Here is a 56805-nt window from a genome sequence, read left to right on the forward strand (position 1 = left end):
CATTATTTTCGTCTAATGGTGGGCAGATTGATTCACTCATGGTGGTCTACGATTCCATCCCCAAGAAGCGCCAATCAGAGGCGTGCACCGTGACGGCAGATCTGTTTCCCTTGCCTGGGAAACCCCAAAGCCCGACGCATCTAGTTCCCTAACCGATCATACGTATGGTATCTATGCGGATACAGATCGTATCTGAATGGATACTGACGGGCCACAGGCTCCTCGCGTTGTTGATTACCAGATAACACCATTTGCGCAGATACAGCCGTACAGACAAGCTGCTCACAGCAGGCACTTTCATTGCGTACGTTTGGAACATATTGAGATGGGAGTCGTGCTCTCACGGTAGTTCTGTTACGGACGATGACGACGAATCATTTTGATGTCTTTCTGAGTTATCACTGGCGAGATCATGCGTACGTCGAGGCGCTGGCGCGTCAGTTACGCGAGCAGCAGCTCACCGTCTTTCTCGACCGCTGGTATCTCACCCCGGGACAATCCTGGCCGAAGGAATTAGAAGCAACCCTCGCACATTGTCGTGCGGTGGCCGTCTGTATCGGCCAAGGCGAGATGGGGCCGTGGCAGCAGCGGGAGCAGTATCTGGCGCTGGAGTGCCAGGTAGCCGCCGAACGTCAAGGCCAAACCTTTCCCGTTATTCCTGTGCTCCTTCCTGGCGCGGAACCGCCACTGGGATTTCTGAGTCAGCTTACATGGGTCGATTTTCGTACTCGCCTCGACGATCCAGTGTTGCTGCACGCACTGGTCAGCGCCGTTCATGGTCAGCCGCCAGGACCAGATGCCCTGGAAACGGTCCGGCAGACTTTGGCGACTATCTGTCCCTATCGCGGCTTGCTTTATTTCCGCGAGGAAGATGCGCCGTTTTTCTTTGGGCGTGAAGCGGCGATCGCGCAGCTCACCGGTGCGGTGCAGCAGCACCATCTGGTGGCGGTGGTGGGGGCGTCAGGCAGTGGCAAATCATCGGTCGTGCGAGCCGGCCTGGTACCGGAGCTGCGGAAGAGTCGCGAGCGGGTCTGGGAGGTCGCGACGCTCGTGCCGACCGATCGCCCGGTCCATGCGCTTGCGGCGGTACTCATGCCATTTCTTGAGCCGGACATGAGCGAAGTCACCCGATTGCGGGAAATGAACCAGTTAGCTGAGGACTTGCTTGGCCGGAAGACGGCTCTTCGCGATGTCGTCGACCGGGTGCTCGCCAAGCAGCCAGGCACGGATCGTCTGCTCCTCATCGCTGATCAGTGGGAGGAACTCTTCACACTCTGTAAAGATGACGCCGCCAGGCGCTGCTTCATCGACAATATCCTCGATGCCACGGCTACCACAAAGCTGAGTGTGGTGCTCACCCTACGGGGAGACTTTTTCGGTCGGGCCATCACCGATTACCGGCCTTTGTCCGACCGGGTGCAAGGTGCCCAGGTGAATCTCGGCCCGATGAAGCGGGATGAATTGCGCCTCGCCATTGAGGAGCCGGCGAAGAAAGTCAAGCTCACGTTTCAAGCAGGCCTCGTTGATCTCATGCTGGGGCAGGCGGGCGACGAACCGGGCAAGTTGCCGCTGCTGGAATTCGTGCTGCGGCGGCTGTGGGAGGACCGGCGTGGCGGTGAACTCCATCACGAGGCCTATACTGCGATGGGTCAGTTGGAGGGCGCGATTGCGCACAAGGCAGAGTCTGTCTTCGTCACGTTGAATGAGGCCGATCAGCACAAAGTCCAACAGATTTTTCTGCACCTCGTGCGCCCCGGCGAGGGCGAGGCGGACACCAGACGGCGGGCGACATTCGCGGACGTGGGAGAGGGGTTGCGCCGTATCGTGAACACCCTCGCGGACGAGCGACTCTTGGTGACCAATCGCATGGGGGACGAAGAAGAGACGGTCGAGGTTAGCCACGAAGCGCTCATCAGTCAATGGCAACGGGTGCAGACATGGCTGAATGAATACCGTGAGTTTCTACTGTGGCGGGAACGTCTCAGAGGGCATGTGAAGGACTGGCAGCATAACAAACAAGATGAAAACACGCTGCTCCGGGGCACACTGCTGGGCGAAGCGCAACGCCAGTTGACCCAGAGAGTGGGCATCCTGACCGATCAGGAACAGGGCTACATCAGGGACAGTGTGGCGGCTCACGAACGGACCGCCCAGGCAGCACGCCGGCGGGCCGAACACGAGCTTGCCCAGGCGAATCGTCTCGCGGAGGAAGCGGCCAAACGGGAAGAGGCCGAAAGGGCACGGGCCGAAGCAGCAGACCGTGCGAGACGACGACAACGGGCATTCAGCCTGGCACTGCTCATCCTCCTGCTCGTAGGCTTGTTCGAGGCCTGGCTCTGGCAGAAGGGCTATGATCTCGGTCAGGCTGCTCTCGCAACTCAATCGCTCGTGGGCAGTATCTATGTACCACCCGAGATGACACAGATTCCAGGTGGATCTTTTCAGCAAGGGGATGTCGAGAAGCTCGGCGACGTGTCGCGCAACCCGGTTCGCTCGGTCACGCTCAAGCCCTTTGCCATGGGGCAGTACGAAGTCACGTTTGACGAATACGACGGATTTGCGATCGCGACCGAACGGCGGTTGCCACAAGATCACGGCTGGGGGCGTGGCAAGCGGCCGGTCATCAATGTTTCGTGGGAGGACGCGAAGGCCTATGCTGAGTGGTTGTCCAAGCAAACCGGCAAGCACTATCGATTGCCTACCGAATCGGAATGGGAGTATGCCGCGCGCAGTGGAGCCAAGCAAGAACGATGGGCGGGAACATCTGAGGAATCTGAGCTGAGAGCCTATGCGGTCTTCGCGGAGAACTCTGGAAATCAGACGTTAGTTGTCGGCACTAAGAAGGCCAATGGTTTTAGCCTCTATGACATGAGCGGCAATATGTGGGAATGGGTCGAGGATTGTGGGTATGGAACGTATGAGGGCGCACCGAACGATGGCTCGGCTTGGTTAGAAACACATGAAGGCAATTGCCAATTGCGCGTGCTCCGTGGTGGCTCCTGGAGCGGCACGCCGGTGGACCTGCGTGCTTCCTACCGGAACTGCAGGGGCACCACCGTCTACCGGAACACCGACCTGGGCTTCCGTCTCGTTCAGGACATTCCCTAACCCTTTACGTTTTGCTCTTTTACCCTTTACATCCGATTAATCCGTTCGCCCTGAGCTAGTCGAAGGGCGTGTTTCGTGCAATACGTTCATGGTTCGACAAGCTCACCACGAACGTATTATTCGGGACGGGCCTGTTCCCCAAGCCGTGCAATTCTGTCACGAGCTGTTGTTGTGGCTGATTCTGCAGCTTAATAGGTTCTCACGATCGCGTCGCTTCACGGTAGGTGAGCGGGTCGAAGCCGGGTTGCTTGAGGTGCTGGAGCTATTGGTAGAAACGGCAGGAAAGTTCTTGGGAGGTTTCCTACGGTGTGAACATTTCCTGTAAGACTGCGAGAACGGCTGAGAGGGTGCTTGGAGCGATTCGCCCAACTCTTTTAACCAGGCGCTCGCTATCAACAGTCCGTATCTGGTCTATTGCGACAAACCCACTCCGATCACGGAATCGGCAACGAACACGCCAAAGATAGGCCTTACCTCCTGTGGTCATGGGCGCCACGATAACCGTCCGCAAATGCTGATTGAGCTCATCGGGGGAAATAACGAGGCAGGGTCGTGTTTTTCTGATCTCACTCCCTCGAGTAGGATCGAGTTCAATCAGATACACGTCGCCGCGGGTAGGGGTAGTTGGAGCTATCACCATTTCCACTCTTTCTTATCGAACTGAGTGGGTACCGGGGGATCAAGAAGCTGATCGTCATCGTGCTCCCGCATGCGCCGGGCTGCGTCAGCCCAACCGGCTCGTGGCTGTGATGACCTTGATATCAGAATTCGGCCTGGTTCAGCCTGAAGCTCTACTTCATCTTCAAGCTGGGCTTCTTGGAGCAATATTTTTGGAAGACGGATTCCCCTGGAATTACCGATTCTGACGATATGGGCTTTCATGGTAGGTCTCCAGATGGACATACATTGTAATCACATTTTCTGCCATAAGCAAATGAAGAGTATCTGTCGATGACAGGGGGAGGTGAGCCTCAATAACGAAATGGGAACAATGACACTTATCCGAACAGCTCCATCTGCGCCGGTTGGGAGGATTCAACATTCAAGACTGGTGCAGCTGGGGTGGAGGCTGTGCTGGTCGGTTCAGCTGGTTTGGTGTTCTTGTCTAAGAATTCCTTCAGCTTCTTGAAATCCTCTTTCAACGTGGGAAGCAGATTGCCTTGGTGCAGCGCTGCGGCCGGGTGTAGGAGCGGAAAGAGGACAAACTCTTTCAGGTAGAACGCTTGTGCTTTGACTTTAGTGATCCCGACTTTGCGTTCCAGTAGGGTCTGTGTGGCCCAGTTTCCTAACGTACAGACCAGTGTTGGTTTGATCAATTGGATTTGCTGCAACAGAAACGGTTTGCACGTTTCGACTTCATCCTGTTCAGGATCTCGGTTATTCGGTGGCCGGCACTTGATCACATTCGCAATGTAGATCTGGTCTCGCGAGAGTTCTGCCGATGCCAGCAGATCGTTCAGCAGCTTGCCCGCCGCCCCCACAAATGGCTCGCCCTTCTGATCTTCGTTGAAACCTGGCGCTTCTCCGACAAACATGATACTTGCGTGAGGATTGCCGACGCCGAAGACAACTTGGCTGCGCCCCAACTTCGCCAGTTTGCAGCGCTGGCAATCATGAAGCGAGTCGGCAAGTTCTTGGAGAGGTGCGAGCGTCATCTGCGATCACCGTGAACGAATGGTAGCGGTATCTTAGAAATTGGCGAGTCGGGATGTCAATCACGATCATGAGCGCAAAGAATAGGAGAAGCGGCCATGAAACGTATGAACCTAGCCAGTATGTTGCTGCTGATGTTCTCGACGATGGCGGCTGCGGCCTCCGTGGAACTGGTGGCGTTTGCGGACAAGGATTTCTGTGAGAAGGTGGCCAGACTGTCGGGAGCCCGGTTCCTGTTCGAAAGCCGCCTGTCGCAAACGGTGCAGTGGGAGGCTATTGATCTGAAAGGGGATGGTCCCGCGGTAAGGCGCTGTTCGAGCCTCGACAAGACAATCCTCGATCTGGACAATGATGGACGCAAGGATTTGGTGGTGAAGACCACGTTCTGTATGAAAGGGGATCCGAGTGACAGCCTCTATATCTTTCCAGCCGAGAGCGCTGTCCTAGAAGACACGAGTTGGTTAGATTTGAGTCCTCTCTTGGCGGCTCACGACAAGTTCGAACGGACTGGAGGCGTCTATCCACTGACGGCGCTGGAGTTTGACAAAGGCCAGTCGTCTCCCGCGTTGACGACCACGTTCTCTGTTCACCCGTTCATACTTGATGGCACCACCTATGTGGGACTGACAGATGGTAGGCGAGAGTGGCTCGTGGTGGCGAAGTATAGGGGGAAGGAACGACTTGAAGATGTGTGTTATCTGCGCTCGGCTAATTGAGACGGTAGCCTTTGGCTGAGAGACAGGTGTCCCGCATGGCGTTCATCATGGAAAGGCCATGTAGGGCGCGGGCATGGTCGGCTGGGTTTTGAGGGCCAGGACTAAAGGGGAATGGGGAACTCTGGCTATAGAAGTATTGCTCGTTGGCCAACCTCGCTTTGTACTCGCATTCCATATAGTCCCGCTCGACGTCATAGCGGGTGAGTCCACTTGGGTGACTGCCACGCTCGTACGGACTTGGTGCGCAACCGAACGCCGACAAGAGAAGAATAATCAGAAGGCCTCTGTACGGTATTATCATCAGGAATTGATACCATCTACAGGCAGAGAGATCAATCCGGGTTATCAACACGACCTATGATGGTCTCCACGCATCGACGGCTGCTGATCACTGCGCTTTCAAGATTGGTCGGCCATCCGGTGTCGGTCCAGGCTCCCGCGACGAGCATGTTCCGGATCGGACTCCGCTGCAGGGGGCGGAGCCGTGCCGTTCCCGGTACGAGTGAGAGACTCGCATGGGGTTCTCCAATGATGTTATGAGTGAGGATGTCTTCAGGGCCCATGTTTGAGAACACTCGTAGTAGCTCCCCGATGGCAGTGTGTTTCACCTGGTCATCATTCCCGTTCTCCAGCAAACTGGCCGTGGTGGAAAGCCGACAGACGATTTCCTCAGGTTTAGCCTGTGTGACGGTGAGCTGGTAGAAGGGGTGTCCTGTCAACAAAACGAGTCGCGGTGTTTGAGTCGATGACCGGCACGTTACCTGGACGACGAGCTCACCGAGATCGGTCAGATCCGGCATGTGGGCGAAGTAGGCCAACCGGGTCAATAACCGCTCCGGTAGCAGGGCACGCAACCGTTGATGCGGCAACGCGAGAATGTACCACTGCGCGTGTAATGTCGTGCCGTCGTGCAACCTCACATCTCGCATCCTGTTTTCATCGAAACGGAGCAGTGGAAGGTCTGTCAGCGTACGACACTCTATGCGATCGTGAGGCAGCGATTGTTTCATGGGCGCCAGGAATCTCTCCTCGATGGACCCGGATACAGAGGTGAGCCTGGCATCTGAGGCCTCGCTTAGAAATATGGTCGACAGCAAGTGCACAAAGGTGGCGGCTGAGAGGCGAGCAAGATCGTTTCCCGTCAGCCAATGAGCCAGGCGCCCCCAAACCCGTTCCCGCGCCTCGAGGCTCTGCCCGATTGCGGCGAGCCATTCGTCCGCGTTTCGATTCTCCAGATCAACCGGAAGGGTCTGTGCCTGTTCCCAGATCTGCTCGACGTGTGAGAACAGTCTCCACCGGTCTTGCCAAGCCAGGCCTTGGAAGCTGAAAAGACTCATCATCCATCGAAACGCTCCGGGAAGTCGAGCCGACTGGTAGGACACGTGACGTCCATCAGACAGCCGAAACTCGAGTGGAATAGATTGGTCTAGTCGTGGTGATTCTTGCCGATTCAGCGCGTGAAGAAGTCGGTGGCTTTCTCGGTAGCATCCCAACAGCACCGGTACCGGGTCGGACGGATTGAGCCAGAACCCATCGCGCCATTCGGGGTGATCGAGGAGCGTGACGTGGTAGTGTTCTCGGCGTAAATGATAGGCGACGGTCAGACCGGCTAGACCGGCGCCGAGGATGAGGACGGTTTGTGAGGCTGGAGCGGTCACGAGTAGCGGGAACGGAGCCAAATCCGTAAGGCGATGAGTAACCGTTGTGTGGTGGATAAACTGATCCGCGATCCGAAGACCTGATAGTTTGATCGTTCGATGTGATCCAAAATTCGGCTATAAATGCCACGCATGATTTCTGCGACCGTCAGTGCCCGGCGTTCTGCGGGGGGCAGGGCTTTGAGCGCGGCATCGGCTCGCTGGTAGTAATGGTGGGCGCGGGACGCCTCATATTCCATCAACGCACGGAATTCCGGTGAGTAGTTCTGATTGAGCATGGATTTTTCTGCATAGTTCCACTTCTTCAAGTCTTCGAGGGGAAGGTAAATACGACGTTCCTGGGCATCGGCACCAACGTCGCGAAGAATGTTCGTCAGCTGGAAGGCCATGCCGAGTGCCACCGCGTAGTCTTGTGCCCGGGCGGATGTGACGCCGAAGATGTGCAGACAAATGAGACCGACGACGGAAGCCACGCGGTAACAGTAGAGCGATAGTTCGTCGAAGGTGACGTAGCGATTGTTGAAAAGATCCATCTCGACGCCTTTGATCAACTCTTCAAAGTAGGCTTTAGGGATCCCCATTGATTTCACATGGTGGGCGAGACTCACCATGATCGGTGTTGTCGGGGTCCCTGAATAGGCGGCGTCAAGTTCGTTCCGCCAATGGGCTAGCTCATCTTTTGGGTTGGTCCCGGCAGCTGGTTCGTCCACGGCGCTGTCGATGGCCTTACAAAAGGCATAGACGGTATACATGGCTTCGCGTTTGGTTTTGGGAAGGAAGAGGAATGAATAGTAAAAGTTGCTCCCACTGTTCTTGGTGTAGGCCGTGCAATAGGCCTGTGCTTCAGCGGCCTTCATGACGCGCTGCCTCCAATCAGAATCGAAGCCTCAAGTTTGACGGCGTTGACGGGGTCGATCCCGTGAGCTGGACGTGGATGCAGAATCGAGTCCAGCAATTCGACACCATCGACCAGTCGTGGGCCTGGACGGCTGAAATAGGAAGCGGCATCCACCACGTAGAGATTCGGCCACCGCTCACAGGCCTGTCGCCATGTTTCTTGAGTCGGCCCGCTCTGTCTGAGTTCATTGATGGTGTGATCGACCGAAAAGCCGCAGGGCATGAGGATGACGATATCGGGGTGAGCGGCGTCCACTTCTTGCCATGTCGTTTCGCGCGAGGGGCTATCTGAAGACCCGAGTGCATTATCTCCACCGGCCAAGTCTATCATTTCCGGAACCCAATGCCCTGCCACGTATAATGGGTCAAGCCATTCGAGGCAGGCGACACGAGGACGAGACTGTCTATTCAGGTTCTTCAGCTTGATCCTGTCCAAACGATGCTGAAGCTCCTTAGCGAGGGTCTGTCCATTCTCGGGTCGGTCGACGGCTGCGGCGATCCGCTCAATGTCATGGATCATCTCTTCGAGGGTCGTCGGGCTCAACGTGAGGATTGCAGGGGGAAGGGGAAGAGATGCGACGGCACGCGTGAGTTGGCCTGGGGTGACGGCGCAGACGTGACAGAGCTCTTGAGTCACGATGATATCCGGACGGGCCTGGTGGAATGCCATCTCATTCAGGCGATATAACGAACTCCCCGATGCGACTCGTTCTTTAACCTGCTGATCGATCGCGGCGCTTGTGCTCCGGTGGGTCTCAACGAGAGGTTCAATCATCACCGGAACGTTTCGAATGGAGAGAGGGAAATCGCACTCATGGCTGATACCGACGAGCTGGTCGGCCAAACCGAGTGAAGCGATCACTTCTGTTGCACCGGGAACCAATGAGCAGATTCTCATCATGGTCGTACGCCTATGTCGGCCACAAGCGAGCGCGCACATCCATCAGACGTGTGTCGCGCAAGTTATGGCTGATGGCATCGGCTTCATGTAAGTCTTGTACGGTATGCGTATTGGCCACGGCTAACACTTTCATGCCTGCAGATTTCGCTGCTCGGATACCGGGACGGGAATCTTCAATGACCAAACAAGATGCCGGTGAGAGCAATGCGGTGCCCTGTTGCCGGTTCATTCCGGCCAGCGCATGCACAAACGGCTCAGGATTCGGCTTGCCGTGAGTCACATCTTCGGCGCTGGTAATGTGACAAAACGCCTTTCGGAGCCCGATGTGCTCCAATACCAGCTCAATCTCCACTCGTAATGCGCCTGAGGCGATGGCAACAGGATAGGTTGCGGCCGCTTCTTCAATAAACTCTTTGACGCCTGGGAAAATGACCACATGGTCCTTGATCGAGGCCAAATACGCGGAGGCCTTCTTAGCCATGAGGCTCTCAACGAGCGAGGGGGTCGCTGGGATCTGGTTGACGCGCAGCGCCTCCAGAAAACATCCTCGATCGTCGAATCCGAGATAGGTGGCGTAATAGTCGTCTTCCGTTAAATCGATGTGGATTTCCGCCAGCGTTCGACGCAACCCTTCAAAGTGCAGCGGTTCACTGTCGGCGATCACACCGTCAAAATCGAAGATTACGGCCTGCATGGGGTCCTGAGGCTTGTGATGTGCCATCTCTATGTCGGAAGTATGAACGGGCGGCATTATAGCACAGAGGATGGTGATGCGATGACCATCCTCTGTGTGCGAGCTGTATTCTGGAAACCGAGTGGCTCAGGGTTTCAGTTTCAGCTGGCGTTCGGGCAGCCAGCCTTTGGTGCCGTAGTCGCTGCGTAAGGAGTAGACCCAGCCAGTTTCTTGAAGATCCCCGTCAAGCACGGTCATGACCGTGCCCGGTGGAATGGCTGGCCCTGGCTGAACTCCCTCTGCATCCTTGGCGAGCACGACTTTCTCTCCTGAAGCGACAGGGTTCGGTAGCACGCTGACTCGTTGTCCCTCACCGAACAGCGGAGGCGGCGTATTGGTGATCGGTGCCTCGGAGGCTGGCGGCGGTGTGAGTGTGACGTCTCCCGTGGTCGATGGGCTGGGGACCGTTGGGGCAGAGGGCGGCATCGGAACAGGGGCTGCAGGCGCTATGGCGGCCTGCGGTACCTCGGTCGGTGCGACGGCTGGCGGTGCCGTTGGAGTCGCTTCCATAGGTTGAGGCGGCGGCGCTATTGGTGCAGGCTTGGGCAGCACCGGCTGTTGTGCAACTGGGGTCGGAGCCGGCGGTGTCGATGTCTCGCCGAGCAGCGGCTCGATGTACTCCATGACCATCTCTGGTTCCATCGCGACGTAAGCACCGCCGCCGATCAACACCAGCAACAGCACCCACAAGAGGGGACGTCCGCTCGATTGTTTGGGTGGTTTCTTCGGAGACGGCGAACGGACGGTGGTCGTCTGCTCGAGTTCTTCTTCCGTGAATTCCAGATCCGGTTCAGGTTGGCGAGCAAAGAAGAGGTTCCAAGTCAGAGGACTACCGCCCAACGATGGGCTTCCTGCGAATGCAAACATCGAGCACCTCCCTGCAGCGGACTGCACTGTACAGCCTGAAAAAGTACTTATCATCAAGGGCATAGGCTGTCAATTCTGTATGAATATTCAGCACGGGGCGTTTTCTGAGACGAGGTTAGGCTTAACAGCACTGGACCTGCAAACAGGACAACACGTGACCTTCTCGGCTGTCTGAGCGGTACACCGTCAGCCCTTGGCACCCGAGTTCGTGTGCCAAGGAGAAGGCGGCGGCGACGTCTTTCGTTGTTGCGGTGGGCGGCAAGTTGATCGCTTTTGACACACTGCGCAGCGTTGATTCGTCGAGGCCTCTTGCATGTCGATCGAACCGGAAGGCACAATGTGCCGATCGACGAACATGAAATCCTACCGCGAAGAACTCTGGTTTGAGACAAAGACCAGACGAGCCTATCTGAATATCACGCCACAGATCGAGGCCTTGGTAAAGAAGAGTGGGGTCCGGGAAGGCTTAGTGTTGGTCAATGCAATGCATATTACCGCAAGCGTGTATATTAACGATGATGAGCCTGGTCTGTTGCAGGACTACGATGAATTTCTTGAACGGCTTGCTCCTCATGAAGCACGGTACCGGCACAACAACACGGGTGAAGACAACGGCGACGCGCATCTGAAGCGGCAGGTCATGGGACGGGAAGTCGTCGTTGCCATCACGGAGGGCAAGCTTGACGTTGGTCCATGGGAACAGATTTTCTACGGCGAGTTTGACGGACGGCGTCGCAAGCGCGTGCTGGTGAAGATCATCGGTGACTAGAGCCGGTGTCGATGAGATGACGCTGGGCCTCAGTCACAGGGAGTAAGTAGTGTGGCGATGCTTGCATGGGTATGAAAAGTTTGGCAACATGCGATTCAGAGGTTCTCGCGATCGTCTCTGGCTTGTGCTCTTGTAGGGGGCAGCGATGTTAGTCTGGTCTCGCCCTGATCCGCTCACGCGTGATCTTATCCATCTGATCAACGCCCGTCGTCACGATCACGGTGATACGGATGATGCGATCGATACGCTACAGGCATTTCTGGAGCAGGGACGCGAACATGATCTTCTGACGGTGCTTGCCGCACTCGACGAAGAAATGGCGGAATGGCTGTTCGATCTTGTGGCGGAAGCGAGCTGCACCTTACTGCTGGATGGGCCGAGTGATGAAAAGCCGACCTATGCGACGATTGCGGCATTAGAGCTGCCGCTACAAGCAAATCTCACTGCGCCTCTTAAACTCAAGATCGATCCCATCGCGACGGCTGATCTCCTCCATCGTTATCTCCAGCTTCCTGCCGGGACGGTCGTACGTGTCGAGTCACGGCTCTTGACCGATGCCACATTGGAGATGTTGAATCTCCAAATGCTCCATGATCACCTGGTCACCGTCGCGGATTCACGGCGCGCGCGATCGGTGGCTGCGAGACTTCTTCCTCCGGTTGAGAGCACAGCATTTCTCTTATTCGAATTGATCGGTGCGTCGGACCCGGGGTTGCCTGACTCATGGGAAGATCATCAACGTCGGGAACTGCTCGATGGGTTGGTGAAGCAATGTCCGGAGTTAGCCTGCGCACCTGATACCATCGAGGCGCCGGTCTATGCGGCCTATGCCATGTTTGACGCACAGAATGCGGTGCGGTTGCATCATCTGGCCGATGAGACTGCTGCGGTGTGGAGAGAGCTGGATCCGCTGGTAAGGTCCCGCACCATTGTGCATCTCCATACGCAATGCGGAAATGGGGTGTATATGCCGGTCTGGACCGATCTCTTTGATCCTGAGCTCCCGGAAGAACATGGCCCGGTGTGGACCTCTCCGGATGTCTGGGTGTTTACTGCCGATCTGCCGATCGAGTGGCCGGGTGAGATGCTGACCAACCGGTTACTGGCGGAAGGCTGCACCAGGTTCGAGAATCATATCGTTGAAACTCCGGACAACTGAATTCCTGCCTTTCCCCTTCGATCTACTTGCATCCGCCATTCCCATAAGTGATAGGCTCTGCGCAAAACTCCCGTTTCAGTGATTTTCAAGAGGCTTTATTCTATCCTCAGTTTCATGAAGAAGTCGAAGCCTTCAGACCGATCCGTGAAACCTATTACTATCGTCGTCACAGTCGGCGGATTGAGCTTGGTCTGGGCCATCGTATGGGCGAATTTGCCATCGAAAGAAGAGCTGGTGTCGGCTCAATCAGAGGCATCCTCGGTTCAAGCTTCGCGTGCCCCGGCTCTCGACCTCTCGATTCCCGGTGTACCCAGTCGGCCGATGACAAACTCGGTTGGCACCGGACAGGCAGCACCAGTGAAGACTCTGGGGGGATTATCTGTTCCGCTCGATAGCCGTGCCAGGAAGATTGCGGAAGTGAAGTGTGATGCGGAGATCCAACAGTATTGTCCCGATTCCCTTGCTGGAGAAGACCGTCGAAGCTGCGTGATGCAGCGTCTCAAGCGGTTAGACGCCACCTGTCAACAGATCGTGCAGCAGCGCTTAGTGCGTTGGAAACAAGCCGAGGGGTATAAGGTGGCCTGTGTCGTCGATGTAAGGCGGTTTTGCCGTACGGTGCCGGCTGCAGATGGTCGTGTCTTACAATGCCTACAAGAACATGAACAGGATCTCTCAGAAGGCTGCTATCAAAGCCTGCCCAAAGGACGGCTTCAAACCAGGAACTAACGGCATCTCACGTGCTTCTTCTAGCGTCGACACCGTCAGGCAGCCAAGCCTGCGACGCAAGAACGGAGCTCCGTGGCGAACTCGCTGGCACGGCGATACCGATGGACTGGGTCTTTATGGAGTGCACGATCCAAGATAGCCTTGAGGAGGGGAGGCATGTCGGGTCTGATGGCTTTGAGGCTGGGATGGGGGTTATGAGCGATCGCAAACAGCAAAGCCGACACATTGTCCGCCATAAACGGTGGACGGCCGGTGAGGAGTTCAAACATGACGACGCCTAGGGAGAAGATATCGGACCGGCCATCTACCTTCTTCCCGGCGATCTGCTCTGGCGACATGTAGGTTGGTGTTCCCATCACGATATTGGTCTGTGTTTTTGAGAAGGTCGCCATCTTAGCGATGCCGAAGTCCATGATCTTTACAACGTTGTCGTTGGTGACCATGATGTTGGCTGGTTTGATGTCGCGATGCACGACACCTTGTTGGTGGGCATAGTCCATGGCCTCCGCAACGGTCGCCAGAATCGATAACATTTTTGGGAACGGCATCAGATTCGGCTTTCTCGACCACTCCTTCAGTGTCGTCCCTTGAAGGAGCTCCATTGCAATATATCCAAGGTCCTGCTCCTCTCCAGCATCAAAAATCGTCACGATGTTTGGATGGGACAACCGTCCGGTGGATTCGGCTTCTCGGAAGAATCTTGCCTTCACTTCCTGGAGTTTATCGGTATCGTCGATGGCATCGAGCTGCATCGTTTTGATGGCCACGAACCGTTGGATCGTTGGATCTTTGCCCAAGTACACCACGCCCATGGAACCGCGTCCCAGCTCCTTCAAGACCTTATAGCGGCCCAGCATGGCAGGAGGTTCGCTGGGCGCATTTGGCAGGCCAGTCGACTGTTCTTGTTCTCGGCTCTCTTCCGCTGCATGGACGTCGTGCGTTTCCTCGATTAGCGTCGTCGCGTCGGTGCGGCCGGTCGATGCAGATGGTTTCGAGAAGAATCTCTGGAGTGCATCAAGACTCATCAGCCAGGCGATCGTGATCCAGAGGCCGGTGAGTGTCAGGATGACGACCTGCGCGACCGTATAGCGTGTGGAGCCGACGTGGACGATCAAAGACTGTCCCAACGCCCGAAGGGTCTTGTCTGCCGCGATCACCATGAGCAGTGTCGTGACAGGGAGCACCAGCCGTCGTAAGAAAGAGAATCCACGGCCATTGTCGGGCATCTGTCGGAAGGCGCGCAGACACAACCATCCAAGCATGGCCAATCCGGTAGTTCCGATGAGAAGGCGAATGGTCTGGCCGCTGCTAAGCCCGAACAGTGTGAAAGGGATCGACTGTATGCCGGGCAGATTGCTTACAAGCGGACCGGCAAAGAGCGCGATAAACGCAGCGAGAAGATATTGGAGAGCCCAACTCGATGGGTAGGTCATGGATGAGACGATCCGGAAGACTTCCAAAGTCTAGCGGATACCGACGGAGAGTCAACGGATCGGAGAAAATATGCGGGGAGGGCGTCTCACCCGTGAGCGACCTTCTCCTTCATTTTTGGAAGCAGCGTAGTGGGGATATGGAGCGACCCCTTGCCGATGCCGACTTCAATGTCGGGTTTGGTGAGACCGTGAAAATCGCTTCCACCGGTGACCAGGAGACCAAGTTGTTGAGCAAGGCTGAGATACTCTCGAGTCTGCCGCGCCGCGTGGGTGCTGTAGTAGACTTCCACGCCATCGAGTCCGTCCGCTTTGAGCCGGCGAACCAATTCAGTAAGCGGCTGATCCGTTAGTTTCACCCACGTCGGATGGGCCAGGACGGCGAGTCCATGGGCTTCCTTGATCCAGCGAATGGCGTCGGCTGGGCTCGGGAGTTCGCGAGGAACGTACGCGGCTTTACGGTCGCCAAGAAACCGGTCGAACGCCTCTTTGGCCGAGGTGACGACTCCCTTGTTCATGAGGGCCCTGGCAATATGCGGTCTACCGACCGAGTCACTGCCTGCGAGTGCGCGGACTTCATCGTAGGTGATATCGATGCCCAGACTCCGTAACCGCTCGATGATCTGTGGATTGCGATGGTGGCGACTATCTCGCAAACTCTTGAATCGTTGGTTCAAGGCGTTGTCCTGCCAATCGAAAAAGTATCCAAGAATATGGAGCTCGGAGCTTCCCATGAGCGAGCTAATCTCCACTCCCGGAATGATCTCGATCCCATATTGTTCACCCGCTGCGATGGCTTCTGGAATGCCGCTCGTGGTGTCATGATCGGTAATCGCCAGGGTGGTGACTCCAGCCTGGTGTGCCAGTCCGATCACCTCCGCTGGGGTGCAGCTTCCATCAGAGTGGGTGGTGTGGAGATGGAGGTCTAAACGGCTCATGTCAACGGTCCAGTGGATAGCGGCTTCTGCGCGACAAGCTGTGCGGTGTAGACCGATTTTGCATCCTGATCAGCGTTGTGCGGTCCTTCATTGTAATAAAGAACGCGAAGATCAGATATGAGTCTGATGAGCTCATTGTGCAGAAGGCAGAATTCATGGCGTCTCGGATGCTGATATCGGAGGTGATTATCGATCAGGAAGGTTTCGTATAGCAAGAGACCACCGGGCTTCAGTGCATCGATGATGTGGGGGAAAAGTGGACGAGTCAGGTAAAAGAAGACGAGAATGACATCGTAGGCGCTTTGCCCGAGATTCGGTTTCTGCGGCGGAAGCGGTTCCAGATCGACCGTTCGTGTTGTGATCTCTGTGAGGTTTCGCGCATGAGCGGCTGAAGACAGTTGTGTGAGGGCGTGGCTGTCTCGGTCCACGGCCTCAACTTGGTAGCCCAATGAAGCCAAGCATAGTGTATGTCGCCCTGCACCGGCTGCGACATCGAGGACTTTGCCTGTCGTAGGAAGACGAGGAAGCTGTTGGATAAGAAAGCTGGCTGGGCGAGGCTCCGCTCCGATCAATCGCTGTGCAAGCCTGGTGCGCTCCACGGTAATACCCATCGATCTGGTGACTTGGGGAATAGGAGGGTGGAGTTTCCTCAACCAGAGCTTGATCCGATCCACACGAAATTCATCAAAGAGCGTGGCCACGAAACGCTCGGCTAGCGTTTCCAGTAGTCGAGACTCGTGGCTCGTTCCCAGCTCGACCACTCGTTCTGCGACCATGGCGTAGTCGACCGTATGTCGCAGGTCGTCCGATCGTCCAGCAGACTCGAACTGACAATCAAGTTCCAGATCGACCGCCAACGGCTGTGGCCGCGCTCGTTCATCAGGCGTCACGCCGCAGCGACCGCGAAACTCCAGTTGTTCGATGACGATCTGACTGACCACGGAGGCATTGTCGAAGATCGTCTTTGGGCCTGTCAAGCGAAGTGCCATCGAGGGAAGTGCGGAAGCTTGCCAGAACGTTCTTGAGCGGACGAGTTACACGAAATATCGGCTGGTGTCGAATTTGTGCTCGGTATTGTCGATCAACCGGACGATGCTGTGCCGGTAGTCACCGGTGTCGTCTTTCTCAGTCAGATCGAGCTCTCGTCCGTTGTCGACGGAATTGCCTTGCGCATCGGCGATGACCTTGACCACCGGGCGCTCGCTGTCGGTCTTGTCGGCAGCCGGTTGGAGCACAACGGCAAATTCTTCAGAATCGAGGACGACCAAGCTTCCGATAGGAATAATGCCCACACAATTGACGAAAAGCTTGAGCAGGGTCGAGTCAAAACTCTTTCCGGACTTGCCGGACATGATGCTCAAGACTTTCGAGGGGGACATCGGTTCACGGCGATAAACCCGCGAGGACGTCATTGCGTCGTAGCAGTCTGCAATCGTCAGAATGCGACCGGTCAGCGAGAGTTTCCACGGTGTCTTGAGCTTGGGATATCCTGAATAGTCCAGATTCATATGGTGTTCGAACGATGCGGCGGCCATCCGGGCAGGGAGATTGGTAATCCCCCGCAACTGAGTCAAGCTGAGAACCCCTTCTACGGGATGATTCCGCATGGCTGTCCATTCATCTTCCGTAAACTCTCCTGGCTTGTTGAGGACTTCGAGAGGAATATTCGATTTTCCCATATCGTGAAACAGAGCAGCCAGTCCGAGATTGGCCAACTCGACTTTGGGATATCCCGCTCTGTTTGCAAGCGCGATCGAGAGGAGTGCGACGTTGACGGAATGATTATGGGTGTATTGATCATGACAGCGGAGCGTGGTGAGTCCCAACAGGACGGGCTCGTCTTGCATCATCAAATCGACGATATCTTGGATCGCCCGTTTGGCATGTTTGAAACTGAGGCCCTTGCCCTCACGAACAGAGTGAGTCAGGTTGCCGACCGCGTCGGAGGCCTTCCCATAGGCCGCTTTCGACCGGGCTTTGTGCCGCAACTTGGAGTTTCCGTCGCCAGCCAGATCTTCCCTCAGATTCAGTTGCCGGGGATCGTTGATTTCGATGGTCGTGACACCGAGGGTTTTGAGTTCTGCCCTGAAGTCATCGATCGATTTGGTGGTTGAGTCAAGGCTGACGAAGACATGGGCAAACTCGCGAATATCCTTGGACGAGGTCGATGGGGAAAACGTCAGGCCACCGATTCTCCACTTTCGTAAAAAGTCGATGATGCTCGACACCACCAGCATTTGCTGCGAGGTCACCTTCAAATGCTGCTTGCCAAGGAATAGAAAATCATCCTGCAGCCACACCGTGATCGGCTGATCATGAGCGAGTGTCTCGATAAGGGTCAGCATCGCCTCGACAGGCTTGTCGAGGGCCGCATTGGCACGGCCATGAATCTTCGACGTTTTGATCAGGGTATTGAGCTGCGTAATGAGCTGAAAGCCCAACATCACCAGCTGTTGGCCAAGGATATCGTCGGCCTCCGAGCCCTGTCCGATCTTCTGAGAGAGAGACTTTTCGTGTGTGAGAATTGGTTGGAGGGTATCGGTTTTCGATGGGGGCTGGAGCGATGGTGCTTTCGGTGTGTTCACGAGTCGATGCTCCTACCGGGTGGCCCTGGTGAAGGATTACCGCGATGTTGCCGTTGGGCTTGCGACAAGGCTGTGGCACAGGCTTGCCGCACTGCGGCGTTTCCTTTTTTCGCTCCGACGGTGAGGGAGGCGATGGCTGTGGGCGTCGCTAGTTTTCCGAGTGTTTCTGCACCTAAGACCGCCAATTCCTCTTTCTTTTTCCGTTTCGTCCAGACCCATTCGGTCATGAGGCCTTCCCAATAGGGGACGGCTTCATCACCACACGTTTCTCTCATGGCGTGAAAAATAGCGCGGCGTTCGCTGATCGGCAGATCCAGGAAACCATCGTCGGCGATCATCGGTTTCCAGTTGTCGAAGGGCACGGTATATTGTCCAGACATGAGCAGCTTCACGGCTGCAATCCTGACACCCTCATCCGCATCGTTGAGACAGGTGACGAGTTTTGAACCATTCCCGCTCGGACGGAAGAGTCCAATGGCTCGCAGAACCTCCTTGCGGATTCGTGCGTCTTTGTGCCGCATCAGCTTTTCAATCGGTTCTATCAGCTTCGGGTCATCCCACTTGATGAGAATCGATAAGAGGTTGCGAACATATATCGGTCGGCGGTCGAGCAGGCCTTTCAGCAGCGGCTCAGGCTGTTCCTTGGCCAACACACCGAGCACCTCCGCGACGATGGCTTGGTGATTCGATGATTCGAGGCTTGCCAAGAGCGTGCAGAGGGCTGGAACTGCATCGGGTGTCATTAAAAGCAAGATCGTCGACAGCCCTTCGGTGTTCGCATTGGCGGTTCCGTTGAGATAGAGCTCGATGTTCTTAATCCGTTCCGATCGGCTGAGTCCGTTGAAGACCGACGTCAATTGTTGTTTGTGTTCATCGCTGAGGTCCGGGCGGACGGCGTCCGATTCATGGAGCAAGCCCAACACGTTCTCCAAAACGGTCCATTCTCCTTGACGCAAGAGCGAGTCGACGATGTTGCTCCAAAGCGAGAACAGCTTTGTGAGTAGGGCGGAGGAGCGTTCGGAAGCAAGAATAGCCGTCAGCATGTCGAAGATATACATCACGTTATCTTGCTTGCTCTCTGCTTCAATCTCCTTGGCCAGTGCCTCAAGCTCTTCGTCCGTGACCTCGTAGCCCGCAAGTCCGGATTGAAAGCGACTACTGGCGTTTCCGCTGCCTCCGCTCTTGGGATCGGCTGACTCGCCGGATCGCTTCTTGCGAGCCATCTCTCGATCCAACAACTCGCGGAGCGTCGAATCCGACGAGCTCATACTTCCATCGAGACGAAGAAAACCATCGTTATTCGCTGATGAATTGGATAGATCTTCAGCCGTCACGATCGTAATGGTCGAGAGATTGCGAGCCCAGATGCGTGTGACAATATCGTCGTCATCTTCGTCTGAGGTCGAGGTCCCCCACAGCGCACCCAAAAAGAAAAATAAGTCCTCGCGGGTAAGATCTTGGAAGAGAGCCAGTTCTCGAACACCATCGGCGTAGAGTTTGAAGGCGATGTTCTCGCTTCCTCCCTCCTTTTCGGCTTCGTAGACGACGCAGTCTTTACAGAGCAATTCGTTCCGTTGAACCAGGACGGACAATCTCGAGTAGGTGGACAGGTGGGTGCTGATCTCGTCGAAGAGCTGTTGGGAGAATTTTTGGGCGACGGGGTTGGTCGAGCCGTAGGTCCGATTGGATTTTGCCGTTTTGTCTAATAATTTGAGGACCCGTTTGATGGAGACGATTTCCGGGTCTTCCGCCGCCCGTGCAGACATCGCGGCCGCGATCATCTCCTGTGTAGACTTCAGCTGCGTCGACATACATAAGACGTACCGGCAGTTCAATGATCCGTCAAGAAAATCACCATTCTCCAGCAGGGTCGAAACGCACTGGCTGCGGTCATGGCAGCTTGTGTCGAGCGAGACCAACCAGTAAGATTCATCGGCATCAGCGGTATCTGAGAAGACGCTGGGCCTACAGGTGGTGGATATGAATCGATCAACGCTGGTGATTTGCTTCGGGGATAGTTTGACTGCCGGGTTTCAGTCCCCGACCAGGGACAATCCGACTGGAGCAGAGACTCCCTACGGGAGGTTTCTCCAGTCGTCTTTGGGTGATGCGGCAGAGGTTCGAACGAGTGGAATATGCGGAGAATCGACGAGTGAGATGGTCATGCGGTTTCAGCGCGACGTCCTCAGGCATGCACCGGCCTATGTGCCTCTGCTTGGAGGAACGAATGATTTGGGATGGAACACGTCTCCATCGGACATCATACGCAATTTGGTCAAGATGTATGAACAAACTCTTGCGATGGGCAGCCTACCGATTCCAATGACCATTCCGTCAATCCGCGTAGAGGATGGTTTGGAAAGTGGTGAAGGACGGGAGTGGATTGCTGGACTTCTTGCCAAGCGACACGAACTAAACCGACTCATCCGGGACTATGCTGACTCGAAGGGCATCGGGCACGTCGATCTGTTCACCGCCACTGCCGAGCCGGAGAGCGGCCAGTTGGCGGCGATCTATTCGAACGACGGGATTCATCTGACCACGGCCGGATATCAATTGTTCGCCAACATGGTCGCTCAGATTCTACAACCGCTAGTGGCTCGATCCACATCGACATGAGTACCATTCTTCAAGCTGTGACCGATCGAGAGTTTGATCGAGTGGTCGGGGGCATGATGGTCCCAGTCTTGGTTGAGTTCTGGAAGCCGGGGTGTGGCCATTGTCAGGTCTTGATGAGAGGACTGGAACAGTTACAGAAGGAATGCGGCGATCAGGTGCATGTGTTGACCATGGATGTCGATGAGAATTTTCAGATTCCTGCTGAGTTGGAAGTCGTGTCGCTCCCAGCCCTCGCGTTCTATCGAAACGGTGAATTTATAAAATTCATTGGGGGAATTGGGAAGAAGAACGAGATCCTGAAGCAGATAGCAGAATTGTGAGACCCCGCTGAGGAGATCCAACTCAAGAACCCCCGTCACGTCGGTTCCCGACGAATCCTGACCTACCATGGTGCCAGTTGTTCCGTTCGAATCGATTACAGGCTCTTGAGAAACTCGATCAGGTCAAGCCGTTCTTGACGGCTAAGTCCTCGTCCCAGGACGCCTGGGCCAGGCGGTCCATCTTTAAATTCGTGACCGGTGTTCAGGTTGCCGGGGATAGAGGTGTCAAGCCGGAAGGTTCCTCGCGTACATTCCGTGCGATACCCGATGTGTATTGGGTCATACTCGCGATCTCCCAGGCAGAAGGCCTTCGGCCGCTCTGCAACAGGCGAAAGTAGAGCATACATTGTGGGGACCGAGCCGTTGTGAAGAAACGGGGCGGTCGCCCAGATCCCGTTGAGCGGCCGTGCCTTGTAAATGTTCTTGGTCTGGAGGAGATTCGGACGGTAGCCGTTCATGCGGACTCGATCGGCGGCCGAGATGTGGTGTTCGTCGTACCAGGCTGTGGTTGCTTTATCGACAACCGCGGCGAGCATCTGCCCAAACGTTCCGTCGACGAGAGCCCTATTGTCGTTCCGTGTTCCAGGAATACCCAGATAGGAGGGAAGCGTGACTCGACGTTCTCCTAAGAGTTTGGCTTGACCCGGATCGGTCCCGATCTCTGCGACTGGAATTTCGACCAAATCGAGATATCGCTCGCCGGCAGCATTCGGCTGCTGCCAGCGTTGATGTGTCCAGAAGGCATCCTCATTCACAGGTGAGAGGTGGCAGCTCTGACACAACTCCTGATACAGAGCCCGACCGCGCTTCGTGCGCTCTTGGTCGATGCTTCCCAGAATGTCCTCCGGCCAAACGGGCGCGCGGAGGCCTTTGAAGCCAGGCGTTCCGGAATGCGGATTCTTGCCGGCCAGCAATTGTTCGATCTCATGGAGTTCGTGAATGTCGACTGTGGACTTGTACAGCGGCTGTGTAGGATTGATGAGATTGATCTTGGCGCCAACGCCTAGCGCTTCGCCTGCGTTGCGGAACATCGGCTGTAGAATCGACGCGTCATATTCGACCCATGTAAACCAATAGGTATCCCAAATGTGCGGGAAGTTGACCGGCGCATTGTTGCCGGCCAGATTGACTCTGGCATCAAACCCAGGCGCACCCAGTAGATCGGTGAAAAACACCTGTGTGCCGATTCGATTAATGGCGTCCAACCGAGCAAAGCCCTCTTCGACGTTCTGATGGGCTACGGTGTCGGTGATCGTCTTGAGCTGTTGGATGCGGGCAAGCAGAGCTTTCAGTTGGCCTTGGAGCTGTGCGGCTTGTTCAGCCGTGTGGTCCTCACTCAGGACTCGCCTTGCGAATCGCCTGAATCGACCAGGTACGGTGTCGGTCTGGGCTAAGGCCAGGCCGAGCGCATGACGAAACGTGCCAAGGTCGGTCATTGCAGGCGCCCCATCAATCCGGAGGCTGGTGCCGCGGTATTCGATCTGCCCCGTGTGACACGCCGCGCAGGTAAATCCAAGCTGGTCTGGTTGCATCGCGCCGGTGACTGGATCTTGAGCAGCGGGCAGCTTGCTGAACCCGACCGGTAACCCATCCGGGTTTCCTAAAAACGAGAGATAGTTGTCGTGATGCGTCGTACGGGTTCCCACCTGTTGGGGACTGGGGATAAAGCCGTATCGACTCAAATAGCCTCGATCCGAGAATAGGCCTGGGAGACTCAGGAGAGAAAGTTCAGGTTGTTCGAGTGCCAAGAACCACTTGTAGGGAACTGGAAGGGTTGCAGTGCCTTGAGAGATGTGATGAAACCAGAACCGTTCATCACGGGACCATCCCTGCTCGAGCCAGCGGACTTCCTGCACGGGGGGATTCATGGGAATATCCGGTACAAACACTGTAGGCATGGAACAACCGATGATCGACGTGAGTGCCAAGCCTGTGAATACAGAATACGTTCTCATCTGGTCTCCTCTCCGCACGGCCAAGACGCTCTTCCGCTCCTCAGCGGGGATGGAGCAAGGAGTAGGCCAGGATGGTTCTACGTGGAGTGGTTTTGATATCAAAGTGTTGTGAGGACTTGAGAGGAGAGGGAACCCAGGGGGTGAATCCTTTTCGATAATTCAGTGTATCGAGATGGATACGGTGGGACGAGGTGGTCGAGGATTTCCTGACATGGTCTAGCCGCGTGATGAAGGAGGCTAGAGCACCCGCCAGGTGCGGCCGTCATTTTGGATGAGGCGGTCGGCTTCGACCGGTCCCCAGGTGCCGGCTTGATATTCGGGAAGCCAGCGTTGGCCGGATTTTTCCCAGGCTTCGAGGATTTGGGTGATCCAGGCCCAGGAGGCCTCGACGGCGTCACGCCGCATGAAGCGGGAGGCGTCTCCTGCCATCACGTCGAGCAAGAGGCGCTCGTACGCCTCTGGTGATGGTCGACCGAACACCTCCCCGTACTGGAAATCCATTTCAACCGGATGCGTCTGAGCGCGGGTTCCTGGCACGCGAGAGACGATGCGGAACGAGAGCCCTTCTTCCGGCTGAATCTTCAACGCTAGGACGTTCGGGGCTTGAGGATTTTGTGCATTGGCATTGAAGAGGATCTGCGGGATCTCTTTAAATTGCACGGCGACCTCACTAGCTCGTAGCGGCAACGCTTTCCCCGTCCGCAAATAAAAGGGAACTCCGGACCAACGCCAGTTTTCTACGAAACATTTTACGGCCACGTAGGTCTCGGTCGTGGAATCGGGCTTGACGCCTTTCTCACGTCGATAGCCGGGGACCGGTGTGTCGTGGACCTTCCCTTCCGTGTACTGGGCGCGCACGGTGCACTTCTCCACATCTTTCACTGTAATGGGCCGCAAGCAGCGCAGCACTTCCATCTTGGCGTTTCGCACGACGTCCGGATCGAGGGAGTAGGGCGGTTCCATTGCAACGAGGCAGAGCAACTGCAGCAAATGATTTTGAATCATGTCGCGTAACGCACCGGCTTCTTCGTAATAGCTGGCTCTGGTGCCGACGCCTTCCGCTTCGCTCACCGTAATTTGGACATGGTCGACATATTTGTGGTTCCAGATCGGCTCGAAAATGCTGTTGGCAAAGCGTACGACCATGAGGTTTTGAACGGTTTCTTTCCCCAGGTAGTGATCGATCCGGAAAATCTGTGATTCGTCGAAGACGCGGCCTGTGACCTCGTTGATGGCTTTGGCACTAGTCAGGTCCCGACCGACTGGTTTCTCTACGATGATGCGGGTATAGGGGGAGCGAGCGCCTGGGGTGCCTGCCAAACCGGAGTGGGCGAGGCCTTCGCAGACGGCGGTAAACGAACTGGGGGGAATACTGAGATAGAAAATACGATTGCCCGGGAGCTTGAATTTCTGCTCGAGTTCTTCAGCTCGCGCGTTAAGGCGCGCATAGGTTTGAGGGTCGTCGTTTTCCCCAGACAGATAGAACAGGTGTTCGGAAAACCTGTTCCACGTGTCGTCGATCAAAGCCTGCCTGGAATGCTTGACGACTCCTTCGCGGACCGTGGCGCGAAACTCTTCGTCGCTCATAGAGGTTCGACCTAGCCCCAAGACCAGATAGTTTGAAGGGAGGAGACCGTCGAGGAGGAGGTTGTAGACGGCAGGAATGAGACGTCGTTTGGCGAGGTCTCCAGATCCTCCAAAAATGACAAGTGTGCAAGGCTCCACAGGAGGAAGGGTTTCCTTTGCAGGGCTAATATCGATCCGTTGACTTGTCGTCGGCCAAGCGCCATGTGATCGAACAAGTCCCCTGCAGATTATTCTGATTCGAGCGTCACCGCCGTACGGCGTGACCTCCGAAGGCATTCCGGAGAGCCGCCAGCATCTTTTCTGCAAACGATTCGTCTTGCCGTGAGCGAAACCGAGTAAACAGGGCCGTGGTTAAGGTCGGAACCGGCACATCCTTCTCGATGGCGTCGGCAATCATCCAGCGGCCCTCGCCGGAATCTTGGACATAGCCTTTCAGGTGCTCCAGTTTGGGGTCTTGTTTGAGTGCGCCTGCGGCGAGCTCCAGGAGCCAGGATCGGACAACGCTCCCATGCATCCAGAGGTCGGCGACTCGTGCTAAGTCCAGTTTGTACTCGCTCTTCGCCATCAACTCAAACCCTTCCGCATAGCCCTGCATCATGCTGTACTCAATGCCGTTGTGGACCATCTTGACATAGTGTCCGGCACCGACGCCTCCGACGTGGGCCCAGCCGTTTTCCGGAGCGAGAGTCTTGAAGACCGGGGCAAGCCGCTGGACGACCGATTCTTCGCCGCCGATCATCAGGCAGTATCCGATCGTCAGCCCCCAAATGCCGCCGCTGGTCCCGGCGTCCACATAGTGCAGACCCTTGTTCTTGAGCTCGGCGGCACGCCGCACATCGTCGTGAAACCGAGTATTTCCTCCGTCAATGATGGTGTCACCGGGGCTCAACAGCGCAGCAACGGACGACACGGTTTCTTCCGTGGGTGCGCCCGACGGAACCATGATCCAAACGGCACGTGGTGCGCTGAGCTTACTCACGAGGTCGGCAAGGGATGACGATCCGACACATCCGTGGCCTTCACCCTGTTGAATCAGCTCGGTGGATCGATCATAGACGACCAGGCGATGCTGATCGCGCCGCAGACGGATGACCATGTTCATGCCCATTTTGCCTAAGCCGACAAATCCCAGTTCCATAAGCGCTCCTTCGTATGAATGATGGTCGCTGAAGATCCGGTGCTCGTTGAGTACTGTACGGGCAGGCTCGGTTTCGCACAAGTTGAAAACGAAATACGCTCCGTATGCAGAGGCAACCGGTGGCGTGCATCCCCGTGATCAGTCGATCCGAGCAGGATTCGGGACATCCTTAAAGAGGAGATCGGCAAATTGCCTGGCAAAGTTGAGCTTGTCGGGGAGGGTCGTCGCTGTGAGGAATTGCCCAGCGAGGTCTGCAAGTGCCGGTTCACGTGAAAACATGAATCGATGGATATCCACCGGTGCGACCAACCAAAACCCTCTCAGACGAAAGAATGCCGAGATGCAATCTTCATAGAATAATGTCAAGAGGTAGTAGGCGGTTCCAGGTTTCTCTGCAAGATCCTGGGCTTTTCCGAGCTGGTGATAGCATTGGGCCTTGAGCCGAATCTGTTCATTGATGGAAGCCTGCTGCGGTCCTTGACGGAACCGCTGGTGCACTTTTTCGAGGAGTGTGGCGCAGATACCGTCGTGGTCGTAGAGAATCCGACCCTTTCGAAGCAGGGAGGGAAGCCGGAGGGAATAGGCGAGATCGTCTTCCACGGACTGGTACCCATGATAGCGAATATCCGCAAGTCGTTCGCCGACTCGGAGGATTTCGTGGTGGTCGGCCTCGCCCTTTACAAGGGCGATCACATCGATGTCGCTGTGTGGCGTGATCGCCTTCCGTGCGCCTGATCCGACGAGGAGGACCCCTACCAAATCACCGCCTCGTCGGCCTTTCACATGTCGCAACACGACCTCGAGGTTGTCCTCAAATCCAGGTGGTGGAGGAAGTTCGGGCTGTTCCGGCGGTTCAGGGACCTCCAGCAGCTCTGCATTCAGTTCTTCCCGAGAGGGGGAGCTTATCGCGGTATCTGAGTCCATGACAGTCTCGGCATGATCATTATCACAGGTTCTGAATATCCCCTGATGGCGAAGGACAGATTCCCAATCTGGCTCGTTGTTGAGATGACGCCAGATGAACAGGAGCAGAAATCAGTCGCTGACATCTTCTTCCGGCATTCTATGGATAGAGGAGGAAGCTGTCAATGTGGAAGGGTCACCGCGAGAGGACTTTGGTAAAGATGCCGGCGGCTTCGTCGATCTGTTTCGCGGCGATGTTCAGATGGGTCACCGCTCGGTACGTGTTTCCACCCAGCGCATTGATGAGGACGCCCTGCTCTTTGAGCGCAGTCACCAGCTCAGTGGACGTGCGGCGCTCGTCGATGATGTCAAAAATGATAATATTGGTCTCCACGTGCTGAGGGACAATTTGGATCGTGGGAATTTGTTGCAGCAGGCGTGCAAGTTTCTTCGCATGTTCATGGTCGGTCTTCAGACGGGGGACATGCCGCTCGAGCGCGTAGATCCCGGCGGCGGCGATGATGCCGGCCTGGCGCATGGCGCCGCCATACATCCGACGGAAGCGGCGCGCGCGATCGATGACCTGTTGGTCGTTTGAGAGCAAGAGGGATCCGACCGGAGCCCCGAGGCCTTTCGATAAACAGATCGACACGGTTTCAAAGTGTTGGGCATACACCGTCGGCGGCAGCGTCGTGGCGGCGACGGCGTTGAACAGCCGTGCTCCGTCGAGGTGCATGGGGATTCCATGCCGGACGGCGATGGCACGGATTCGCTCGATGGTGGAGAGCGGATAAATCGTGCCGCCTCCGGCGTTATGTGTGTTCTCAAGGCAAATGAGCGCTGTCGTGACGTTGTGGGGATCGTTCGGTCGAATAGCCGCTTCGACCTGCTCTGCAGACATGACGCCGCGCTCACCGTAGATCCAATGGAGTTGCACGCCCGCCAACGCGCCCGCAGCCCCTTGCTCGTAACGGACGATGTGACTCTTGCTGTCCACGATAATTTCCTGTCCCGGCTGGGTCTGTGATCGGATGGCGAGTTGATTCGCCATCGTGCCGGACGGGACGAAGAGTGCGAAACGCTTGCCGAGCATGTTCGCTGCCATATCCTGAAGACGATTGACGGTGGGGTCTTCTCCATAGACGTCATCACCGACCTCGGCACGCGCCATGGCTTTCCGCATCTCGTCCGTTGGTTTGGTGACGGTGTCGCTCCGAAGGTCGATCATGCGTGCTCCCTCCAGGGAATTCCCCATGGTTTCGGCATTCTAGCAGATAGAGTACGTACAGGCGAAACGATAACTGATACAGTGCTGAGGCATGGCCGAATCTGATACACCACGTCTGACTCGCTGCGCCGAGTGGCTCGGAGCTGAACGGGAAGAGCTTGTTCCCTTGGCCTGGGCGTTCGCCTATTTTTTCTGTCTCCTCTGCGGGTATTCCATTCTCCGTCCCGTTCGTGACGAAATGGCTATTGAAGGGGGGTTGCACAATCTTCCCTGGATGATGTCCGGAACCTTCCTGACCATGCTCTGCGTCACGCCGCTGTTCGGATGGCTGTCGGCGCGCTGTTCACGCTATCGGCTGCTGTTGACCGTCTACACCTTTTTCATCACCAATCTGGCGGCCTTCTATGTGGTCATGACGAGTCAGGTGTCACCGGAGTGGGTGGCCCGTGGATTTTTTGTCTGGTTGTCGGTCTTCAATCTGTTCATCGTGTCGATCTTCTGGAGTTTCATGGCCGATTTGTTTACCCCGGAGCAGGGTGCCAGGCTGTTCGGAGTCATCGCGGCAGGTGGAAGCAGCGGGGCTCTGGTCGGCCCGCTCCTGACGGCGGGTCTCACCTTCATAGCTTCGGTTCCTGTGCTCATGTTGGCGTCAGCGGTCTTTCTGTCCCTCTGCGTGGGTTGCATCTACCGGCTTGAACAATGGGGGCGTGGACGGTCCGACCATCATCGGCCCCAAGCGGGTGACCCGCTTGGGGGAGGGTTCCTTGCCGGGATTCGCCTGACCTTCTCCTCGCCGTATTTGCTCGGAATCTGCGGCTACCTGAGTCTTCTCACCATGACCGCTACGTTCCTGTATCTTGAGCAAACGCGCTTGGTCTCCGACTATCTCGACCAGCCGGAGGCCCGCACGCGGCTCTTTTCTTCGCTGGATTTTACAACCAATCTACTCACGTGGTTGACGCAGGTCTTCATCACAAGACGACTGGTCAGCCGATTCGGGTTAATCGCGCCGCTGCTGTTTCTTCCGCTCGTCAGTCTGATCGGATTTGCGGGAATCGCCTTGTGGCCGACCCTTGCGGTCTATGTTGTGTTTTCGGTGTTGCGCCGAATGGGAGAGTACGCGCTCTCAAAACCGGCACGCGAAGTGCTGTTCACGGTCGTCAGTCGTGAAGAAAAGTACAAAGCGAAGAACTTCATCGATACGGCCATCTCACGCGGTGGTGACACGTCGACGGCCTGGCTCGTGACGGCCTTGAAAGCCTTTGGCGCGACGACGACTCACATCGCCTGGGCGGTGGTTCCCTTGATGGGAGTTTGGGCCTGGTTGGCTACCATGCTGGCCCGAGAAGAAAAGCGTCGGTCGGCATCTACCTGATTTGCTCCGAGTCGTGTATCGGCTGCGAGGTGAGAACCCAGTCAGCACTCGGCGCTGTAACACCCTGTTAGTCTCGAACGACAAACGAACCAATCACATAGGAACTGGCACGTCCTGCTCTGGTCCCTCGTAGCCGCACCTCAGACACATCTCGCGTCCATTCGCGAATATTCCAGTTGCGGTCCGCCTTCAGCTCCGGCCAATACCACCAGGTTCCATCGCGTTTTCGGAACCATATTTGGATCGAGGTCTCCGGCAAGATGCGGATAGATTCCATGTCGAAATAGGCGGGCGCATGGTTTTCGGCGTCGGTGACCCAGATCTTGATCCACTGATTGAGGTCATGCGAGGAGAGAACCCGAGGAGTCTTAGCCCAATCCACATTGGTGCATTTCCACTCGATCAGCCTCCCGAAGCCCCGCCCGAGGCCGTCTCCCGGACTCGGCAACGTATAGCACTCGATACCGGTTTCCATACTCAGATGGAAATGCGCCTGTCCCATGCTATCGACGTTGACATCGTACTTGGAACAGCGTTCCCGGTAGGTCCAGCAGTCATTATGCTTGGACGGATCACATATCTGTAGCTGGCCGGAAGGTGATCGGCCTGTTTTATGGGCGACGGTGGCTCTGGCCTGGGCGAGGATACGGTTCAACGCGCCCTCATCGTCGAAATCTACTACGCACTGTTGCGGGTTGCTCCCGTCAGGACGGGCTTGCACAACTTTGGGAGCCGGGCTTTCTCGTTCTCGCTCAGCAGCTTGTTCGGAGGTTGCTTGCGTCGGAGGTTCCACGGGTTTCATGGGTTTCAGCTCCGCACAGGCCCCCAGTACGATTGCCGTAAACACACAGAGAATCACATGGAAACCGCGTCCATCCTGAGGGGTCTCAGACCGCATCGGTCCTCCTTTCGATCGTACAACCCGCGAGTCTGTTCGCCACCAACTGACTTGTGACCATCGTGCCCGAATTGGCTTCGGCGAAACGTTAACGGCGGTACAGAGTTTACCTGCTAAGAAAATGCGTGATATAGTCCGCGACGAACCCGGCGTATTTTCTCAGGGTCTCGCAAGGAAATGCAATGAATCGTTGCACGATATATTTGAAGACTACCATCTCCCATGCCGCCAGAAATCCCCAATAAGCTCTATATCGACAAGCTCTTAAAGAATAGCAGAAAAGTGTCGCTGGAGGTGGCTCGTCTTTCTGGTGCGGTGAAGTCGGCCACGCTTCATGCCATGGCTGACCGGGTCTTATCTGATGAATCGCCCCTTCTGGAGGCCAACGCCAAAGATATTGAGGCCTTAGGAAAATCTCTCGACAGCGCCGATGCGAAAAATCGGATCAAGGCTGCGGTCGCGCGCGTGCGCGTAACGGCCGACCATATTAAGGAGATGGCAGATCGACTGCATCTCATCGCCGATCTGCCGGATCCCGTCGGACTCGTGACTTCCAGACAGGAGCGTCCTGATGGGCTGCAAGTGTCACGGGTAAGGGTACCGATCGGGGTCATCGGGGTGATCTCGGAGCGGAACCCGCTTATCATGGTGGAATCGATCGCGCTCTGTCTCAAGTCGGGTAACCTGTGCATCTTTCGCGGGGCTGGGGAATGGCGATGGACGCATCAGGCGATTGACGTTCGGTTGCAGGATGTGGCGGTAGCGGGTGGCGTGCCACCAGGGGCATGGGTGCTCATTGACCGCGATGAAAAGGAAGTGGCGCTCGAATTGATGCGAGCTGGAAAAGGGTTGGATGCCATGATCGTGCGAGGCGGACCCGGTTTGCGGAAAACCGCTGCAGAGCAAGTCAAGGTTCCAATCCTCTGTGATGACGGCGGGCTCACTCATTTGTATATTGATGAAGACACCGATCTTCCCATGGCGCAGAATCTGGTGATCAATTCAAAGGTGCAACAGACGGGGGCTGCCAACGCGCTCGATACGTTACTTGTGCAGCAGGTCGTGGGACGACAGTTCTTGCCTCCATTGATCAATCGACTGCTGGATCAATTCAAGATCGAAGTACGCGCGTGCCCCAAGACGGTCGCGCTGATGGGGCAGATGGCGATGACAGGTCATACAGCCATCGTCCCAGCTACCGACGGTGACTGGCAGACACAATTTGCCGGTCCGGTTCTCGCCATTAAAATGGTGGAACATCTCAGTGAGGCCTTGCAGCACATTGAGACACATGGCCCCTGTCTTACCGCCGGGATTGCCACCAGTCGCTATGACTCGGCTATGCGGTTTACGCGAGAGGTCAATGCCGGTGCGGTACTAGTGAACGCGTCGACCCGGCTTCACGCGGGTGACGGATTCGGGATGGGAACCGATCTGGGGCTGAGCGTGGGGAAGTTGCACGCTAAAGGTCCGATCGGCTTGGAGCAATTGACCTGCGAGAAGTACGTAGCCTGTGGGATGGGGCAACTCCGATTGCCGCATCCGGTTCCGGATACCTACTTTGATGCCATCATGCTCAAACGGCCGTAAGCGCCTACTGAAAACGTTCCCCAGCTTCGTTCTCAGTCATTCGAACCACTCAACGTACCTTCACCGCGTACGCCTCGTGGTCCTCACTCCTTGCGGCCTTGCTTGGAACCGTTTTGAGCAGGCGCGGTACAATGTCCACTGATTCGTCCCAAGAAGCGATTCACGATCATCTCGCCTGGTGGGGCCTCAAGCACTTCACGTCGGACCACGACTACTTTACCTGGCAACGACAACAATGGTCGTCGGGAGGTCTCGCGCAGCTCACCCGCCAGGCTGAACAAAAGCGAAGCGGCGATCGGCATGATGAAATCGCATTTTATGATTTCACCGCGCGGCCGACGATCTTGCCTGTCCTCTACAGCCAGCGATACGACTACTATGAGGAAATGGGGCGTCGGATCTGCGCATCGCTCGTCTCAGCGGAGACGGTTCTCGATTTCGGCTGCGGCCCCGGCATCCTGACGACCTTCTACGCACGGCAGTGTCCCGAAAAGACGTTCGTAGGACTTGATCGTTCTCGCGCCTTGATTGCGGTCGCGCAGCGAAAGGCAAGCGAGCTCGGTATAGGTAACGTTCGATTTGACTGTGTCGATGCGGAGACCGATTCTCTGCCGGGATCCTATGATCTGGCGATTGCTACTCATGTGCTGATGCAGTCCGAGTACGACCCCGGACTTCCAAGCCGCAGTTGGCGCACGTTCGAGCGCAAGCCCGATCCGTCGCAGCAATCCGCGTTTGAGCAGCGGACCGGGCTTGGGATCAGGCTTGATCGAGTCTGCAAAGCCTTGCGACTGAACGGCCGCATGATCCTGTGCGAGAAGACAAGGCAACTCGCCAGGCGTGTACCCTTCCAACGAGCCGTATCGAGGAGGGGATTCGGACTCGTTGGACCCGCGGAGCCCATTCACTATCGTTCTATTGAAGAAGCGGTGGATGATGGGCCTCTCTTTCTTGTGCATCGACGGTCCCATGCATCATCCGGTTGGGATGAACGACCTGAGGAAGACGAAGGCTCCCCGTTTGTTCAAGATATGGCCCAGCCCATGAACGATCCTGGGAGACCGCTGTATGAAAATCATTGGCCGTCGGCTCAGGGCGTGTGGGAAGAATTGAGGGATCGTGTCGCCGTGCAGGAGGCCACTCGCCAAGAATCGAACGGCCGACAAGTGCATGTTGAACGTGGCACGAGCGGCGACCTCTCCTACCTATACTGCGCGAACACCTTCGATCAACGGCAAGTCCTGATTGAGAAGCAGGCTCGGTCGGCGATGATCGAGGCCTACTACCAAGAAATCATCCGAGGGCTCCCCTAGTAATGCTACTGGATTGTACTGGCTGGTATAGGCCTCGCGCGCACGAAAATCAAAAAATACCTGATATTCCCCTTGCAATCGACGGTTCCCCTCGCTAGGCTGAATTCGCGTTCCAATATTTCACAAGACGTGGACACGTGGCGTTCTCGTTCATGCTCGTTCCGGGCGTGAGTCGAGAAGGAGGCACCACTATGAAAGCGCCGCACATTCTCCTTGCCGCCGTGAGTTTGGTCTTCACCGGGTGTGTGACTCCACCGGAGGTGAAACAAGCCCTCATCGCCAAGGACCAGGCGTACCTCGAGAGCGAGCAGTTGATGGAGGGATACCGCGAGCTGGTTCAGCAGGTTACCTCGCGCCATCACCATTGGTATCGCTATGTTCAAACTCGACTGAAACTCAATCTTGCGCTGCAATGGGCCACGACAAATCCGAAGTTGACAGACGTCGGCGATGCGGATTTAGCAGGCGATGATGCGGATCTATTGGGGCCAGAGGTGATCGCGCTGATCAACGACATTCGGCTCAAACATCTTCCGGAGCGAAAAGGGCCGACGGGGCAGGTGGTCTTTCATGCCGGCACCGCAGATATGAACACGCTCCTCCAGAAGCTCCCTGAGTTGATTGGGCGAGTGGAACAGCGTGTCGAGAAAGATTCGGCAGCGTCCTCCACGATGGACGTGGCGGCGTTCGATCACTACCGCAGGAACGTCGAGGCGGTGCGCCGGATCAACGCTATCATCAAACAATACCTGGATATCGACGTCACCGTATCCCGCAATGACGTGCAATCGCTTACCGAGGCCATGAGAACGCTGCGTCGCTGATGCGGCATGTCCTGTTCGCTGGGGAGGTCAGAAGATGATGAATCGACAAGCTGCAACCTTGGCAATCGGGTTGGTTCTCATGAGCGTAGTGGGTTGCAACTCGATTCATAGTGATGCCGTGCGCGATCTTTTGCACAAGGAAGGCGTGAAAATCGACGCGGCTCAGACAAACATCGACCTCTTTCAAAAAGAGACGGAAGAACGCATCACGTTCTTAGAACAGGCCCGCACTGAGTTGCACGAAGCCTTCAAGTCCCTGCGGACACACGAGACCAAACATCAATTTGTCCTCTCGTCCTATCGCAATATTGCGAGTAAAAAAGGCGAGGCTGCCTATGCTGCGGCCTATCTGGTCAGTCAGATCTATCTGACTGATTATCAGGGATTGGAAAAGGCTGTGTGGGATCAATTTGAGGATGATTTCTGCGGTTTGCGCGAGGCCGCCAATGCCTTGAACGACTCCTGGAAAAAGACGGCGGCGCTCCATGCCCAATTGAGACGCTATGCTGAGAAATCGGCGCTCGCATCGGTCGATCCTGAGTTTGTATCTGCGTTGATCGAACAGGCTCCAGGACAGTCGGATCGTATCATGGAGATAGTCAACCACTCACGAACTCTCAATGATGCGTTGGAAGAAGTCACGGGCGCGCGTATCGTGCGCGCGCCCGCGTTGCAACGCGCCCAGATGTTGACCTCCGACTTGGTGAACCTTCTGGATAACCTGAAGAAAGATGACGGGCAATAGGAGGAGGCACCGCCATGGAAACCAGTATCGCGGGGGTCGTAGGTTTTCTGGAAGACAACGACAGTCTGATCAAACAGTTGATGGAGACTGCCGAGCGCGCGCATCAGGAGATCAGCGATTTGTCGGGTCAGGTAGACCATGCTCGTGAAGAAGCAAATATCTTGGTCGATCAGCTCGGTGCCGTGGAATTTGCGGTTGGGAAAAGTGATGAAACGAGAGTTCGTCAAAAGGCGCTCCTGGAAGCAGTCGCGGCGCTGCGAAAAAAGTTTGAGACCTACAAAAACGACCCTCTTCGTCGCGGAATCTATGCGGCAGAGATTTCTAATCTCTATGTGCAGCTGGCCAATACCTTCAATAATGAGACGATTGCCCAGGTCGTCCCGTTCAGCACGGACGAAATCAAGACCTACAAAGAGTTGATGAGAGAGGCGGTTCTCGACGCGGCATCTCGTAAGAAGCGAGCTGCGGTCATTAAGGCTGCCGCGCGTGTTTCGAGGCTTGCAATTGGAATTGCCGGGAAATTGGCGGTGTGAGGGTGTGAAAGGTCGATCCATGCGACAGGCGCTCTTTCTCTGCATGGTTGTGGGGGTTGGGAGTGGATGCACACTGGATGCCGGCTCTCGCGGTCCCTTTGGACCTGAGGATCCGGAAACCGCAGTGCAGAAGGCCAGGTTGCCTGAGGCGGTTCCTTTTCTTCACAGTCTTCAGTTTACCGGTGAAGAGACCGCTGGGCACCATAAACCCAAAATGGTTGGTGCCTCTGGCGAGACAGCTGTGAAGCGGGCCGCCAATGAATCGGTCGTGCTGACTGCCGACGAGGTGGCGACCTTCCGAACGGTGGCCGAGAACGACCGTGGTGTCGTCCTGCAACTTGGGAGCCGTTGGGCTTTCATCGACGCCGACCGGATTCCACCGGAGGGAAAAATCACATTTGGTTGCTGTCGGCAGACCACAGGCCTCGTTCGCCTTGTGTATTACAGCTATAGTCAGAACGCGGCTGTCGAGGTTCGTGCAAAGAAATCAGGTGTTCTCAGTGTAGCCCGGCGTGAGGGGTATCAACCACCGGAAGGGCAACAGGATGTGCAACGAGGCATCGAATTAGCCAAAACGGATCCACGCCTGGTCGGTAAAGTCGACCAACTCCAAGGGCATGGACTCCTCATGCAGCCTGATCAAGGATTCTTTCGAAATGATCCAGGTTACGGCCATCGGACGATATGGATCACGTTTTCAGAGGGACAGGGCGGTGATCCCAAATATTGGGCGGTGGTTGATCTCACAGAAGATAAGGTTCTCGAGGCCGGTGAAGAGCCGCCTCGCTCGTGAGAGGAGGGTGATGAAAAGAATTTGCTCCATCGCTGTATTGTGGCTCTGCGTGCTGTCCTGGTTGGGAACAGCCTTCGCCGAGACACAGTCTGAACACGTGACCTGGGGGCCGTGGAGTTTCGACTGGGAGGTTCGCGATAACACCGGGCTCGCACTGCGAAACGTGACGTATGCCGATGAACTGATCCTTGCCAAGGCAAGCATGCCCGTCGTGCGTGTAAAGTACGTCAAGGAGCGGGTGTGGTGGAATCCGTTCACGTGGTTCGGCTCGCGTGCTGATAGCGGGCGATGCGGACCATTCCAGGACCGGTTGCGGTGGCAGGATCTGGTTCCAATCCTGAATTGCGGTGATCAAAAGGTCTGCCTAGAAAGCTCAACCCAGAATGCCGCGAAGTGGCTCGAGGTGGGCGTCTATGCCCGAATCGGCGAATATCATCTGTATCAATCCTGGCATCTCTCGGAGGATGGGGAAATCCGTCCAGTGCTGCAGAGCCGTGGCTTGTCATGCAATACCGACCACGATCATCATCCCTATTGGCGTTTCGACTTTGACGTTAACGGCAACGGCATGGACCAAGTCTTTGTGCATGAAGACGGCGGGGCGGATCTTGGATGGGGCCCAGGGTGGCGGAAATATACGAATGAGCGAAATGATGTCAAGATTCCCGCGCTCAACAAGACGTGGTTGATTCGTGATCAACTGAACGGCCACGGGGTCTGGGTGATTCCCGGTACCGGGTATGCTCCACTAAATGACGATGGCGAGCGGGACAAGTTTGCCGATTTCGACGTGGCTATCCGTCGCGCCAACGTGAGCGAGGATGTGCCCTGGAGCTTTGGCGCGCGCGGCCAACTCGGATATGACGAAGACAATCAAGGTGTCCAAGAGCAAGACATTGTGTTCTGGTACGTAGCTCATCTCCCCCATAGGGCTGCCCTAGGTCCGACCAAATGGCTGGCTCTTGGACCTATTCTGCGCGTTCAGCGGTGACCAATCCTTAGCTCGCGATTCTTTGATGGGCAGACCTCCTGCTTCGTCTCCAACGAACTCGTAAGAATTCTCATATTGACAGGGAATATTGAAGAGGAGTAAGGAAAGAATACTTCTAGAGACTGCATGACAATAAGCAAGTGATATCCGTCAGGGTACACAGGCGCTAACGTTATACAGAGCCAGGAGGAGGTGGTGATGGAAGACCTGAGTCCACCGGATCACATCAGCCCGCCCAGTCTTAGGCGGGTGTTTCGTCAGATACACTCACACATTTTCAGTCGGCCTGATCCCTCTCGGTAGAGAGATAGGCGACGGGTATAGGTCGTCTTGCGGCGTGGAGATTCTCCGTTCGGGGGGGGGGCATGCCTTTATAGTCTATCGTGTTTCTTGGGCGGAGTCCCAAGATGGGGCGGTACGCTGGGACACACATCGGGATCATGATACGAACGAAAGGAGCTAGCCATGGACACACTCGTTATGTTTGCAGTCATCATGCTCGCGATTCTCGTCGGTGGATTAGTCGTCTACAAGAAAAGTCAGTAGGGAACGAAGGGAGAAGGGGATCAGTTCAGTCTTCTGTTCCTATATTCTAATTGTTAGTTGATGCACCGGTACGATGTAGATGTGCCGGTGCCTCGGGTGTGGGCTGTGCCTTAAGACTGTGGGCGTCTTGTCTCAAGCCCTATAGAGGGGGTGATTTATTTCGACGTCTCCTCACTGGACGGAAACAGAATATAGGGAGTGGGCGGTTCCTGATCTGGTGGGAGGAAGTTGGGTGCTGGCTTTCCGGCTGGCCCAAGATTTCTGATGAACCGATAGATGGCACGCAGGTCTTCATCCGTCATTTCGCGCAGGACAAACCACGGCATCGGGGGCCGAAACTCGACGGCGCGTGACACCTGGATCCACTGGTCTTCCGAGAGATTGTGCATGTAGAGCCGTAAATTGCTCGCATACGTCGTTCCCCAGGGGCCCCGCCAACCGATCGAGTCTCCTTTGAGCCAGTCTTGCTCAGGTATCTTCCCAGCCGCGTCTGCATAGCCGGTGGTGTGGCAGTCGTTGCAGCCGGCGATCTTGATGAGATACCGACCCCGCTCCTCGGTCTTCTTGTCCAATGTCTTGTCCGAGGGCGTCACGTGGCTCAGGTGCGGTCCCTTGTCTTCAGCTGCCGCCGTGCCAGTCAGCACGGGTATCATCAGAAGTAGACAGAGACGCGAAGCACGAACGGTGTCAGAAAGAGGCATACTCTATTTTCCCATAGGTGGACCAACCGCCAGTCAGGAAATCAGTAATCATCGATTTCGTCTGTCTCGTCGAGCATCTCTGCTGTGATCTCGTCGGCTTCAGCGGTCCATTGAGTCAATGGAATACCCTTCGCCTTCAAGATCGCCTCCTGCTCCGTACCCGCAGCCAGTGTCAAATCGTATGTGATGGTCTGTCTGACCTGAAACATTTTCATGGGTTGGTCACCTTTGTTTGAAGCACGTGAAGTGATACGTGATCTTAAGGGTCCAATCGATAGCAGATCATGTCTTTGACGATGAGCGGCCTTTGACGAACAGACACAAGAGCTCCGCCGTGATGCCCTAACCGAAACAGGACTTCTGGTGCGGTCGTACCTGCGCATTGTAATCGATTCGACTGTGGATACCATAGGGGGTAATTTATTCTCTCGTTCGACCACATCCTCGACCGTTGCCTTGACTCCATTTCCATCGCTTTGTTAGAGTGATCAACCCAAGTCTAAGCGATTGAAAGATCCACTGTTTCCTGAACCGTTCCCATAAGCAATTCGAGGCAACACCGTGATGAAAGACTGGCTCTGTGATGACACGCGCTACGCCGATCGGTTCCGTCTCTTCGTTCAAGGTCTTCATGATGAATGGGGTGGTGGGGATTCCGTCGCTGAAGAGGAAGAACTCCCGCCGCCTCCGCAGAATGTTCAGGCCAAACCCGGCAACGGACGTATTACGCTGACATGGGATCCGGTTCCGGATGCCATGTACTACAACCTCTACTTCCAGACAACGAAGGGTGTGCAGATCAAGTTTTCTGAACTCACCCGTCCCATCGCCAGTGCCGACGATTTCAAGAGCGTCATCGGTGTGAAAAAAGAGAAGGCCAGCTGTATCGAAGGCCCGACCAGTCCGTACGTTCACGATGATCTGGCCAATGGGACCTGTTATCACTATGTGGTTACCGTGGTGACCTCGAAGGGGGAAAGTCCTGAATCGCAAGAAGTGATGGCAATTCCGTCGCCGTATCTCCTTTCGATGGTGATTGGTCAGGAAGGCGTAGAGGATGGTGAACTCAGCTCTCCCACGGGGATTGCGCTCGACAAAGACGGCCATATTTACGTGGCCGATACCGACAACCATTCGATCCAAAAATTCGACAAATCTGGAACCTTTTTGGCTCGATGGGGCGGTGAACCCGGTTCGCAAGAAGGGCAGTTCTATTATCCGCGTGGGCTGGCGGTTGGACCGGACGATGTGGTGTATGTGGCCGATAGCGGAAACAACCGTGTCCAAAAGTTCGATCTGGAAGGCAATGTGCAGAAGGCCTGGGGCAAGTTTGGGTTTGCCTGGCGCGGCGCCGATATGGGCCGCTTCGATGTGCCGTGGGGACTCACGACGGATCAAGACGGGAATGTCTATGTGTCGGATACCAGCAACTCGCGCATTCAAAAGTTCCAAGCCGATGGTCAACCGCTGTTGAAATGGGGGCGCGACGGCAGCTTCGACGGGGCATTCTTTTTCCCCCGCGGTGTGGCGGTGGATTTCGTCGGCAATATCTATGTCGCCGATGAGAGCAATAACCGTATTCAAAAGTTCGATACCCGCGGCAGCTTTTTGACGAAATGGGGGCGCGAGGGAAATGGACCTGGACAGTTCAAGTCGCCCTGGGGTATCGCGTGCGATGCACTCGGGAACGTCTATGTCGTCGATAGTGGAAATCATCGAATTCAGAAGTTCGACGGCAACGGAACCTTTCTCTGCTCGTTCGGCAATCGAGGGAAAACCGAGGGGCAGCTCAATTTCCCCTATGGGATCACCGTGGATAAAGAGGGGTGTGTGTTCGTCGTCGATAGCGGCAATAGCCGCGTACTCAAGTACATACCGACTGAAGAAGAAATGAATCGTGGAAAAGAGCAGCCGACACAGGCAGAAGAGGCCGGGTCAATACAGCCACCCCGCAGTCTCGCGGTGAAGGCCGGTGATACCGAGGTTTTCCTGAGCTGGATGGAAGTGCCGGGCGCCCAGGCCTATAACCTCTATTTCAGTACCTCTCCTCATCTCACGATACAAGGCGCGACCAAGATCGAAGGCGTGACGAATCCCTACACGCACGAAGGTCTTACGAACGATACCCCGTATTTTTATGCGGTGACGGCTTCGTTCGAAGATGGGGCGGAGAGCGGCTTATCGGAAGAAATGACGGCGACGCCCGTGCTGATCGATATCACGGCGCCGCAGAATCCCTATGCGGTGATCAATCACGGCGCGTTTATGACGAACTCACCGGATGTGGTCGTGACGATCTCGGCGACCGACTTGGATACGGGGGTCGGTGCCTATTTCATTTCGGAAAGCCCATTGACCCCGATGGCGGGTACTCCGGGGTGGGTCGATGTCACGCCGGCCATCAAATTTGGGGCGACCATTCCCTTCATCCTGTCCCCCTCGGATGGGCAAAAGACGATTTACGTGTGGTTCAAGGATGTTGGGAATAACGTCTCGACACCAGCCACCACGACCATTCTGGTCAATACATCCGGATATCTGTGTGTGGCGAAATGGGGGAAGCCGGGTCGTGGCGCGTCGCTGTTACATGGCGGCGAATTCATGGCACCCATGTACGGACTTACTGTTGATCGGCAGGGATCGCTGTTTGTCGTCGACAACGGCAATAATCGCGTTCAGAAGTTCGATAACGCCGGCAACTTCATCATTCTCTGGGGAAACTTCGGGTCCGCGAACGCCAACTTTCACAATCCCACCGGCATGGCCTGCGACGGAAACGGTGACGTCTGGGTGGTCGATACGAACAACCATCGCGTGCAAAAGTTCGATGGCAAGCTCGGTGGATATCTGATGAAATTCGGCTCGCGTGGGAACGGCGAGGGGCAGTTTAATGCCCCGTGGGGCATCGCGGTCGACCGTGTACGTGGCTACCTCTATGTCGTCGACAGCGCAAATTTCCGTGTACAGAAGTTCGACATGACGGGCGAGTTCATCATGGCCTGGGGCAGCTTTGGGAACGGCGATGGGCAGTTCTATTTTCCGCGCGGCGTGGCCGTCGATCAGGAGGATGGATCAGTCTACATCGTCGACATGGGGAATCATCGCATCCAGAAGTTCGACACCAGTACCAATGTGTTGCCGCAGTTGTTGACGAGGTGGGGAGGCAGTCCAATTGCCGGGCATGCCAGCAGTCCCTTGGCACAGGAAGCCGGTCAGTTGCGCTCCCCCTGGGGAATCACCGTCGATGGGGCCGGCGACGTGTATGTGACGGATACGGGCAATCACCGCATCGAGAAATTCGACCGCGAGGGGAATTTTATCACGCAATGGGGCGGGTTCGGAAACGGTGACGGGCAATTCAATTTTCCGTATGGGATTGCAGTCGATGCGAAGGGGAGTGTCTTTGTCGTCGACAGCGGCAACACGCGCGTGCAGCAGTTCATGCCTGCGGAAGAGGGCAGTGAACGTTTGCAGGATGAGGCTGAGGAGCTGGCTGAGTTGGAGAAGGTGCAACGAACCCAGAACGTCTGAAGAGGGAACGATGCTTGATAAAGAACCACGACTGGGATTGACCTACGACGATGTGGTCCTCATGCCGGCTAAGTCCCAGATTCTGCCCAGCGATGTTGAAACCGGCACACAGGTGTCGCGCAATATCCGGATCAACATTCCGCTCGTCAGCGCCGCGATGGATACCGTGACGGAAGCTCGACTGGCGATCGCCATGGCGCGCGAAGGTGGGATCGGCATTCTTCATCGGGTGCTGTCTCCGGCCGATCAAGCGATCGAAGTGGATAAGGTCAAGAAATCGGAGAGCGGGATGATTCTGGATCCGGTGACGATTTCGCCGGATGAAACGATTCGTGATGCCCACCAACTGATGGCGAAGTATCGGATCTCCGGTATTCCTGTCACCCAAGGGCGCAAGTTGGTGGGGATCCTCACCAATCGGGATCTCCGATTTGAAAGCCGGATGGACCTGAAGGTTTCACAAGTCATGAAGCGGGAACGGCTGGTGACGGCGCCGGAGGGCACCAGTCTGGAGAAGGCGCGAGAAATTCTCCATGAACATCGAATCGAAAAGCTGCCGGTGGTGAACAAGCAGTATGAGCTCAAAGGCCTCATTACCATCAAAGATATTGAAAAACGTATCAAGTATCCCAACGCCTGTAAGGATAGTCATGGGCGGTTACGGGTGGGCGCCGCAGTCGGCGTAGGGCGAGATACGGAGGAGCGGGTGGCTCTGCTGAAAAAATCCGGTGTGGATCTGGTGGTCATTGACACGGCGCACGGACATTCGCAGGCCGTACTGGATACCGCAAAGATGATCAAGAAGCTGTATCCTGATCTTGAGCTGGTCGCGGGGAATATTGGTACGGCGGAGGCAGCCAAAGACATGCTCAAAGTCGGAGTCGATGCGGTGAAGGTTGGAGTCGGACCGGGATCGATCTGTACGACGCGCATCGTGTCGGGTGCCGGAATGCCGCAGTTAACCGCCATCGCAGATTGCGCCAAGGTTTTGCGTAAAAGCGGAGTTCCGATCATTGCCGATGGAGGCATCAAGTTTTCGGGCGACATCACGAAGGCCCTGGCTGCTGGGGCATCGGCCGTTATGCTCGGCGGGCTCTTTGCTGGAACAGAAGAAGCTCCAGGTGAGACCGTCCTCTATCAAGCGAGAACCTACAAAGTTTACCGCGGCATGGGCTCTATCGGAGCGATGGAGCGAGGCGGGGGAGATCGATACGGACAGGCCGGCCAGTCGGCACAGAAGCTTGTTCCGGAAGGGATTGAGGGACGTGTTCCCTACAAAGGCCCGGTAGCGGCGGTGGTGTACCAGTTGGTCGGTGGCGTCAAATCAGGGATGGGCTACTGCGGCTGCAAAACGATCGCCGATCTCCAACGGAACGCGACGTTCATCAGGCAATCCGTGGCTGGCCTCCGTGAAAGCCATGTGCATGATGTGATCATTACCAAAGAGGCGCCGAACTACCGTATGGATTGGGAGTAGTATCGCGTGAAGCGTCTCTCGTGCACATGCTCCGGGTTTCAAGTTTCTCGTTTCATGTTGTCCTCAACATTTCAGTCGTCCGAAATAATCAACGTGAAACCTGGAAGTAGAAACTAGAAACTTCGAGTCCGGACGAACGACGCCTTCATGGAACTCTGGCACGATAGAATCCTCGTCCTCGATTTCGGCTCGCAGTATACGCAGCTGATCGCTCGACGTATTCGCGAAGCCCAAGTCTATTCTCAAATTTTCCCCTGCACAGCCCCGCTGGCAACCATTCTGGCCTATCGGCCGAAGGGGATTGTGCTGTCCGGCGGACCATCCAGTGTCTACGAAAAGAAAGCGCCGGTCGTCGCTAAGGAACTGTTCGATCAACACATCCCGATCCTCGGCATCTGCTACGGCATGCAGCTCGTCACGCATCTCTCCGGCGGAGAAGTCGGCAAATCGCTACATCGGGAGTATGGCCGTGCGGATCTCACTATCGAGGATGAGAGCGATCTCTTTAAGGGTATCGGATCCGACAAGAAGACGTCTGTGTGGATGTCGCATGGAGATCGCATAGAGCGGATGCCTCCAGGATTTCGATCGATCGCCCATACGAGCAACTCGCCCGTCGCTGCGATGAAGCGAGATGATCACAAGCGACGCGTCTATTGCCTGCAGTTCCATCCCGAAGTGGCACACACGCTGGAAGGGGCGCAGATCCTCCGCAACTTCGTGTACGAGATTTGCGGCTGCAAGCCAACTTGGACCATGCAGTCCTATGTCGAAACGGCGGTTACACAGATTCGCCAACAGGTCGGGAAGGAGCGAGTGATTTGTGCATTGAGCGGTGGCGTGGATTCATCGGTGGCAGCGGCGCTCACGCACCGGGCGATCGGTGACCAATTGACCTGTATCTTCGTCGATAACGGTGTGTTACGAGCAGGGGAACGGGAGCAAGTCCAAAAGACTTTCGCCTCGCAGCTACATCTCAATCTACGGGTCCTGGACGGCACGAAGCAATTTCTGGCCGGTCTCAAACATGTGACGGACCCCGAGCGAAAGCGGAAGATCATCGGCAGGCAGTTCATCAAGCAATTCGAAGCGGAATCAAAGAAGCTCAAAGGCACCAAGTATCTTGTGCAAGGTACGCTCTATCCTGATGTGATTGAGAGTGTCAGCTTCAAAGGTCCATCGGCAACGATCAAGACACACCATAATGTCGGGGGATTGCCGGCCCGCATGAAACTTAAGCTGATTGAACCGCTTCGGGAGTTGTTTAAGGATGAAGTGCGGGTGCTGGGCCAAGAGCTGGAATTGCCGGACGAGATTATCTGGCGACAACCGTTCCCAGGCCCAGGGTTGGCGATTCGCGTACTGGGTTCTGTGACTGCTGAACGGTTGGCGATCTTGCGTGCAGCGGAGGCGATTGTTGATCAGGAGATCCGAAGTGCAGGCCTCTATCGCGAGATCTGGCAGGCCTTTGCTGTTCTGTTGCCGATCAGGACCGTTGGGGTAATGGGCGATCAGCGGACCTACGAACATGTGATTGCGATTCGTGCCGTCACGAGTGTGGATGGCATGACGGCAGATTGGGCCAGGATTCCTACTGACGTGCTGGGTCGCATATCGAATCGCATCATCAATGAAGTGAAAGGTGTGAATCGGGTCGTGTACGACATCAGCTCAAAACCACCCAGTACGATTGAATGGGAGTAGGGAAGGCTGAAAGCAGTCTCACTGTCTCCCGTGATCGTCTAGTCCGCAGCGAGAGCCGGCAGGGCTACCTCCTATATTGAGAGGGGAAGAGAGAACCAATGGCAGTTCGACTCCAAAAACTCATTGCGAGTACCGGGCTCTCCTCTCGCCGCAAAGCCGAGACGTTGATTGCGACCGGTCGCGTCACGGTGAATGGCAAGGTGGTCACCGAACTTGGGACGAAGGTTGATCCCGACCGCGATCACGTGAAAGTGGACGGTAAGCATCTGAATTCGGCACAACCGTATGTGTATCTGATGCTGAACAAACCCAAGAACGTGATGTCGACGTTGGACGATCCCGGAGGACGAGACACCGTGAAGGACTTTCTTCATGGCGTCTCCGTGCGGGTGTTTCCGGTTGGTCGGTTGGACTTTGATAGTGAAGGACTGATGCTGCTCACCAATAACGGTGAGTTGGCGCAGGCCCTTCTGCATCCGCGGTATCAGGTGTCCAAGACTTATCTCATTAAAGTCAAAGGCGTGCTGACAGAGTCCGAAATCGGCCAACTCCAACACGGAGTTAAGCTTGAGGATGGCATGACGAGTCCGGCGGTCGTGAAGAAGATCAAGAGAGCTGAGGCAAACTCCTGGCTGGAGATCACGATTCGGGAAGGCCGCAAGCATCAAGTGAAGCGCATGCTGGAATCCGTGGGGCATATGGTGATCAAGCTGATGCGCGTCAGGATGGGGCCACTCGTGCTTGGTCATTTGGAGCCGGGCGAGTTTCGATTCCTCACCGATCGAGAGGCCAATGCGTTGCGCGAATTGGTTGAGCACCGCGTGACTGCGGTCGAACAGGGGGCAGAGCCGATGGCTGGTCCCAAACGGCTGGTCAGGCGCAAGGGCTGGGCCAGACCGCTGAGGGCGAAGAAGAATGTCGGAAAGAAAGCGAGAACGGCATGAAAATCCGCACACATCGCTGCGGCGAGTTACAGAAGCAACAGGTAGGGCAGACCGTTGTGCTGAACGGCTGGGTTCAGCGGCGGCGCGACCATGGGATGGTCATCTTTATCGATCTCCGCGATCGGACAGGGATCACACAAGTCGTGTTCAATGCTGAGCGCAATCTTCGGTGTCATCAAGCGGCTCATGTGCTGAGGAGTGAATGTGTCGTCTCTGTGACCGGGCAGGTGATGGCAAGACCGGAGGAGTCGAAGAATCCCGATCTCTCGACCGGGGAGATCGAGGTCTTTGTCGATGAGGTGGAGGTCTTGAACGAGGCCAAGACACCACCGTTTGTGATCGAAGATGATGCCGAAGTCACGGAAGCCATCCGCTTGAAATATCGCTTCTTGGACCTGCGCCGGCCTAGGATGCAGGAGCTCTTGACCCTCCGACATGGCATTATGCAGACGACGAGAGAGTTCGTGAATGCAGAGGGTTTCTTAGAGGTGGAGACGCCGATCTTGACAAAGAGCACACCGGAGGGCGCCAGGGATTATTTGGTACCCAGCCGCGTTAATCCCGGACAGTTTTTTGCGCTGCCCCAGTCGCCACAGTTGTTCAAGCAAGTGCTGATGGCGAGCGGGGTGGATCGCTATTATCAGATTGCACGGTGCTTCCGCGACGAGGATCTTCGGAACGACCGGCAACCGGAGTTTACCCAGATCGATCTGGAAATGTCGTTCGTCGATCGTGAGCAGATCATGGATCTCATGGAGCGCATGATCGTCACCATCTTCATGAAGGTCGGTGGTGTCCAACTTCCGACGCCGTTTCTTCGGTTGAGCTACGCGGAAGCGATAGGCCGGTACGGGTCCGACAAGCCGGACCTTCGGTTCGATATGCCGCTCTATGATGTGACGGCCTTCGGCGCGTCAAGTCAGTTTAAGGTGTTCAAGGATGCAGCGACGAAGGGAGGTATCGTCAAGGCGCTAATTGTGAAGGGCGGAGCGGTGCTCTCTCGGACGCGCATCGATGCCTTGGGGAGACGGCAAAAAGTTTCGGAGCCAAGGGGCTTGCATGGCTCAAGCTGACGGCAGAAGGCCAACTGGAGTCGGTGATCGCAAAATTCCTCGACGCCAAGGCCTTTGCGGCAGCATTACCCGAAGCGAAGCCAGGCGATTTGATTCTGTTCGGTGCGGACAAGGCCTCGGTCGTACATGATGTGCTCGGTCGGATCAGGCTTCTTTTGGGCGAAGAATTGAATCTGATCGACAAGACGACCTGGCGGCCTCTGTGGGTCATCGATTTCCCGATGCTGGATTACGACCAGGAACAGAAGCGGTATGTGGCTATGCACCATCCTTTTACGGCGCCTGTCGACGACGATGTTGCGCTGTTCGAATCTGATCCATCGAAAGTGAGAGCCAAGGCGTACGACATGGTGTTGAACGGAAGCGAGATCGGCGGTGGGAGCATCCGTATCCACCGGCGAGACGTGCAAAGTAAAGTCTTCGATCTGCTGGGGATCGGTAAAGAAGAAGCCGTGGCCAAGTTTGGGTTCTTGCTCGAGGCTCTTGAGTTTGGCGCGCCGCCGCATGGCGGTATTGCATTCGGGTTAGATCGGTTGGTCATGTTGCTTGGTCACGCTGATTCGATCCGTGACGTTATCGCCTTTCCCAAGACCCAGAGGGCGCAATGTCCGCTCACCGATGCGCCGTCTGCCGTCGGGTCCGATCAGCTGAAAGAATTGCGCATTAAGCTGGATCTCGTTCAGTAGGTCGCTATGACTGCTAACACGTTCGGACGCATCTTTTCCGTCACTTCGTTTGGAGAGAGCCATGGTCCGGCTATCGGGTGCGTCGTCGATGGGTGCCCGCCAGGTCTGGCGTTGTCCGCTCAAGACATTCAGAACGATTTGGATCGCCGCAAGCCTGGCACGTCACGCCATGTCACGCAGCGCCAGGAGTCAGACACGGTTGAAATTCTTTCCGGGGTATTCGAGGGGAAGACGACCGGTACCCCGATCGCGCTGTTGATCCGCAATGAAGACCAACGCAGCCGGGATTATGGAAACTTGATCGATACCTTCCGGCCTGGGCACGCCGACTACACCTACTGGCAGAAGTATGGCATTCGCGACCATCGAGGCGGGGGCCGTGCCTCGGCTCGTGAGACGGCTGTACGTGTTGCAGCGGCCGCCATTGCGCGAAAGTGGCTGCATGAAAAGTATGGGGTGGTCATTCGTGGGTATCTCAGCCAGCTCGGGCCTCATGAATTGACGTTTAAGACTTGGGAGGCTGTGGGGCAGAATCCATTTTTCTCAGCTAATCCCGATGCAGTCTCCACGCTCGAATCCTTCATGGATGAGTTACGAAAGGCGGGCGATTCGGTTGGTGCCAGGATTACCACGGTGGCGGAGCATGTGCCGGTTGGATGGGGAGCACCTGTCTATGCCAAGCTGGACTCAGATTTGGCTGGGGCCATGATGAGCATCAACGCCGTAAAGGCCGTTGAGATTGGATCTGGTTTCGCCTCAGTGACCCAACGTGGGTCCGAACATGGTGATGAACTGACGCCGGAAGGATTTCTCTCCAACAACGCCGGCGGCATTCTCGGCGGTATTTCCACCGGGCAGGATATCGTTGTCACAATCGGCATCAAGCCTACATCGAGCATCCGCATCCCGCGCAAGTCGATCGACAAGCAAGGCAACCCGGTCATGGTGGAAACCAACGGCCGCCACGACCCCTGCGTCGGCATCCGCGCCACTCCGATTGCCGAAGCCATGCTGGCGCTCGTCCTCATGGACCATGCACTCCTGCATCGAGCGCAGAATGCCGAGGTGGCGACAAAAACTCCAAAGATTGGTGGCGCGGTCAAACGGCCCAGCAATTAGCCTGTTGGCTTCGATAAAGTCTACGATAATTTCGTGCGGCTTTCCGAAGAGTGAATCTCAACCGGCTGCACCATCGCAAGAAGACTTGAACAGATCTGTTGTTCGATCCAGGTGAGAAAGGCTTCCACCTTGTCCCGTAAATCGACGATTTCGATAGTGACTGGGAGGTCTTCGGCCAGACGTTCGATTTTGAAGGTATGGATCACGCGGGTTTGAGCGCCGAATCCCATCAACCCACGGTAGACGGTGGCGCCAGCCATCTTCCGGGCATGGGCCTGGATGACGATCCATTCATAGAGCGGTCGTCCGTCCTGTTTATCTCGCTCTCCGACAAAGATCCGTAGGAGACATCCCTGTTCGATGCGCATCGATTATTTCCAGAGCAAATAGGCGGTGGAGTAGCCGACCCACACGGCGGCAAGGCCAAGGACAGTATGGCCGACGACATTGCTACAGGCCAGCCAGAGTTCTCCGTCGCGTAGGAGGTTCATCGTCTCATTGCCGAATGCTGAAAAGGTCGTGAACCCCCCCAATAACCCGACCATCAGAAAGGCTCTGTGTTCACCAGAGATGACGCCTCGATGATCGGCAAGCTCAGCCAGGAATCCGACCAACGCACAGCCCACGATATTGACGGCCAGAGTGCCGAATGGAAACTGGATACTTTTGCTGAGCTGTTGCGCATACCCGCTCAACAGGTAACGGAGAATCGACCCGATGAACCCGCCTGTGCCGATCAACAGAAGTGTACGCAGTGTTTGTCTCGCTCCACAAGGCTCGGTACGATTAGCGCCCCATTGTACCCAAGTGGTTGAGTCGAGTCACGCGATCGGATGAAGCCATTTTCTGGTGCACCATGACAGACGCTATAGGAGCTTGAATCTTCGGTCTCTTTGCAAGCCAGAAGATCGCCGCTATAATAGCTCATATGGAATCGACTCACTATATCTATTGGCAGGACAAAGAGCAGTGGCTCGGTTATCTGCAGGACTATCCGGATTATTGGACGCAGGGGCAGTCCCTCGAAGAGTTGCAGTCCCATCTCCGAGATCTTTATCAAGACCTCACCAGCGGAGAAATCCCTGGAGTCCGAAAACTCGCTGAACTGACGCTCCGGTGAAGCGAAGGGATCTGATTCGGCAACTCGAAGCCCGTGGCTGTCAGTTGGTTCGCCATGGAGGAAAGCATGACTGGTATCACAATCCCACCACAAATATGTCTCAGCCGGTTCCACGACATGCCGAGATCAATGAATATCTTGCGAAGCGCATCCTGAGGTTATTGGCCAACCCCTAGTTTGCTCCATAGGCAAACTGATATGTTCCAAACATTTGACGGAGTAGGCAAGACTGCTTTTGCCTTGCCGAAGGTACCGAGGAATGCACGGAATGGTGGAGATTTATACGGATGGTGCCTGCAGCGGGAATCCTGGACCAGGTGGATGGGGAGTCTTGCTGAGAAACGGCGATAGTGAAACCGAACTCTGTGGGGGTGAGCCGTCGACGACGAACAATCGGATGGAATTACTCGCCGTGATTGAGGCGTTGCAGTCCTTCACCCAGCCGGTAACCGCTCGTGTCTACACCGACTCACAGTATGTTCAGAAGGGTATCAGTGAGTGGATCCACAGTTGGAAGCGGCGAGGGTGGAAAACAGCCGGAAAAGAACCGGTCAAGAATGAAGATTTGTGGCGGCGGCTCGATCATCTGGCTTCGAGTCATACGCTGGAATGGCACTGGGTCAGAGGGCACAACGGACATCCGGAGAATGAACGTGTCGATGGGTTGGCTCGGGCAGGGCTCGAACAGGCTCGCCGCACGAGGCAGCCAGTCATGGGCCGAGTTGACCCACGAATACAAGCGCCGGCACCGTCGGCCGACTCTCCATCAATTATCGATATCCAACATGCTACGGTCTATCGAGGCGACACCTGTGTGTTTTCTGATTTGTCCTTCATGCTTCGGGAGGGTGAGCACGCCGCCGTTCTCGGACCCAATGGGTCGGGAAAATCGACACTCCTCAAATTGCTCTCAGGCGATGTGCATGCCATGCCGAGAGACGACACACGGATGGTCCTGTTCGGTGATGAGCGCTGGAATGTCTGGGATGTGCGGAAGCAGATCGGCATTATTTCACACGATCTCCAGCGCGATTACCTGATCTGTGCTGAAGGACTCAATGTCATCCTATCGGGGCTCTACGCCAGCAATGACACCTACGACCACCAAGAGTTCAGTAAAACTCAGTTGACGAGGGCCGATGAACTGATACGGGAGTTCGGTATCGAATCTTTGGCCGGTCGACGATTCGGCCATCTCTCAACCGGCGAGCAGCGGCGCTTCTTGTTGGCGAGAGCGTTGGTGCATGATCCACCGGTGCTGGTGTTCGATGAGCCAACCAGCGGGCTCGATCCCAAGGCATGCTTTCAGTACCTCGATCTATTACGGGCTCAGATTGCAAAAGGCAAGACCGTTCTCCTTGTGACGCATCACCTCCATGAAATTCCCCCGGAGATCGAACGTGTGATCTTCTTGAAGGAAGGGAAGATACTCGCCGACGGTCAGAAATCTGCGTTGTTGACCAACGATCGAGTCAGCACCCTCTTCGAGAGCAAGATGACCCTGGTCCAGGCCAACGGCTGGTATCAAGCCTTGCCAGGCTAAAGTCCTAGGGGCGAGCTCCACGATTTCTTACAAAATACCGCGGCTTTGACGAATGTGGCTTCGAGAGCTAGGCTTTTGATGCCCGTCATTCGCAGAAGCCAGCATGCACCCAGAGCTCTCGATAAGTAAGCACTCTCGATCCCCGTGCGCCATCCTTTTCCTCTTCACCTGTTTTGGAACAACCTATGGTTCCCTCGAGATGAGTCTGGCGGAAACCTGGATTTGTCCTCGTCCTGGTCAGCCGAATCTGTATACCGACCGTGAATATCCAGGTTGTCGTCAACTGGGTGAACCAAAGACCTATTCACCCCTTCAGATTTCTCCTTCATCACGACCTGCGCAACCAGCTACGGTGCGGCCATCAGCGTCAAGCACGATCACCCTTCATCCGCCCTCACAAGGTCATGGCAGGAAACCCATGCCTTTCGTTGAGACCGCCTTCTCATTCCCCATATTGGGCGTGACACAGCCCAAGGCAGGTTTCATCACCGGGTCATGGATTGGGTTAATGGCGCATCTTACCGTGACCTATAAGGCGGACGGGAACGGGCCGGAGGTGATTCCCGATTCGAACATGATGCCGGTGTCGGTCCATTCATTGTGGACGGCTGTTGCCGCCGCGTCCCAGGCTGTGGGGTACGACCCACGATACCTTTCTGTTCGATTATTGATTCCAACGCCAATGGAAGGGCCTAGTGCGGGCGGAATATTCGCCGTTGCTATCGCCGCGGCCTTGCTTGGCGATTCGATTCGCCCAGATGTCTGTATGTCGGGGACGATTGAGCCAGATCTAGAGATCAGGCCTGTAGGAGGATTGATCGATAAGATGGGGGCCTGCCGCGATCTCCGAAAGACCACGATGATCGTGCCCGACGGGTTGGACAACAGTCATCTTGGTTTTAGCGGTGCCGAACGATCCATTGGGGTGATCCAAGTGTACTCACTCGCAGAAGCCTATAGCGCTGCGACCGGTCAAGCACTTCGGCCCGCACCGTAATAATCAACAGAGGAGGAGGAATCATGCAGCTTCACGCACACAAGTCAGAGCAATCCGTGAGACCGGTGTCGACAAGATCTGTTAGATTCATGGTCCTCGCTCTCAGTCTTCTTGTACCGGCGGCCTGGGCTGCTGAACCGGTGAAGATCAGTTCGTTAGAAACGTATCCCGAAGCGTACAAGATGAAGGTCGTCCAGGTGGAGGGCACGGTCAGTAATTACCAAATGCATCATTTCATCGGGAACAATACGAAGTTGGAGAAGTGCATCCAAGACTTTATGGTCGACGATGGGACCGGCATAATCCGGGCGAGCTATGCAGCGCTCTGTCAGATGGGACCAGTCATGCTCCGAGACGGCGATGAGGTTACGATCGAGGGGCACTATTTGGGGACGTTGGATGTGAGAGTAGTGAGGAAGCGCTAGGTGAGTTTGGTAACCATACCAAGGGACTATGGATACAGTTCGAGTAGGATCGGTCCTATGACCGATCCTACTTCTTTAGAAATCCAAACAAGGTTCCGGCGGCGCCAGCGCCGATCGAGGAAAGGTACCCGGTCGCCACTTCCTTGAGACCGTGAGCTTTGCCGCGCGCCCAATCGAGGGTATGTGTCACATCCGCTTGGATCAAGTTCCACTCCAGGTGAATCCAGCCGGTGCTTTTCAAGACAAACACGAGCGCAGCTAATGCGGCTGTGATCAGCAAGGCGAGCATCAAAGTTTTTCGAAGCGCCCATCCGATGAGGAACCCGCCAAGGAAACTGGCGCCTCCGCGAGCGAGCGCCGGGGATGTCATGTCGCTGAGCCAGGTCCCAAACCCAGCCACGGTCGTTGCGCCGGCGGCGAGAAACGGTTTGGCTGTCCATGGAGGACTGGTGAGAATCGTACCGAAGGTCTTCCCAAAGAACCCGCTGTGCGCTGTGCTTTGTATGGCGCTCATAATCGATTCCCCTCAAATGTGTTGCAGACGGCAGGATCGCCCGACTCCAGCCCACGTTTGAGCCACGTCATCCGTTGTTCCGATGAGCCGTGGGTCCAACTTTCCGGCTGCACGTGGCCCCGTGACATTTCCTGCAGCCGATCATCTCCGATAGCCGCTGCTGCCCGTAGCCCCTCCTCGAAATCTCCCGGTTCGATCAAATTGCGTTCTTGTTTGGCGTGGTAGCCCCACACACCGGCATAACAGTCGGCCTGAAGTTCCATCCGAACTGAAAGGGCATTCCCTTCCGCTTGGGAGGCCTGTCGCTGAAGGCGGTGCACTTTCTCCGCGACGCCGAGAAGATTTTGTACGTGATGGCCGACCTCATGCGCAATCACATAGGCTTGGGCAAAGTCGCCAGCTGCCCCTAAACGATGCGCCATCTCGTCGAAAAATGCAAGATCAAGGTACACTCGGTGATCGTTGGGACAATAGAAGGGACCGACGGCCGACGAGGTCGTGCCGCAAGCGGATTGCACGGCGCCGGTGAACAGAACCATGCGCGGGTCTTCGTAACGGGGACCAAGGAGCGTGCGCCAGGTAGTTTCGGTATCAGCCAGGACGACCGAAGCAAATTTGCCGAGATGGTCGCTTGGCGCGCCGACGGGTCCGGACTCCGATGGGGCCGACGGCGACATGGTCTCAGTCACGCTCTGGACCCCGTTGATCATATTGAAGACGGTCAAGGGATTGGCTCCGGTGAAATAGCTGACGGCCAGCACGAGCACAATCGTCCCGATGCCGAGGCCGCCTCTGCCTCCGAGGCGGGCAGGCCCCATACCGCGACGATCCTCAATGTTGTCGCTTCCCCGCTGGTCTTCGATACGCATAGCCGTTCCTCTCGCGTCTGGAAATTAGTCCGATTCTTTTTCCATCGACTGAATGAACTTGTCGGCTTCGGCAATGGACCGGTTCATATCCTTGACCAACTGATCGACCTGCGCATCGACCTTGACCAGTTCGCCCTTGATAGCAGCCAGCGCTCGAGCATTCAGATTATGTTTGAGGTAGAGCACCTGATCGCGCAGTGGTTTGAGGACCGGTTCGATTCGTTGTTCAGCCCGTTTCATCGCCGCGAGCATGTCTTTGTAGCGGCTTTTTGTTTGAGTGAGTTTGGCTTGGCTCTTCCGTCGCAGGTCGGTGCTGGAGTACTGGCCGAGTTCTTGTTCCCATTCCGAGAAGAGTGCGCCGGCGACGCTCTCGACATCCTGGATCCGTTTTTTGACCGCCTCCGCACTGTCTTCGCTGGTCTCCAGTTCCCCACTCAGTTTCTTGTAGGTATCTTCCAGGTCGCCTCCTTCGTAGGACACGACTTTTCCAAATTTCTCCAAGGTGGTTTGAATCTCTTGCTTGGCCTCTTCCTGCGCATCGCGCGCGGACTTGACGCGGCTGCTCAGAATGTCGCGTTTGGCGTAGCCCATTTTTTCCATCGTGGCGATGTAGGCTTTGTCGCAAGAGGAAAGAGCAAACGGGATGAACAGCAACATGACGGCTAGCACGACTTGCAACATGATCACCTCTCCCAATAAAACCACAACAAACGATCAAGGACGCTCAGACAGAGACCAACAGAGGGCATCATAACCGATCTCAGTCCGGCGGGGAAAGACCCTAGGTTGCCATTCTCAGCGAACAGCAATTGGTAGAAACGGCAAGGTGGTCGCGCTATAGTGTGGACATGCAGTTCCTCTCTCACAGCGTTGTCTCCGGGGTGCTGATCATACTGCTGATGTCGGGCTGCGCTTCTCACCGTGTGGTTCCTGACGAGCTGGAGACGATGATTGACCGAACGGTGACGTTTCGAGAAGTGATCGAAGTCCCCGAGTCGTATCAAGGGCGAATCCTGGTCGTGGGTGGTGAGGTGCTGAAGGCCAAACGACTGAAAGATGGAACACAGATTGAGCTTCTGCAGTTGCCGCTCGATAAGGACGAAAGACCGATCCTGAATCGTCAACGATCAGACGGGCGCTTCTTTGCCATCCAGCGGGAATTTCTCGACCCCGCCACCATTGCGCCGGGGACCATGATGACCATCGTCGGGGAAGTGTCTGAGGCTAAGACCGAACATCTCGACGAGGTTGAGTATCGGTATCCGGTCTTGATCGCGAAACATCTTCATGCCTGGCGGGATGAATCCGATGGCTATGCCCGTCCCTATCCCTACCCCCGGTTTTCAATTGGAATCGGAGGGGGCACAGGTGGCAGAATCGGCGCTGGCGGAGGGTTCGGCATCGGATTTTGAACATGGAAAAGAATGGGGTGTATCATGCGCAACGCATCTCTATCGTCAACTACGAAATCGATTAATGTCTACTGTTTCATTCTTGGACGCTCCCGCTGGTCCATCATCCACGTGGTTTTCTACTCCATTGATTTCTATCGACAAACCGTCAACGTCTCATCACCTCGATGATATCCTTCCGCAGGGGAAATCCCTGAGAGGGTCACAACGTCCTCTTGCGCGCATGGAATCGCCCATGATATGCAAGCATATGTGAGGATATGCTGAGTCCGTCATGTTATGAAGGAGAAGGTTACATGAAACATACACAGCAGGTCACAAAACGAAAAGAGAGAGTCACGCTGTCTCTCTCAGCCGATATGGTGGAGCGGTTGCGTACCGTCGTCTACTGGAGTCCCAAGCTGACCCTCACTGGTGTCGTCGAATCGGCGATTCTGGTGGGCTTGAGCAAGCTGGAGAAGGGAAAGCGGTTCAAAAAGAGAAAAGGCAAGTTGCCTGTCGGTCGTCCACGCAAAGACCAGTAGGTATGAAGGTTTTGCGATCTCAATAACGTTCTCCCGATCTTTTCAGAGGTGATTGCCGTATAGGGGAATGGACGAATGTGGATCTGATCCGTTCCGTACCGGCATCTTCAATATAGTCGGGGTTGTGTTTTGGATTTCCTAGACCGGTTCGCTTCAACACTCCTCTTCTGTATCTGAGGCTCTACGACTGAACCGCATCACGTGAGGTCCCACGAGATGCCCGGTTTGTCGCTCACGTCGTAATGTTCAGTTTTCTCGCCCCCCATCCATGTTTTTCCTACAATGGGAATCATGGATGTCCTGCATAGACAGCTCCCCAAATCTGCAACCGGCCTCATGAGACGGATCGTCCAATATGGGTCCTATCCTGTCATCTTGCTTGGTAGTGTGTGGGGCAACCTGCGTCTCACGGAAGCAGGAGCGGGATTACTCATTTCCACGTATCTTCCGGTCACCACTGGTTCATTGCTGGTCATCTGGCTCGAGCATCCAGATGCCCTATCGAACCTCATGGAAGCCATCTGGGAAGGACGTGGCTGAAGATTCGGTATTCCTCGCCCTGGTGCATGTCCTGTGGCCTAAGCTGCTCACGATCAGCGTTGCCTTCGTCCTGTTCGAGCTATGGAATGGAAGCGACCGGCCTACCAGCAGCTGGTGGCCTTGCGAAT

General features: G+C 55.8%; 58 protein-coding genes and 2 pseudogenes (2 of these 60 running past the window's edge). 33 read left to right on the plus strand and 27 right to left on the minus strand.

Annotated features, from left to right (window positions below; translation table 11 throughout):
* From IPM58_00525 to IPM58_00535, 3 genes are all read left to right on the plus strand, one after another.
* Positions 1-152 carry the 3' end of a DUF3616 domain-containing protein gene (locus IPM58_00525; protein MBK9305598.1) on the plus strand. Its footprint begins 1000 nt before the window's first position, so only the last 152 of its 1152 coding nucleotides appear in the window; its start codon lies beyond the left edge, outside the window; it ends in the stop codon at positions 150-152.
* A 211-nt stretch (positions 153-363) separates the two neighbouring features.
* Positions 364-3108, plus strand: a complete 2745-nt coding sequence (locus IPM58_00530; GenBank protein ID MBK9305599.1) for an SUMF1/EgtB/PvdO family nonheme iron enzyme — start codon at positions 364-366, stop codon at positions 3106-3108.
* A gap of 88 nt (positions 3109-3196) precedes the next feature.
* The gene (locus tag IPM58_00535; GenBank protein ID MBK9305600.1) at positions 3197-3433 is read left to right on the plus strand and encodes a hypothetical protein; all 237 of its coding nucleotides are present in this window, start codon (positions 3197-3199) and stop codon (positions 3431-3433) included.
* On the opposite strand, the gene IPM58_00540 is transcribed toward IPM58_00535, so the two are convergent.
* The 3 genes from IPM58_00540 to IPM58_00550 all read right to left on the minus strand — a co-directional run bounded on the left by IPM58_00540 (position 3410) and on the right by IPM58_00550 (position 4763).
* Positions 3410-3748, minus strand: coding sequence for a type II toxin-antitoxin system PemK/MazF family toxin (locus IPM58_00540; GenBank protein MBK9305601.1), 339 nt, complete (start codon positions 3746-3748; stop codon positions 3410-3412). The two genes, IPM58_00535 and IPM58_00540, sit on opposite strands and share 24 nt — an antisense overlap.
* Positions 3742-3990 (minus strand): AbrB/MazE/SpoVT family DNA-binding domain-containing protein, encoded by a 249-nt coding sequence (locus IPM58_00545; protein MBK9305602.1) that lies wholly within the window; start codon positions 3988-3990, stop codon positions 3742-3744. Before IPM58_00545 ends, IPM58_00540 begins: the two co-directional genes overlap by 7 nt.
* Positions 3991-4106: 116 nt before the next feature.
* Entirely contained in the window at positions 4107-4763 is a 657-nt protein-coding gene (locus IPM58_00550) for a uracil-DNA glycosylase (GenBank protein ID MBK9305603.1), read from the minus strand.
* 96 nt (positions 4764-4859) lie between these two features.
* Here IPM58_00550 and IPM58_00555 point away from each other — a divergent pair, with 96 nt between their 5' ends.
* On the plus strand, positions 4860-5477 hold the full coding sequence (locus IPM58_00555) for a hypothetical protein (GenBank protein ID MBK9305604.1): 618 nt from the start codon (positions 4860-4862) through the stop codon (positions 5475-5477).
* Here IPM58_00555 and IPM58_00560 read toward each other — a convergent pair.
* From IPM58_00560 to IPM58_00585, 6 genes are all read right to left on the minus strand, one after another.
* Complete coding sequence (locus IPM58_00560) at positions 5470-5778, minus strand: hypothetical protein (GenBank protein MBK9305605.1); 309 nt, start codon at positions 5776-5778, stop codon at positions 5470-5472. The genes IPM58_00555 and IPM58_00560 overlap by 8 nt on opposite strands.
* 31 nt (positions 5779-5809) lie before the next feature.
* Entirely contained in the window at positions 5810-7135 is a 1326-nt protein-coding gene (locus IPM58_00565) for an FAD-dependent oxidoreductase (GenBank protein ID MBK9305606.1), read from the minus strand.
* On the minus strand, positions 7132-7992 hold the full coding sequence (hpnD, locus tag IPM58_00570) for a presqualene diphosphate synthase HpnD (protein ID MBK9305607.1): 861 nt from the start codon (positions 7990-7992) through the stop codon (positions 7132-7134). The genes IPM58_00565 and hpnD overlap by 4 nt, the downstream gene beginning before the upstream one ends.
* Positions 7989-8933: a cobalamin-binding protein gene (locus IPM58_00575; protein ID MBK9305608.1), complete on the minus strand. Its 945-nt coding sequence runs from the start codon at positions 8931-8933 to the stop codon at positions 7989-7991. Before IPM58_00575 ends, hpnD begins: the two co-directional genes overlap by 4 nt.
* Positions 8934-8943: 10 nt before the next feature.
* The gene (locus tag IPM58_00580) at positions 8944-9627 is read right to left on the minus strand and encodes an HAD family phosphatase (GenBank protein MBK9305609.1); all 684 of its coding nucleotides are present in this window, start codon (positions 9625-9627) and stop codon (positions 8944-8946) included.
* Positions 9628-9753: 126 nt separating this feature from the next.
* Positions 9754-10533 (minus strand): hypothetical protein, encoded by a 780-nt coding sequence (locus IPM58_00585; protein ID MBK9305610.1) that lies wholly within the window; start codon positions 10531-10533, stop codon positions 9754-9756.
* A gap of 355 nt (positions 10534-10888) precedes the next feature.
* Between IPM58_00585 and IPM58_00590 the strand changes: the two genes are divergently transcribed.
* From IPM58_00590 to IPM58_00600, 3 genes are all read left to right on the plus strand, one after another.
* Positions 10889-11302, plus strand: a complete 414-nt coding sequence (locus IPM58_00590; protein MBK9305611.1) for a YjbQ family protein — start codon at positions 10889-10891, stop codon at positions 11300-11302.
* 145 nt (positions 11303-11447) lie between these two features.
* Positions 11448-12461 carry a hypothetical protein gene (locus IPM58_00595; protein MBK9305612.1) on the plus strand — a complete coding sequence of 338 codons (1014 nt, stop codon included), beginning with the start codon at positions 11448-11450 and terminating at the stop codon, positions 12459-12461.
* Positions 12462-12605: 144 nt separating this feature from the next.
* The gene (locus IPM58_00600; GenBank protein MBK9305613.1) at positions 12606-13187 is read left to right on the plus strand and encodes a cysteine rich repeat-containing protein; all 582 of its coding nucleotides are present in this window, start codon (positions 12606-12608) and stop codon (positions 13185-13187) included.
* 35 nt (positions 13188-13222) lie between these two features.
* On the opposite strand, the gene IPM58_00605 is transcribed toward IPM58_00600, so the two are convergent.
* From IPM58_00605 to IPM58_00625, 5 genes are all read right to left on the minus strand, one after another.
* Positions 13223-14620, minus strand: coding sequence for a serine/threonine protein kinase (locus tag IPM58_00605; GenBank protein MBK9305614.1), 1398 nt, complete (start codon positions 14618-14620; stop codon positions 13223-13225).
* Positions 14621-14706: 86 nt separating this feature from the next.
* The gene (locus tag IPM58_00610) at positions 14707-15555 is read right to left on the minus strand and encodes a PHP domain-containing protein (GenBank protein MBK9305615.1); all 849 of its coding nucleotides are present in this window, start codon (positions 15553-15555) and stop codon (positions 14707-14709) included.
* Entirely contained in the window at positions 15552-16544 is a 993-nt protein-coding gene (folB, locus tag IPM58_00615; protein ID MBK9305616.1) for a dihydroneopterin aldolase, read from the minus strand. Before folB ends, IPM58_00610 begins: the two co-directional genes overlap by 4 nt.
* 45 nt (positions 16545-16589) lie before the next feature.
* Positions 16590-18140 (minus strand): HD domain-containing protein, encoded by a 1551-nt coding sequence (locus tag IPM58_00620; GenBank protein MBK9305617.1) that lies wholly within the window; start codon positions 18138-18140, stop codon positions 16590-16592.
* Positions 18137-19951: a HEAT repeat domain-containing protein gene (locus IPM58_00625; GenBank protein MBK9305618.1), complete on the minus strand. Its 1815-nt coding sequence runs from the start codon at positions 19949-19951 to the stop codon at positions 18137-18139. The genes IPM58_00620 and IPM58_00625 overlap by 4 nt, the downstream gene beginning before the upstream one ends.
* A gap of 169 nt (positions 19952-20120) precedes the next feature.
* On the opposite strand from IPM58_00625, the gene IPM58_00630 reads away from it, so the two are divergent.
* Both IPM58_00630 and IPM58_00635 read left to right on the plus strand, forming a co-directional pair.
* The gene (locus IPM58_00630) at positions 20121-20759 is read left to right on the plus strand and encodes a hypothetical protein (protein ID MBK9305619.1); all 639 of its coding nucleotides are present in this window, start codon (positions 20121-20123) and stop codon (positions 20757-20759) included.
* Positions 20756-21079, plus strand: a complete 324-nt coding sequence (locus IPM58_00635) for a thioredoxin family protein (GenBank protein ID MBK9305620.1) — start codon at positions 20756-20758, stop codon at positions 21077-21079. Before IPM58_00630 ends, IPM58_00635 begins: the two co-directional genes overlap by 4 nt.
* A 95-nt stretch (positions 21080-21174) precedes the next feature.
* Here the strand turns inward: IPM58_00635 and IPM58_00640 are convergent, their stop codons facing one another.
* The 5 genes from IPM58_00640 to IPM58_00660 all read right to left on the minus strand — a co-directional run bounded on the left by IPM58_00640 (position 21175) and on the right by IPM58_00660 (position 27890).
* Positions 21175-23034 (minus strand): hypothetical protein, encoded by a 1860-nt coding sequence (locus IPM58_00640; GenBank protein MBK9305621.1) that lies wholly within the window; start codon positions 23032-23034, stop codon positions 21175-21177.
* Positions 23035-23271: 237 nt separating this feature from the next.
* Positions 23272-24897 carry a glucose-6-phosphate dehydrogenase gene (gene zwf / locus IPM58_00645; protein MBK9305622.1) on the minus strand — a complete coding sequence of 542 codons (1626 nt, stop codon included), beginning with the start codon at positions 24895-24897 and terminating at the stop codon, positions 23272-23274.
* Positions 24866-25759, minus strand: coding sequence for a decarboxylating 6-phosphogluconate dehydrogenase (gene gnd / locus IPM58_00650; protein ID MBK9305623.1), 894 nt, complete (start codon positions 25757-25759; stop codon positions 24866-24868). The genes zwf and gnd overlap by 32 nt, the downstream gene beginning before the upstream one ends.
* A 138-nt stretch (positions 25760-25897) precedes the next feature.
* A complete protein-coding gene (locus tag IPM58_00655; protein ID MBK9305624.1) occupies positions 25898-26683 on the minus strand; it encodes a hypothetical protein in 786 nt (261 codons plus the stop codon).
* Between the two features lie 175 nt (positions 26684-26858).
* Entirely contained in the window at positions 26859-27890 is a 1032-nt protein-coding gene (locus tag IPM58_00660; GenBank protein MBK9305625.1) for an aminotransferase class I/II-fold pyridoxal phosphate-dependent enzyme, read from the minus strand.
* Positions 27891-27981: 91 nt separating this feature from the next.
* Here IPM58_00660 and IPM58_00665 point away from each other — a divergent pair, with 91 nt between their 5' ends.
* Entirely contained in the window at positions 27982-29265 is a 1284-nt protein-coding gene (locus tag IPM58_00665; GenBank protein MBK9305626.1) for an MFS transporter, read from the plus strand.
* A gap of 67 nt (positions 29266-29332) precedes the next feature.
* Here the strand turns inward: IPM58_00665 and IPM58_00670 are convergent, their stop codons facing one another.
* Positions 29333-30163, minus strand: coding sequence for a hypothetical protein (locus IPM58_00670; protein MBK9305627.1), 831 nt, complete (start codon positions 30161-30163; stop codon positions 29333-29335).
* Between the two features lie 222 nt (positions 30164-30385).
* Between IPM58_00670 and IPM58_00675 the strand changes: the two genes are divergently transcribed.
* The 7 genes from IPM58_00675 to IPM58_00705 all read left to right on the plus strand — a co-directional run bounded on the left by IPM58_00675 (position 30386) and on the right by IPM58_00705 (position 36952).
* Complete coding sequence (locus IPM58_00675) at positions 30386-31753, plus strand: glutamate-5-semialdehyde dehydrogenase (GenBank protein MBK9305628.1); 1368 nt, start codon at positions 30386-30388, stop codon at positions 31751-31753.
* Positions 31754-31884: 131 nt separating this feature from the next.
* Positions 31885-33066 (plus strand): class I SAM-dependent methyltransferase, encoded by a 1182-nt coding sequence (locus tag IPM58_00680; protein MBK9305629.1) that lies wholly within the window; start codon positions 31885-31887, stop codon positions 33064-33066.
* Between the two features lie 191 nt (positions 33067-33257).
* Positions 33258-33890, plus strand: a complete 633-nt coding sequence (locus IPM58_00685; GenBank protein ID MBK9305630.1) for a hypothetical protein — start codon at positions 33258-33260, stop codon at positions 33888-33890.
* 34 nt (positions 33891-33924) lie between these two features.
* A complete protein-coding gene (locus IPM58_00690) occupies positions 33925-34635 on the plus strand; it encodes a hypothetical protein (GenBank protein MBK9305631.1) in 711 nt (236 codons plus the stop codon).
* Between the two features lie 14 nt (positions 34636-34649).
* Complete coding sequence (locus IPM58_00695; GenBank protein MBK9305632.1) at positions 34650-35168, plus strand: hypothetical protein; 519 nt, start codon at positions 34650-34652, stop codon at positions 35166-35168.
* A gap of 19 nt (positions 35169-35187) precedes the next feature.
* A complete protein-coding gene (locus IPM58_00700; protein ID MBK9305633.1) occupies positions 35188-35961 on the plus strand; it encodes a hypothetical protein in 774 nt (257 codons plus the stop codon).
* A gap of 10 nt (positions 35962-35971) precedes the next feature.
* Complete coding sequence (locus tag IPM58_00705; GenBank protein ID MBK9305634.1) at positions 35972-36952, plus strand: hypothetical protein; 981 nt, start codon at positions 35972-35974, stop codon at positions 36950-36952.
* 701 nt (positions 36953-37653) lie between these two features.
* On the opposite strand, the gene IPM58_00710 is transcribed toward IPM58_00705, so the two are convergent.
* Together IPM58_00710 and IPM58_00715 are read right to left on the minus strand one after the other, a co-directional pair.
* Entirely contained in the window at positions 37654-38199 is a 546-nt protein-coding gene (locus tag IPM58_00710) for a cytochrome C (protein MBK9305635.1), read from the minus strand.
* Between the two features lie 41 nt (positions 38200-38240).
* Complete coding sequence (locus IPM58_00715) at positions 38241-38414, minus strand: hypothetical protein (protein MBK9305636.1); 174 nt, start codon at positions 38412-38414, stop codon at positions 38241-38243.
* Positions 38415-38760: 346 nt separating this feature from the next.
* Here IPM58_00715 and IPM58_00720 point away from each other — a divergent pair, with 346 nt between their 5' ends.
* From IPM58_00720 to aroC, 6 genes and pseudogenes are all read left to right on the plus strand, one after another.
* Positions 38761-41730, plus strand: a complete 2970-nt coding sequence (locus tag IPM58_00720) for an SMP-30/gluconolactonase/LRE family protein (protein MBK9305637.1) — start codon at positions 38761-38763, stop codon at positions 41728-41730.
* Between the two features lie 10 nt (positions 41731-41740).
* Entirely contained in the window at positions 41741-43207 is a 1467-nt protein-coding gene (gene guaB / locus IPM58_00725) for an IMP dehydrogenase (GenBank protein MBK9305638.1), read from the plus strand.
* Positions 43208-43354: 147 nt separating this feature from the next.
* Positions 43355-44911 carry a glutamine-hydrolyzing GMP synthase gene (guaA, locus tag IPM58_00730; protein ID MBK9305639.1) on the plus strand — a complete coding sequence of 519 codons (1557 nt, stop codon included), beginning with the start codon at positions 43355-43357 and terminating at the stop codon, positions 44909-44911.
* A gap of 98 nt (positions 44912-45009) precedes the next feature.
* Positions 45010-45855 carry an rRNA pseudouridine synthase gene (locus tag IPM58_00735; protein ID MBK9305640.1) on the plus strand — a complete coding sequence of 282 codons (846 nt, stop codon included), beginning with the start codon at positions 45010-45012 and terminating at the stop codon, positions 45853-45855.
* Positions 45852-47614: pseudogene (gene aspS / locus IPM58_00740) on the plus strand (aspartate--tRNA ligase). Before IPM58_00735 ends, aspS begins: the two are co-directional and overlap by 4 nt.
* 6 nt (positions 47615-47620) lie before the next feature.
* The gene (gene aroC, locus IPM58_00745) at positions 47621-48733 is read left to right on the plus strand and encodes a chorismate synthase (protein MBK9305641.1); all 1113 of its coding nucleotides are present in this window, start codon (positions 47621-47623) and stop codon (positions 48731-48733) included.
* Between the two features lie 20 nt (positions 48734-48753).
* On the opposite strand, the gene IPM58_00750 is transcribed toward aroC, so the two are convergent.
* Together IPM58_00750 and crcB are read right to left on the minus strand one after the other, a co-directional pair.
* Positions 48754-49101 (minus strand): DUF190 domain-containing protein, encoded by a 348-nt coding sequence (locus IPM58_00750; GenBank protein ID MBK9305642.1) that lies wholly within the window; start codon positions 49099-49101, stop codon positions 48754-48756.
* A 3-nt stretch (positions 49102-49104) separates the two neighbouring features.
* The gene (gene crcB, locus IPM58_00755) at positions 49105-49473 is read right to left on the minus strand and encodes a fluoride efflux transporter CrcB (protein MBK9305643.1); all 369 of its coding nucleotides are present in this window, start codon (positions 49471-49473) and stop codon (positions 49105-49107) included.
* Positions 49474-49661: 188 nt separating this feature from the next.
* On the opposite strand from crcB, the gene IPM58_00760 reads away from it, so the two are divergent.
* The 6 genes and pseudogenes from IPM58_00760 (at position 49662) to IPM58_00785 (ending at position 52818) form a co-directional block, all read left to right on the plus strand.
* Positions 49662-49853, plus strand: coding sequence for a type II toxin-antitoxin system HicB family antitoxin (locus IPM58_00760; GenBank protein ID MBK9305644.1), 192 nt, complete (start codon positions 49662-49664; stop codon positions 49851-49853).
* Entirely contained in the window at positions 49850-50029 is a 180-nt protein-coding gene (locus tag IPM58_00765; GenBank protein MBK9305645.1) for a type II toxin-antitoxin system HicA family toxin, read from the plus strand. The genes IPM58_00760 and IPM58_00765 overlap by 4 nt, the downstream gene beginning before the upstream one ends.
* 83 nt (positions 50030-50112) lie before the next feature.
* Positions 50113-50553 (plus strand): annotated as a pseudogene (gene rnhA / locus IPM58_00770) (ribonuclease HI).
* A 12-nt stretch (positions 50554-50565) separates the two neighbouring features.
* Positions 50566-51396, plus strand: a complete 831-nt coding sequence (locus tag IPM58_00775) for an ATP-binding cassette domain-containing protein (protein MBK9305646.1) — start codon at positions 50566-50568, stop codon at positions 51394-51396.
* 418 nt (positions 51397-51814) lie between these two features.
* Positions 51815-52393: a hypothetical protein gene (locus IPM58_00780; protein MBK9305647.1), complete on the plus strand. Its 579-nt coding sequence runs from the start codon at positions 51815-51817 to the stop codon at positions 52391-52393.
* A gap of 23 nt (positions 52394-52416) precedes the next feature.
* Positions 52417-52818: a hypothetical protein gene (locus IPM58_00785; GenBank protein ID MBK9305648.1), complete on the plus strand. Its 402-nt coding sequence runs from the start codon at positions 52417-52419 to the stop codon at positions 52816-52818.
* A 67-nt stretch (positions 52819-52885) separates the two neighbouring features.
* Here the strand turns inward: IPM58_00785 and IPM58_00790 are convergent, their stop codons facing one another.
* The 3 genes from IPM58_00790 to IPM58_00800 are packed head-to-tail and all read right to left on the minus strand — an operon-like array spanning position 52886 to position 54882.
* Entirely contained in the window at positions 52886-53332 is a 447-nt protein-coding gene (locus IPM58_00790) for a hypothetical protein (protein ID MBK9305649.1), read from the minus strand.
* Positions 53329-54201, minus strand: coding sequence for a neutral zinc metallopeptidase (locus IPM58_00795; protein ID MBK9305650.1), 873 nt, complete (start codon positions 54199-54201; stop codon positions 53329-53331). Before IPM58_00795 ends, IPM58_00790 begins: the two co-directional genes overlap by 4 nt.
* 24 nt (positions 54202-54225) lie before the next feature.
* Positions 54226-54882: a DUF2959 domain-containing protein gene (locus tag IPM58_00800; protein ID MBK9305651.1), complete on the minus strand. Its 657-nt coding sequence runs from the start codon at positions 54880-54882 to the stop codon at positions 54226-54228.
* A gap of 161 nt (positions 54883-55043) precedes the next feature.
* On the opposite strand from IPM58_00800, the gene IPM58_00805 reads away from it, so the two are divergent.
* The 4 genes from IPM58_00805 to IPM58_00820 form a co-directional block, all read left to right on the plus strand.
* Positions 55044-55613, plus strand: coding sequence for a Slp family lipoprotein (locus tag IPM58_00805; protein MBK9305652.1), 570 nt, complete (start codon positions 55044-55046; stop codon positions 55611-55613).
* A gap of 296 nt (positions 55614-55909) precedes the next feature.
* Positions 55910-56137 carry a hypothetical protein gene (locus IPM58_00810; protein ID MBK9305653.1) on the plus strand — a complete coding sequence of 76 codons (228 nt, stop codon included), beginning with the start codon at positions 55910-55912 and terminating at the stop codon, positions 56135-56137.
* Between the two features lie 291 nt (positions 56138-56428).
* The gene (locus tag IPM58_00815) at positions 56429-56677 is read left to right on the plus strand and encodes a hypothetical protein (GenBank protein ID MBK9305654.1); all 249 of its coding nucleotides are present in this window, start codon (positions 56429-56431) and stop codon (positions 56675-56677) included.
* Positions 56670-56805: the start of a sterol desaturase family protein gene (locus tag IPM58_00820; GenBank protein ID MBK9305655.1), read on the plus strand. Its footprint extends 545 nt past the window's final position; 136 of the gene's 681 nt are visible here — the first part of the coding sequence; it begins with the start codon at positions 56670-56672; its stop codon lies off the right edge, out of view. The genes IPM58_00815 and IPM58_00820 overlap by 8 nt, the downstream gene beginning before the upstream one ends.

The sequence above is a fragment of the Nitrospira sp. genome (assembly GCA_016715825.1).
Taxonomy (GTDB): Bacteria; Nitrospirota; Nitrospiria; order Nitrospirales; family Nitrospiraceae; genus Nitrospira_D.

Bases quoted from the DNA above. Each gene is read 5' to 3' on its own strand.
- IPM58_00530 (MBK9305599.1), top strand. From the start codon at position 364: ATGACGACGAATCATTTTGATGTCTTTCTGAGTTATCACTGGCGAGAT.
- IPM58_00535 (MBK9305600.1), top strand. From the start codon at position 3,197: ATGGTTCGACAAGCTCACCACGAACGTATTATTCGGGACGGGCCTGTT.
- IPM58_00540 (MBK9305601.1), bottom strand. From the start codon at position 3,748: ATGGTGATAGCTCCAACTACCCCTACCCGCGGCGACGTGTATCTGATT.
- IPM58_00545 (MBK9305602.1), bottom strand. From the start codon at position 3,990: ATGAAAGCCCATATCGTCAGAATCGGTAATTCCAGGGGAATCCGTCTT.
- IPM58_00550 (MBK9305603.1), bottom strand. From the start codon at position 4,763: ATGACGCTCGCACCTCTCCAAGAACTTGCCGACTCGCTTCATGATTGC.
- IPM58_00555 (MBK9305604.1), top strand. From the start codon at position 4,860: ATGAAACGTATGAACCTAGCCAGTATGTTGCTGCTGATGTTCTCGACG.
- IPM58_00560 (MBK9305605.1), bottom strand. From the start codon at position 5,778: ATGATAATACCGTACAGAGGCCTTCTGATTATTCTTCTCTTGTCGGCG.
- hpnD (MBK9305607.1), bottom strand. From the start codon at position 7,992: ATGAAGGCCGCTGAAGCACAGGCCTATTGCACGGCCTACACCAAGAAC.
- IPM58_00575 (MBK9305608.1), bottom strand. From the start codon at position 8,933: ATGATGAGAATCTGCTCATTGGTTCCCGGTGCAACAGAAGTGATCGCT.
- IPM58_00580 (MBK9305609.1), bottom strand. From the start codon at position 9,627: ATGCAGGCCGTAATCTTCGATTTTGACGGTGTGATCGCCGACAGTGAA.
- IPM58_00585 (MBK9305610.1), bottom strand. From the start codon at position 10,533: ATGTTTGCATTCGCAGGAAGCCCATCGTTGGGCGGTAGTCCTCTGACT.
- IPM58_00590 (MBK9305611.1), top strand. From the start codon at position 10,889: ATGAAATCCTACCGCGAAGAACTCTGGTTTGAGACAAAGACCAGACGA.
- IPM58_00595 (MBK9305612.1), top strand. From the start codon at position 11,448: ATGTTAGTCTGGTCTCGCCCTGATCCGCTCACGCGTGATCTTATCCAT.
- IPM58_00605 (MBK9305614.1), bottom strand. From the start codon at position 14,620: ATGACCTACCCATCGAGTTGGGCTCTCCAATATCTTCTCGCTGCGTTT.
- IPM58_00610 (MBK9305615.1), bottom strand. From the start codon at position 15,555: ATGAGCCGTTTAGACCTCCATCTCCACACCACCCACTCTGATGGAAGC.
- folB (MBK9305616.1), bottom strand. From the start codon at position 16,544: ATGGCACTTCGCTTGACAGGCCCAAAGACGATCTTCGACAATGCCTCC.
- IPM58_00625 (MBK9305618.1), bottom strand. From the start codon at position 19,951: ATGTCGACGCAGCTGAAGTCTACACAGGAGATGATCGCGGCCGCGATG.
- IPM58_00630 (MBK9305619.1), top strand. From the start codon at position 20,121: ATGAATCGATCAACGCTGGTGATTTGCTTCGGGGATAGTTTGACTGCC.
- IPM58_00635 (MBK9305620.1), top strand. From the start codon at position 20,756: ATGAGTACCATTCTTCAAGCTGTGACCGATCGAGAGTTTGATCGAGTG.
- IPM58_00640 (MBK9305621.1), bottom strand. From the start codon at position 23,034: ATGAGAACGTATTCTGTATTCACAGGCTTGGCACTCACGTCGATCATC.
- zwf (MBK9305622.1), bottom strand. From the start codon at position 24,897: ATGCCTTCGGAGGTCACGCCGTACGGCGGTGACGCTCGAATCAGAATA.
- gnd (MBK9305623.1), bottom strand. From the start codon at position 25,759: ATGGAACTGGGATTTGTCGGCTTAGGCAAAATGGGCATGAACATGGTC.
- IPM58_00655 (MBK9305624.1), bottom strand. From the start codon at position 26,683: ATGGACTCAGATACCGCGATAAGCTCCCCCTCTCGGGAAGAACTGAAT.
- IPM58_00660 (MBK9305625.1), bottom strand. From the start codon at position 27,890: ATGATCGACCTTCGGAGCGACACCGTCACCAAACCAACGGACGAGATG.
- IPM58_00665 (MBK9305626.1), top strand. From the start codon at position 27,982: ATGGCCGAATCTGATACACCACGTCTGACTCGCTGCGCCGAGTGGCTC.
- IPM58_00670 (MBK9305627.1), bottom strand. From the start codon at position 30,163: ATGCGGTCTGAGACCCCTCAGGATGGACGCGGTTTCCATGTGATTCTC.
- IPM58_00675 (MBK9305628.1), top strand. From the start codon at position 30,386: ATGCCGCCAGAAATCCCCAATAAGCTCTATATCGACAAGCTCTTAAAG.
- IPM58_00680 (MBK9305629.1), top strand. From the start codon at position 31,885: ATGTCCACTGATTCGTCCCAAGAAGCGATTCACGATCATCTCGCCTGG.
- IPM58_00685 (MBK9305630.1), top strand. From the start codon at position 33,258: ATGAAAGCGCCGCACATTCTCCTTGCCGCCGTGAGTTTGGTCTTCACC.
- IPM58_00690 (MBK9305631.1), top strand. From the start codon at position 33,925: ATGATGAATCGACAAGCTGCAACCTTGGCAATCGGGTTGGTTCTCATG.
- IPM58_00695 (MBK9305632.1), top strand. From the start codon at position 34,650: ATGGAAACCAGTATCGCGGGGGTCGTAGGTTTTCTGGAAGACAACGAC.
- IPM58_00700 (MBK9305633.1), top strand. From the start codon at position 35,188: ATGCGACAGGCGCTCTTTCTCTGCATGGTTGTGGGGGTTGGGAGTGGA.
- IPM58_00705 (MBK9305634.1), top strand. From the start codon at position 35,972: ATGAAAAGAATTTGCTCCATCGCTGTATTGTGGCTCTGCGTGCTGTCC.
- IPM58_00710 (MBK9305635.1), bottom strand. From the start codon at position 38,199: ATGCCTCTTTCTGACACCGTTCGTGCTTCGCGTCTCTGTCTACTTCTG.
- IPM58_00715 (MBK9305636.1), bottom strand. From the start codon at position 38,414: ATGAAAATGTTTCAGGTCAGACAGACCATCACATACGATTTGACACTG.
- guaB (MBK9305638.1), top strand. From the start codon at position 41,741: ATGCTTGATAAAGAACCACGACTGGGATTGACCTACGACGATGTGGTC.
- guaA (MBK9305639.1), top strand. From the start codon at position 43,355: ATGGAACTCTGGCACGATAGAATCCTCGTCCTCGATTTCGGCTCGCAG.
- IPM58_00735 (MBK9305640.1), top strand. From the start codon at position 45,010: ATGGCAGTTCGACTCCAAAAACTCATTGCGAGTACCGGGCTCTCCTCT.
- aroC (MBK9305641.1), top strand. From the start codon at position 47,621: ATGACTGCTAACACGTTCGGACGCATCTTTTCCGTCACTTCGTTTGGA.
- IPM58_00750 (MBK9305642.1), bottom strand. From the start codon at position 49,101: ATGCGCATCGAACAGGGATGTCTCCTACGGATCTTTGTCGGAGAGCGA.
- IPM58_00760 (MBK9305644.1), top strand. From the start codon at position 49,662: ATGGAATCGACTCACTATATCTATTGGCAGGACAAAGAGCAGTGGCTC.
- IPM58_00775 (MBK9305646.1), top strand. From the start codon at position 50,566: ATGGGCCGAGTTGACCCACGAATACAAGCGCCGGCACCGTCGGCCGAC.
- IPM58_00780 (MBK9305647.1), top strand. From the start codon at position 51,815: ATGCCTTTCGTTGAGACCGCCTTCTCATTCCCCATATTGGGCGTGACA.
- IPM58_00785 (MBK9305648.1), top strand. From the start codon at position 52,417: ATGCAGCTTCACGCACACAAGTCAGAGCAATCCGTGAGACCGGTGTCG.
- IPM58_00790 (MBK9305649.1), bottom strand. From the start codon at position 53,332: ATGAGCGCCATACAAAGCACAGCGCACAGCGGGTTCTTTGGGAAGACC.
- IPM58_00795 (MBK9305650.1), bottom strand. From the start codon at position 54,201: ATGCGTATCGAAGACCAGCGGGGAAGCGACAACATTGAGGATCGTCGC.
- IPM58_00800 (MBK9305651.1), bottom strand. From the start codon at position 54,882: ATGTTGCAAGTCGTGCTAGCCGTCATGTTGCTGTTCATCCCGTTTGCT.
- IPM58_00810 (MBK9305653.1), top strand. From the start codon at position 55,910: ATGAAACATACACAGCAGGTCACAAAACGAAAAGAGAGAGTCACGCTG.
- IPM58_00815 (MBK9305654.1), top strand. From the start codon at position 56,429: ATGGATGTCCTGCATAGACAGCTCCCCAAATCTGCAACCGGCCTCATG.